Genomic DNA, 55906 nt, shown 5'->3' with positions numbered 1-55906 from the left:
CGTTTTTAAATGCAAACTGCCAAAATGTCATTCACCTAAACCTCCTAATAGGGTGAAGATGAAAAGAGTATGAGAGATATTCTTTTCATCAAGTTTGTTTTAAATATTTTGTCCACTCGTGTAATGTGATAATTTTTGCATATAAAGTGAACGAATGAATAAGAAAAATACGATTTCAACGAATCCAAAAATAATAAGAACGGCTGAAACTTCTTTGAACAGAGATAAACCAATTACATCTTGTAGCATTTTTGTTGCGAACATTGTATGAATGGATGCCATAATGTACGGAATGAAAAATAAAATACTAAGTTGAATGGTTGCAGATCGTTTCATCTCTGTATATGTTACACCGATTTTAGAAATCGTTATATATTTCTCTTGTTCGTTCGTCAAATCCGTATACATTCTAAAGTAAAGAACGCTACCAGCTCCAATGAAGAAAATAACTCCTAAAAATGTCCCAATTAGGAAAAATGCAGCACTGCCTGATGTTATTTTGTATAACGATCCTGCTGATTCAAAGGAACGAATAAGAGGTCCTTCATACTGGGATTTATTTCGATCTTTTTGCACTTTTTCTATAAAATTATCAGCAATTTCATATGTCTGTTCCCAGTTTTGAATTTTGTAATTGTATGCTGATATATGTTTTACGGTGTTAGGTAAGTTATTTACGATAATATCAGGCAACACTATCGTTTGATATGAAAAGTCAGATGGGATTGCGTTTACATGCTCATAACCTTTTACTCGTAATTTCGTATTTGTACTAGAGAGTGTAATGTAATCTCTTTTGTAGCTTTGCTCAAATTCGTTGAATATGGTGATATAAGATGTCCCTGTTAGCACATATGCTTCGTTATCATCCATAAATAGTTGTTTCATTCGTAAAGAATCTGCAAGTTTGTTATAGTCACTTTGCTTAATTGCGTATACGTCATTATAAATAGCTATATCTTTATCTTCTTTTAGTGGTGTTTCATATATATCAGCTTTTATTTTTTGATAAGGGAAATGCTCTTTTTGTAATTGTTGCTCAAGCCAATTTAAATGTTCTGTAACAAAAGGGTTCGCATCATAAGAAAAATAAGAAATTGGAAAAGGAGAAGTTCTATTCACCTCTAGCTTAATAAATTTCCCGAATCCATATAGAAACGTAATCATTGTGAAAGCAATTGTAGATAGCATCGCTACAATAAACAGCATATTAATATTCGTTCGAATACGGCTTGCTAAATCCGAAATCCAAAGCATATTAATCCGTTTCATATAAAACTTCCTTCTTTTCTTTAAAATATAAATAAGTAAGAAACTAATTTGTGAAAAGAAGAAATATGTTCCAATTGTAACAAGCGTTGGGATAATGAAAATACTTGAAACCATATATATAACACCGATTTGCGGGCTTACTGATACGAAATATTTAGGATTTCCAGCTAACGCATAACCACCAAATAAACAAATCGCACCAAATAATGAAACAAGTATGGATGGTTTTCTTTCTTTTTGTTTTCCACCATTTGTTTTTAAAAGGTGTACTGCTTTTTTTGTACGAATAAGCATTGGTGTGAATGCAGATACAATGATAAAAAGACTAAGGAAAACAATGGTTGTTAAAATAAACGCGTTAGTAGGCCCGTATAAATATATTCCTGGAACATGGGTAAGTTTGGCTGTTACTAATAAGAAAAATTGAGAAAAAACAACTCCAAACTGCATGCCGAAAAAGATAGATAAAATCCCGATTAACATATTCTCCATAAAAACAAGACGATGTAATTGTTTTCTCGATATTCCTAAAATGGTCAAAACACCAAATTGTTTTTTTCTAACTTTTAAAAAAGTACCAATGGAATATAGTAAAAAGAAGAAAGAGAAAAATACAATTACTACTTCTGAAAATATCATTAATCCTGAAATTTCAGAGGTCATGTCAAAGTTTTGTAATTTCGGATGGAATAAGTAAACAGCAAACGAAAAGAACACAGCAATGGAAAAGGAGCTACTTACAAAGTAAGCAAAATAAGCTCTTGAGTTGCGCGTGACGTTTTTAAATGCAAATTGCCAAAATGTCATAGATTATACCTCCGGCTAGAAGATATAGAAGTAGTTGTATTGCAAAAAATGTATGAGAGTGAGTTCTCATACATTTTGCTTGCATATGTTACGATCATACTTCGGTCACCTTCTCCGTATGTTCTGCTTGATTATTTGCAGCATTGTGGAAGATGATTTTAATGGTCGTTCCTTTACCAACTTCAGAATCTAGTTTGACAGAGTGACCTAAATAATCACAAATTTTACTTACAATATAAAGTCCCATACCAGTAGATTCTCCGAAGGCGCGACCGTTTTTCCCAGTGTAAAACGGTTCAAATACTCTTCGAATATCTTCTTGTGGAATACCAACACCTTCATCACGAACTTCTAAAATAATATCTTTTCCGTTTCGGTAAGCAGATAAGAAAACTTTCTTTCCGCGCTCACCGGAGTAACGAACAGCGTTTGTCATTAATTGATAGATGATAAATTTTAGCCATTTCGCATCAGAAGCAACTTTTAAATCAGAATGGACTTCTAAAACAGGGAAGACACCATTACGAATGAATAGTTCTTTTAATCCATTAATATTTTTTGTTACCGTATCTTTTAATGAAATCGTCTCGACATGGAAATCTTCATGGAAGTTATTTAACCTAGCCATGTATAAAGCCATATCAAGCCCTTGGTTTAGACGCTCTAATTCTTTTTTAAACTTTGGAATTAAATGCTCGTCTTCCATTTCTAGCACCATAAGCTGCATAACAGAAACAGGTGTCTTCATTTGATGTACCCAATGGTTAATGAATAGTTGATGTTCTTGTTGTTTTACTTCATACGATTGTAGTTCTTTTTGGAAGAGGCGGTACTGCGTACGCACGAGTTCATTGACACCGTGAGGCATCGGAGCAGTCGCTCTTTCAATAAACGCATCTTCCATTTTTTCTGGTTGCTCACTTAATCTATGGTACATTCTACGATTGCGAACGTAACGGTAAGCGAGGAAACAAATAAATAAATATAAACTTAAAACGACGAAGTAAAATTTATTGTTTTGAAATCCATCTACTGCATCATAAAGAACGAAAATGATACCGAAGTTTAAAACGTACAGTAGGAAAAATGCAAAATGATCACGTAAAAATAGCTTCATGCTTATTCACTCCAAGTTGCGTTAAAGCGATATCCAAGTCCACGTACTGTTTCAATAGAGTTCTCAATGCCAAGCTCATTAAACTTTTTACGAAGACGTGTAATGTTTACGTTTAATGTATTTTCCTCAACGAAGCTTTCGTCATCCCAAAGCGCAGCTAATAAATCTTCACGGCTCGCTGTACGAGGAAATTTAGATAATAACATTTCTGCTAAAATTGCCTCTTTCTTCGTTAAAAGAACTTGTTCAGATCCGAAGTGAATTTCTGGACGTTCAGGGAATAGTTTTAATCCTTCTACTTCAACGATACGTTCCGAAATATTTGGTGCATAATCACCGTAAATACGGCGTAATTGTCCTTTGATTTTCGCCATTACAACGTCGTAGTGGAATGGTTTTGTAATGTAATCATCCGCACCGCTTTCAATTGCCATAATTTGTTCCATCTCACCAGCACGCGCTGAAATGAAAATAATTGGACAAGTAGATTCATGACGAATTTGACGGCACCAGTAGAAACCATCGAATTTCGGTAAGTTTACATCAAGTAAAACAAGATGGGGTTTCACTGCGTTAAACGATTCCATAATATCATCGAAATTCTCCGCTACCACAGCCTCATAACCGTACTTCTGAATGTGAGATTGCAGTAATGATGAAATATTTGGATCGTCTTCAACGATTAAAATTTTATACATATGTATATTCCTCCTCAAAAAAAACAATTGTAGCTATAGTGTATCATGTGTTTCAAGTCTTTTCATTATGTTGAAAGATAAGCTAGTAAACAGTATAGGTTAAAAGTGAGAAAAGTAAAAAGGGCGCTGGATGAAATTGACAAATAACGGTAATCGGTTTAATATTTAGATAAATATCTAAATGTCTAATTATCGAAAGGAAGAAAGACATTGAATCAAGCATTCAAAGCATTAGCAGATCCAACAAGGCGAAAAATTTTAGACTTATTAAAAGAAGGCGATCTAACCGCTGGTGAGATTGCTGAACATTTCAATATGACAAAACCAAGTATTTCACACCACTTAAATGCACTTAAAAATGCTGAACTTATTCAAGATGAAAAGAAAGGGCAATTCGTTATGTACTCTTTAAACACAACGGTCTTTCAAGATTTATTGACTTGGGTGTTTACATTTACGAATAAGGGGGAAGAGGGGAAATGAAAAAGCATCTTTTTGCAATCTTATTAATTGTTATAACTTGTTTAGCTTGGGCGTTTGCTTGGCCACATTTACCGGATACAATTGCAACGCATTGGAGCGGCGGTAAAGTAGATGGATATTCTTCTAAATCGTATGGAATGCTTTCTATGGTTGGAATTATGATTGTTTTATATATTTTTCTAAACGTGTTACCAAAGATTGATCCAAAGAAAGCGAACTACGAGAAGTTTTCTAAAGCTTTTATGATGATGAATAACGGGATACTACTGCTACTATTTGTAGGGAATATAGATATTATTACAAGTGGATTAGGATACAATTTATTCATTAATCGCGTGCCGGAATTATTAGTTGGTGTTTTATTTTTAGTAATGGGTAATTATTTACCACAGTGTAAGCCAAACTTTTTTGTTGGGATGCGTAATCCATGGACGTTAAGTAATGAAGAAGTATGGCGGAAAACACATCGGTTTAGCGGAAAAGTATTTGTGGCGTTAGGAATTATTATGATTATAAGTGTTTTCGCTCCGGCTGATTGGAGAACTTATATGATGCTTGGGATTATAGTAGTTGCTGTCATTATAACGAATTTATATTCTTACGTTTTGTATAAAAAAGAAATACAAATGTGAGCTATATTAGTCAAATTTTATATTTATAGTTTCTATGTGTTAAGAGATTTTAATACTCAGTGGGAATAATGAAAAGCTCACTGAGTAAATTTTTCGTTTTAAGGTCTGAAAATTCAATCGAAAAGGTGATTTGGGGGGATTTACATGTTAGAAATTATAAATTTTAGCAAGACATATAAAGACGGTAAGAAAGCAGTTGATCATTTGAATATTACTGTTAAAGCAGGGGATATCTTTGGATTTATTGGACATAACGGTGCGGGGAAAAGTACAACAATTAAGTCGTTAGTAGGAGTTATAGATTTTGAAGAGGGTGAAATTTTTGTTGATGGACATTCAGTAAAAAAGGATCCGATTGCATGTAAGAGAGTAATGGCGTATATTCCTGATAATCCAGATTTATATGAGCAATTAACAGGAATTCAATATTTGAACTTTGTTGCGGATGTGTTTAAAGTGCCTGCGAGGGATCGGGAAGAACAGATACAGAAGTATGGGGATGCTTTTGAGATTACACCGTACTTAGGGGATTTAATATCTTCTTATTCACACGGTATGAAACAAAAAGTAGCGATTATATCGGCGGTTTTACATAAACCGAAATTATTAGTTTTAGATGAACCTTTCGTTGGTCTTGATCCAAAGGCAGCCGTAGTATTGAAAGGTATTATGAAAGAGCTTTGTGAAAAAGGAAGTGCGATTTTCTTTTCTACGCACGTTTTAGATGTAGCTGAGAAGTTATGTAATAAAGTAGCGATGATTAATAGAGGGAAATTAGCACTTTCAGGAGAAGTAAATTCTTTAATAAAGGAAGGCTCATTGGAAGAGCTCTTTATGAAGGAGCTTGCTAATGAATACTAATAGTTTAGGTCTTTTGAAAATTCGGTTGATAACGCAGCTCGGTTTAAACACCTTTAAATACGAAAAAGATAAGAGAAAGAAGCAGAATAAGATTTTGCTGACAGTATCTATTGCTCTAGTTGGTGTCATGTTAATGTTATATTGCGGAGCTTCAGCATATGGATTGATAAAAATAGGAATTAGTGAAATTATTCCCGTCTATGCACTAGTTATTAGCAGTATATTAACGTTGTTTTTCACTATATTTAAGGCAAATGGAGAAATTTTTGCTTTTAAGGATTACGACTTTTTAATGTCATTGCCGATTCGCGTAAGTACTGTTATTGCAAGTAGGTTTTTGTATTTATACTTGCTGAATACAATCTTTTCAATCATAATCATGCTACCAATGGGAGTTGTGTATTGCATACATGAAAATCCATCAGTTTCTTTTTACTTTATGTGGTTCATCAGTATGTTTATCGCATCTTTAATCCCAACAACAATCGCAGCAATCTTTGGAGCTTCGATTACGGCAATCGCTTCTAAATTTAAAAATACGAATAAAATAACTACGATTTTAAGTTTTATAGTAATTATTACATTCGGTTCCTTTATGCTAAAAAACGGAAATGCTCAATATAGCCTTAATGATATGAACGGAATTGGTGCAATTGTTTCCGAGCAATTAACTAAAGTGTATCCATTAGCTAACATGTTTCAAAAAGCAATTGTTAATGCTGATATGGTAGCTTTCATCTTATTCGTGGGGATATCAGTGATTTGGTATTATCTTTTTGTAAAAATACTTTCGTTAAAATATAAGCAAATAAACACAGGGATCACCACTTATCATATGCTTTCAAATTATGAGATTAATAGCATGAAAAAAGAGAGTGTATTGGTCGCATTGTATAAAAAAGAGCTGAAACGTTTCTTCTCTTCTACAGTGTATGTCATAAATAGTGGAATGGGAGTCGTGATGGCGCTAGCTTTCTCGCTAGCTATAGTTGTAGTAGGACCAAGCCAATTAATAGCGTATCCTGGAATTGAGCCCCTGTTGCAAAAGATTGCTCCATTTGCTATTGCAGCAGCGATTTCGATGACATGTACAACATGTGTTTCATTGTCTTTAGAAGGAAAAAATGTATGGATTATTAAATCATTGCCTATAGCGCCAAAGATGATTTATGATAGTAAAATTCTTATGAATCTTTCATTGAGTATACCTGCATCACTTATTAGTGCTGTATTACTGATAATCGGGTTAAAGCTAGATGTTTGGAGCTCTCTTTTCATCGTAATAACACCGATAACATATTCATTATTTTCAGCAGTATGGGGGATTTTCATTAATAATCGATTTGGTTATTATGATTGGGTATCAGAAACTCAAGTAGTAAAACAAAGTATAGGATCGTTTGTTGGTATGTTTGGTGGCTTAATTGTGGCGGTTATACCTGCCTTGTTAATTGGTACTGCTACTATCTCGAACTACAGAGTATTTACTTTTGCAGTTATTACAGTGCTTACGATTATTACTATTTTCTTGTATAAGAACGAGTCAAGAAGAAGTATAAAATAAAGAAGCTGCTCTTCCTTTAAAAAGGGAGAGCAGCTTCTTTATTTTGAAAAGGTTAGCCTCTTATATTACTTTTTTAAAACAGGTACCCATATTTCGCTTCTGAAATTCGGAGAGGATACGTCTTTACTTTCATTCCACAATATCTCCGGTCCTTCCGCTAGTTCATAGTTCGAAGAAGGGAACCATTCAGAATAAATACGTCCCCATACATTTTGTAATGCATCAGGAAATGGTCCGACAGCTTCGAATATAGCCCATGTTGAAGCAGCAACTTCAAGTTGCGCGAATTGCTCTGGGCAATCTTTCGTTGTGGCTACTCCAATGTAGTGATCGAGTTCCCCCTTTTCCTCCATTCTTCCTTCAGAAAAGTTAGTAGAAGCACTAATGATTCCAGTAGGTTCAATGTTTGAAAGGGACTTTAATGTTTGAATAGAATCTGGGTTTAAACTTTTCCACATAGAAGCAATTTCTTCATTTACACCGTTAAAAACGATTGGTACTCGTTTTGTAATACCTATAATTCGAAATGGCTCTTTTTCTTCAATTCGATAGTTCATTTCATTTCCTCCTTGAATGGATAATTGGAAGGTCATTGGTGAATAAGCCTTCAAAGAATGGCTACTATTTCGGGCCTCTGAAGGTGTTATACCGTGCAAGTTTTGAAATGCACGGGCGAATGAATCTGGTGAGTTGTAGCCATATTTTATAGCGACATCAATGACTTTTGCATCGCTATTTTTTAGTTCAAAGGCAGCGAGAGTAAGACGTCTACAACGAATATATTCTGATAGTGATATGCCAGCTAGGAAAGAGAACATTCTTTTGAAATGATATTCCGAGCAGTAAGCTAACTTCGCAACTTCTTTAAAATTAATTTCATTTGTTAGGTTGTTTTCAATATAGCGCATTGCAGTATTCATATTTTTAAGTGAATCCATATTATGACCTCCTCTGTACATAGAATAGCAGGAACGAAATAGCTCCATCCGACATTTCGTGCACAACTTTGTAGGGGACATTTTTAACCTTACAAAATTGTAATGTTCCTGTAAGGAGAATGAATGGATGGTATGATATCCCAATGTTATAGTAACAAAGTACTTTTGTTCAGTAGGTTAAATTTTTATATCTTTACTTATGCGTCTTACATAACTGTCATGTTTGTGTAAGAAACATCGATAGTGGCAAGAGTAGAGAGTGTATATAGTTGAAAATAGAGAATAGAAGAAATGAGGGATGTCGAGATGAAAACAGTGTTAGAAGCAAAAAATATTGAAAAAGTGTACGACACGGGTGGGAATAAATTTGCAGCGTTAAAAGGTATTAACTTACAAGTAAAAGAAGGTGAGTTCGTTGGAATTATGGGACCTTCTGGTTCTGGTAAGACGACTTTACTAAATGTTCTTTCTACAATTGATAATGCGACGAACGGTGAAATTTTAATTGATGGAAAAGATATTGTAAAGATGAATGATGATAAGTTAGCGTTATTCCGCCGCGATCATTTAGGTTTCATTTTCCAAGATTATAACTTATTAGATACGTTAACGGTGAAAGAGAATATCGCTTTACCACTTGCGTTATCAAAGGTGAAAGCGAGTGAGATTGATCGCCGCGTTCTTGAAATCTCAAAGAAATTCGGTATTGATCATATTTTAAGTCAGTTCCCATATCAAGTATCTGGTGGGCAGAAGCAGCGCTGTGCAGCATCGCGTGCAATTGTTACGAATCCAAGTATGATTTTCGGAGACGAGCCAACTGGAGCACTTGATTCTAAATCTGCAACAGATTTACTTGAAAGTATGAAGTCATTAAATGAATATGATAACTCAACAATTTTAATGGTAACGCATGATGCATTTGCAGCAAGTTATTGTAAACGAGTTATTTTCATTAAAGATGGTGAACTATATAAAGAATTGCACCGCGGTGAATCGACGCGTAAACAGTTCTTCCAAAAAATTGTTGATGTAATGTCTTCTATTTCTGGGGGTATGGCTGATGACCTTATCTAGCATTGCCCTCCGCAACATACAGCGGAACTTTAAAGACTACTTTGTATATTTTGCATCTATGATTTTTAGTATCGTTATTTATTTTACATTTAAAGCATTGCAATACAATTCACAAATGGAAAAAGCTGCAGAAGCTTCAAAAAAAATTAGCGGAGCGTTCCAAGTTTCAAGTGTCATGCTTATCATTTTCGTAGCAGTGTTTATTATATATTCGAACGGTTTCTTTACACGTAAACGTAAAAAAGAAGTTGGCTTATATTCGTTATTAGGTATCCGTAAAAGACAAATTGGTAAAATGCTCTTTTATGAAAATATGTTAATGGGATTAATGTCTTTAATTATCGGTATTGCGATTGGTAGTGTCCTTTCAAAATTATTCCTTGAACTGCTAGTAAGCATGATGGGATTAAACTTAAATGTTCATTTTGAAGTACCGATGGCTGCCATTATTGATACAGCACTTATTTTCTTTGTGATTATTTTATATACATCACTTCAAGGATATCGTTTAATTTATCGATTTAAGCTAATTGAACTTTTCCGCGCCGAACGTGAAGGAGAAGCAATGCCAAAAGGATCAGTTATTATGGCATTAATTTCAGTTATCTTAATCGGTTCAGGTTATTTTTTAGCATTAATGTTCATGAAAGCAGTTAAATATGCAGACTTTATGGCAGTTGCACTTTATATTTTATTGGCGACAGTATTAGGTACGTACTTACTATTTATGTTCTTTACAGTATTCGTATTGAAACGTGCAAGAAATAATAAATCATCGTTTTATAACGGTATGAATATGGTAACGACGTCGCAGCTACTATATCGTATTAAAGGAAATGCAAAATCACTTGCGACAATTTCTATTTTAAGTGCGGTAACATTAACAGCGGTTGGTACGTCTGTTACGATGTATTACAACACATTTACGCAATCAAAAGCAGTTGCACCATATAGCTATTCTTATGAGAAAAAAGATGCAGCGCTTGATAAGAAAGTAAATGCGATTTTTGCAGAAGAGAAGAAAGATCATCCGATTAAAGATCAATTTGAAATTGAGACAGTTCCTGTAAAAGGGAAGTTTGAAGGAGATAAAGTTGATTTCATCTTTAATATGAACTACAGTATCTCAGAGAAATATCAATTTATGTCTCAATCTGAATTTAATAAGCTTGCTAAGAAAATCGACGCAGAAACAGTGAATGTAGCTGCTGATGAAGCATTTATATATGATAGTTCGTATATTGAAGGACATGAGTTTAGTCCACAATATAAAGGAAACAAAGCAGTATTCCAAATTGGGAACGAAACGAAGCAATTAAAAATCCAAGGTGCAAATGACGTTGCGATTACAAATTTAGGTGAATTAGTTGTTGTCGTTTCAGATGAAATGTATGAACAAGCGAAACAAGCATTTGGAACACGTATTGTAAAAAATATTGATGTGAAAGATGAGAAAAACAGTAAAGTGTTAACGGAAAAATTAACAAAAGTGATGCCAGCTGGTGAATCAGAAATGGTGTTATCATTTAGAGATTTCTACACTGGTTTCCATATGGGGCTTGAAGGAACAGGATTAATGATGTTTATTGGAATGTTCTTAGGGCTTGTATTCTTACTAGCAACAGGTTCTATCATTTACTTTAAACAATTAACAGAAGCAAATGCTGATCGTGAGCGTTATGTTGTACTTCACAAAATAGGGGTCACAAAACAAGAAATGAAAAAAGCTATTGCAAAACAAGTAAGCTTTATCTTTGCAATCCCGTTAGTAATCGGAATCCTGCACAGCTTGTTTGCATTAAAAGGTTTAGGGAACATACTACCATTTGAAATTATGATTCCGCTTCTAATTAGTATCGGAGTATACGGCGCTATTTATATTGGATATTACTTCTTAACTGTTCGTTCTTATTATAAGATCGTGAGTGCGAAGTAATAAGGGGCAGCTATCGCTACAGGCGATAGCTGTTTTTTTATTCTTCATAAAATCTTAAGAAACTTCCTCAATTTTTATTAAGAAACGATAGTTATACTTAGACACAAGTTAAAAACTACCGAACGAATGAGGAGAGGTTTATATGCAACTCATAACATTCTTACATGAATTTATGAAACATCCGAAACATACTGGTGCAATTGCGCCAAGTTCAAAAATATTAGCAAAGAAAATGGTCGATGTAATTGATTTTAATAAAGCGAAATGTATTGTAGAGTTAGGGCCTGGTACAGGGGTCTTTACGAAAGAGATTATGAAGAGAAAAAAGAAGGAAACAATATTTCTTCTTATTGAAATTAATGAAGTGTTTTGCAAAGAGCTAAAGAGAAAATTTAAAGATGAGCAGAACGTCATTGTTGTGCACGGTTCAGCTGAAAATATAAAGAAGTATATGGAAGAGTTCCATATAGAATGCGTGGATTACGTTTTATCGGGATTACCTTTTACTTCTTTACCAGAAGAAGTTTCAAAACGTATTTTAAACAATGTAATGGAAGCGATACATGAGAATGGTGAATTTATTACATTTCAATATTCACTTGTGAAAAAAGGATTTATACAGCACTTCTTTCCTGAAATTACGCTAGAGAAAGTGTGGCTCAATTTCCCACCAGCGTACGTCTTTAGCTGTAAAAAAGAGCTAAGGAGAGCGTATGCATAATGGAATTACATGAATTATTATCCTATATTGAGCAGTACGGTTATTGGGCATTATTTTTCTGTTTATGGTTAGGTATTATCGGTATGCCAATTCCAGATGAAATGATTGTTATGAGCGGAGGCTTTGTATCTTCATTAGGTATATTAAATGTTATTCCTGCGTTTTTATTAACGTATTTAGGCGTTGTGTCCGGACTTTCTTTAGGCTATATATTAGGGAAAATATTTGGTACAAAAGTACTTGATAAGCTAATGAAAAAGAAAAAAGCAAAGTATGTTGTGAAATCGCAAGAGATGGTAGAGAAGTATGGTCATTATGCATTAGTTACAAGTTACTTCATACCAGTTGTAAGACATGTTGTACCGTATGTAGTTGGAATGAATAACATGTCATTTAAGACGTATGCTTTGTATTCTTATACGACAGGATTTCTTTGGACACTCGTTTACTTTGTGCTAGGTTCTTTATTTGGACAACATATTGAAAGTATTGTAGCAGTTGCGATAGAGTATGGCTTGTATTTTGGCGTGATTGTTTTTATTGTTACAGGTATTCTTTATTTATATAGACAAAAAAAGAATCACACTGATGAGTAAATAGAAGTAAAAAAAGTTTCTTCCAGTATGAAGGACAAGATAGGATTATAAGTATAAAATTATCTTTATTTAATGGTAAAATATAGGTAAGTAGTTAAGGGAGGAAGAGCGTTGTGCTACTCATTTTTAGCCTTATCTTAATTGGAATTATGTGCAGTATGAAAATAGTATCTTTACACATGATAGAACGACAAAAGGTAGAGGAACGATATGTATATTGTCCAAAATGTGATACAAAAATTAGAAGAGGAAATTCAGCTCCTTTTTGTTCGAAATGTAATTTAATATTTTAAAAATAAAAAGTCCGAAATCACTTTATATAGTTTCGGACTTTTTATTTTTAAGTAAACATTAATCCACCTAGTTCTCTTTCGTTTGTTTATTAGCTAAAATGGATTATGAATAACAATAGTATGTAAACGAAAATAAATATAAATGTACACATGGAGTGTTATATTTGGAGATTTTAATCATAGTAGGATGCCTATTAATAGGAATTATTTTGATTAGTATAAGTATCTATCGATTTGTTAAAGAAATAAAAGAAAAAAATTCAAAGAAAGAGAAATGGAAAGTAGTAGCTGGAAATTTGATAGAGTTATTTAGTGATCCATTGCACGGAGCACCGTTCTATTTTTTAACTGGGGGTCTCTTTTTTGTAATCGGGCTGTTATTTCTTTCTATGGGAATGGGATGGCTTGAAATTGATTAAGGCGTATTAACAAAGATGTTTCATAGTTGTATTGCGAAGAGGAGAGAGCAAATGCCAGTTATAAGAGATATACAATTGAGTTTTCTAAAAGTAAAAGAGCATACTAGAAGCACTGAGACATTACAGTTAGCATCTACAAGCAACTACGATGAAGATATCTCTTTTGGTAAAGAGACGAGCTGTATTACTTCTTTATATTGTCGACATATGCCAAAGTTAAGAATGGAGTATGAGAAAGGTATTTTGATTCATTGTGTGGATGATATTTCATTACTCGATGAGTGGGAGAAGAAATATCGAATTTTCCCTGAATATATGAATGCTTTTGTGGAATATGGGAGTGTGAGGGATTTTCCATATTTATCAGATAGAGAGAAAAAAGAATTAGCCCTTCAAATCGTTCATGCGGAAATGAAGCGTTTAGCTGTGAAATATGATTGGGATATAGAAGAGTTAGAAAAAGTGAAGAATAAGATACTAGAATTGAATTATAGAAACGAGTTCGTATATATAAAAAAGAGTAGTCCGAATAAAAAATACGTATGTAATATAACATGTCAGCATGAAGTGGCTTATGCTGACGTGTACTTAGAAATAAGAGAGTATAGAACGAGGCGGTTAATCAAAAAGGAAAAGCTTATTAGAGAAGAAGATATGTATAAGATGTTTCATCATGTTAGTGAAGTGGCTTGGAAGTTAAATCATAAAGTGCTACTGATGAACGATAAAGGAAAAACTGTATGGATGTTAACCTTTTTAGAGAAAGATATCCCAGCTAATTTAGTTTGGAAGATTGAAAGAATAGATTGAAAATAGATGAGAAGTGGAGTGCATATGATGGAGACACAAATCGTTATTGGAGTACCTGGTTTATGGAAAGATAGAACAGAATTAATACAAGAAGTTGTGAGTAAAAGTAACTATATATTAGCGGGAAATGTGATGCACCATAAGGAGAAAGAGATTGGCTTTGAAATTGATATATATGAACAAGACCCTTCTTTGAGAGAGGCTTTCTTCTATGCAGGTGGTGAGCGTTTTAATGAAGAATTGCTTCAGGAGTTGGAGAAGCATACTTATACAGTGTATGTTATTGCAAAAGTTGACGATACAGAGAGATTACAAGAAGTAATTGATGTAGGAATGGAACTTTTAAATGCAGGTGGACTTGCTTTAAAAGTTGAAACAGCAGGTGTGGCTTATTCGAAAGAAGAATGGCAAGAGCTTGCAGAGGATAAGGAAATCTTCCCGATGTATTCGCACCTTGTAACTTTAGTTGGAGATGAAGAGGACGGTTATTATTCATGTGGAATGCAAGCATTTAATCTACCAGACGTTGTTTTAGACGGAGGGATAGATCCGGAAGTAGCTGTAGATTTATTGAATGATTTTAACCTACATAATATATTGGAAAAACCTAATTTGAAAGATGGAGATACAATTAGTTTCACAGAAGATGCTCCAGTGTATCTCTTATCTCATTATATAGATAATCGTTATGAACAAGAGGATCCATTTTATAATCCGTGTGGGGTATGGAAGTTAGAGAGTGCTTCGGCAAAGAAATCTATCTTTCAAAAATTGGGGAGTGTGCTAAAAGGATGGAAAAATACATAAAAGAACAGAGGAGTATATGTGATAAATATAAAGCGGAGTATGTAGAATCTCCGAATGACTTGAAATTAGGAATAGCGCAAAATGTGAAAGATGGTATTGTTCCGATTAATGGGTTACGAATGCCTATAGAAAACGGAACGACAGGTTGGTACATTTGGGCTGGTGAAGAAATGGGGACAGAAGAAGATTTCTTTCTTCCTTTACATGTTCAACATATTGATGAATGGGCACCTGAAATAAAGAAGTATTTAGGGTTACCACCTGGTTGGAGATTTTTAATTGCTGGAGATTACGAGGACGTGTGGTATGATCCGAATTTGTTTGATGAAGATTTAGAAGAGGATACAGATGAATGGGAAGAAAATATGCTACAAGAGTATGGATGGTACATGCATAGCATATTAGCAGAAGATATTGATGGCATCCATGCTAATTATCATACGCATGGTCTAAGAGATAACTTTAATCATCAAGATTTACAAATAGCATTAAATATGGATCCTGAAGTCGCGCATAGTGTTTTTTGTACCATAATAGAAGAGATAAAGAGCGGAAAAAAGTTTGAACAAGGGATTGAGTATACGGATATTATTGAAGGATATCCCATTATTATGAAGTCTTTCGTAGAGATGGATCGAGAAGTTTTGAGGGTTTTATTACCTGATGAAAGAGGGATTCTTCCTACTAGGTCAGAGTGTGATGAGTGTTATAAGACTCAATTGGATAGTATTGAGGAAATTTGATAAAAAAAGAGCTTGAAACTATTCAAGCTCTTTTTTTATCACTATTTATGTCCTAAAATATGCTCAATCTCATGCAAACTTAATTTACTTGCCTTAGCAATCGTTTCAAGTGGTATACCAAGATCATACATATTTTTAATCATTTGAATTTTCCCCTGTTGAATGCCTTTTTCAAGCCCTTTTTCAATGCCTTTTTCAAGCCCTTTTTCAATGCCTTTTTCAAGCCCTTTTTTAATTCCTTGTTCCATTCCTCTTTTTATTCCTTCTGTCTCTGCATGGGCGAATTTTGCTGCTTCATCCATTAAAACTTTCTCCCTTGCGTCATAGGCTTGTCGGAAAGAAGAATCCTGACTCATACGTTCCCATTTATTTATTGCTTTTTGTAAAATAGGGTCTTGGTTCATAGCAATATCCTCCAATAGTTTAGTTAAGTGCTCATCCTCATTTGCTGAAAGCAATAAAAGCCAACGAACAAATGGATCTTTCCACGGATTTACTTTTTCTTCATGCCATTGTTCAGTTAACTTTGGAATTTCTATAATGTGGATTTCAATGTCGTCACTCAGGAGTTTTTGTTGTTGTGTATTCCATAATATGCTCGTTGTATGGAAGGCTGGGTGTTCCGAAAACATTACGAAGTTTAGTAAGTTTATGGTGATGGTTTTGTGAAGTGCACTGTAGGGCATCCCTTTTTGTAGTTGAGATGTGTATAGTCTTCCCCAATAATATAAACTGCGTTTAACCATATCGTGATTATTATTGAGTTGTATTTCTACATTAACTTTTGTTCCTGTGTCTAATGTCGCTGAAATGTCTAAAATAGATAACTTATCCTCTTCATATTCCCTGTGTAAATGTGGATCTTCTAGTTGTAGAGAAGCAATGGGCGACTCTAAAGACTCTTGTAACATAGCATTTAAAAATGCAATTAGAATATCTTCGCTACCATTCGTACCAAACAATTGTTTAAATGCAAAATCAATGCGTAAATTAACTAACTGTTGGTTGAACAAAGTTTGTCCTCTCCCTTATATGAAGGTGCTTCTTTCCTTCATTGTACATAAAAAGAACTAGAGTATGCAAACAAGCCATTCTTCTATTTTTTAGTAGTGTTATTAGAATGTCACAGGTAAGTATGGTTATGTTATACTCTAGTGAAATTAAAAAAATATTTTTGTTTATATCGGGGTGAAGATGCTACATATGCAAAAAGATATTTTAAAACTATTAGATAAAAAGCAAAGTAAGTATGAATTTCCTGCCTTTGATAATGAATATATTGATATTTCACAAGTGAAATTCTCTCTTTTCTTTAAAGATACTAAGGATTGGCTAATGGTGTTTCAAATTGTTGGTGTAGGTTCATTAGGTGTATGTAATGATATTCAAGTATATGGCGATAGAATTACTCATTCAATGGGTGATGATTGCATTTTACAATTAAATAATGGCGATTATGAGTTGTTTGATGATGAAGGTGAATTTATACCGAATATTTATAACGGCAGTTTAAAAATTCGCGAGCATCATTTTGAATATGAATTTACAGAAGAAGATTATATAAATAATGGAATAGAAGTACAAACGACAGAGCATTATCCAACATACTTCATGCGTATGCTTGCTACTAATGAGGAAGCTCAAAAATTATTGTGGTGGGATAAAGGAGAAATTTTAGAAGAGTTCGGTTTAGAAGGCGACTGGAAAGTAGCGTATGAAACGGAAGAATGGAAACATGTTGAAGACGAAAAAGTAAGTGAAAATGAATTCTTCCAATCAGTAGCCTCTGCAATAGAGAAGAAAGATCCAAGTGTTATTGTGAATGAAAATGCTAATACGCATTGGAGAAATTGGGTAGAGTTTGATTGTGACTGAAAAGGATAGGAGAAAGAATAACAAATGAAAAGAAGAAGAAAATCCGGAGAAAAAGTACAAATGCATCGTTTTGCACTACCTCTATGCTACGGAAGTGAAGCGCCATATTATTATTACGAGGTAGCGCCCCATGAAAGAGAGGGACGCATCCATTTAACATCGGATCTTTGTGTAATGGATGATGAACATTATTTTATTAGAGGATGTTTAGAGATTCCTATCATTGACTACCACGAAAATTTCATATGGACTGTTTGGGTATCACTTAGTAAAGAAAGTTATGATGAAGTATTAGAAAAGTGGGATGAGAGAGGCCGAGAAAATAGTGATCCTTATTTTGGTTGGTTATCTGTAGAAATACCATTTTATCCAGAAACATTAAATTTAAAAACAAATGTACATATAAGAGAAGTTGGAACGGCACCGTATGTTGAATTAGAGCCAACCGAGCATCCTTTAGCAATCGAACAAAGAAATGGAATTACTTTAGAGAGAGTTAAAGAAATACAAGAAATGATTCAACGACATAGCTAGATTAGAAGAGAAAAAAACGAGTGCTAGCACTCGTTTTTTTCTTTACACAACCGCAGGATTATAAATCATCGTAAAGTGTCCTGGTAATAATTCAATGTGACAAGGTGTATGAAGCGAGCTTTCTCCATCTGTATCTACTTCTTTTTCTTCTTTCGTTTCAATATGAATGGATTTCGCTTTTACGTGGAAGATGTCATTTTCATTTGAGTCTTCAAATAGTTTCTTTCCGATGTAATCTTTAAATGCTTGAATACCTGTTGATTTGACTACGAAAATATCAAGTGTTCCATCATCACATTTTACGTTCGGAATAAAGGATGGAATACCACCAAGATATTCACCATTTCCAACCATGACAAGGACAGCTTCGTCTTCATATACTTGTCCGTCATAAGTAATTTTTACCGGGAATGTTTCAGCATTTTTTACAGTTCGAATTGTGCTTAAATAGTAACCGATTTTACCAAGCTTTGCTTTTTCTTCTGCATCGATATTGTTTGATACTTCAGATACGAGTCCAATGCCCCAGAAGTTTAAGAAATGTTGTTCATTTGCTTTTGCAACGTCAACTGGTTTTACGTGTTCCTTTGTGATAAGTTTTGCTGCTTCTGCAATGTTTTGCGGAACACCAAGTGTGCGAGAGAAGTCATTGCAAGTTCCACCTGGAATGATTGCAAGTGTAGGTCTAGTTTCGAGAGGTGCTAAGCCATTTGTGCATTCAAATACTGTTCCATCACCACCAAAGACGATAATTAAATCTACTTTACTAGCAAACTCTTGGCAATATTTTGTTGCATCACCTTGTTTTTTCGTATGAAGGATATGTAGATCAGGAAAAGCTGCGGCAAGAGGTGGTACGATTTTTGTTAAATTTGTATGTAAGTCACCTTGACCAGCTTTCGGATTTACGATGAGGAGTACTTTTTCAAATTTTGTCTTTGTCATATTTCATCTCTCCCTGTAGTTTGTAATGGAAAGAAAGGAGCTGTTCCCATGTATTTTAGAACAGCTTCTCCCTATTAATTGGATGCTAACATTGTCAGTTATTGTCGGTAAGTCGATATATTAAAAAAATCGCCGATATACATTTTATGTACTATCAATTTTTTAAGTTATACGATTACTCCGTTACAACTGAAGCGATAAATGGTAAGTTACGATATTTCTCAGCACAGTCGATACCGTAGCCAACGATAAATTCGTCTGGAATTTGGAAGCCAACATATTCAGCTTTTAAGTCCACTTTACGGCGTTCTGGCTTATCAAGTAATGTACAGAACTTGAGTGCTTTTGGTTTATGCATAAAGAAGTGGTCTTTTAGGAAATGAAGTGTTAAACCAGAATCGATAATATCTTCTACAACAATTACGTTTTTTCCAGTAATGTTTACGTCGATATCTTTTAGTAGTTTCACTTTTCCTGTTGTTTCTGTTTGATTTCCGTAGCTAGATGCAGAAATAAAGTCAATTGTTACATCATTTTTGATGTGACGAATTAAATCAGCAGCAAATACGAATGAACCTTTTAATACTGCGATAACTACGATTTCTTCTCCTTCAAAGTCACGTTCGATTTGAAGTGCTAATTCTTTCACTTTTGCTTGTAATTGTTCTTCAGAAATTAAAGTGTCTTTTATTTCAATATTCATTGTAATCCTCCTACAGTGTAAAACTTGCGAACATTTCGACTGTAAAGGATAGAATAGAAAAAGTCAAAGGAGATAGTAATTTTTTACAAAGATAACGCCAAAATCATCTGATGATATGATATACTAAGTGCATTAAGAAAACGCTTCCATAAAGGGTGAATATGATGAAGAAGAAACAGTACACAAGTGTAACATTTATAAAAGCATTACTTTTAACAATTGTTCTTGGCCTGTTGGCTTACGTAATTGATGTACCTGCGATTCGTATTTCATTAATTGGAATGACTTTAGTGTTAGGAGCAATTTCGCACGGTATGATGTCGCAGCTAAAAGAAGCTGGACTTGATGATATGAGAGATCATATAGATAAAAAGTAAGAAACCTTCATTATATCGAGTGAAGGTTTTTTTGTTTCTTACAAAAATGTAAGGTAGTTGTAAGGCAAATCGATAGTTGCATAAGAGCATTTTGGATAAACTATGGGTGTAAGGTAAAAGGCAAGCATATTTTAGGTAAATTAAGTTTTAGGCACTCTATATGTGAAAAAGGAGTAGGAGGGCATGGAGAAACGTTGGACGACCTTTTCTTTTTTAGCGACTAGTAACACCGTAATGCTAGATGGAAAAATGGATTTTTTGCACTTGTTTGATCGTGAAGATGATCATTCTTCTTCTAAATTTACAATGAAATGGAATAAATGGAGCGAGAGTTGTAGGTTTGAAGAAGAGGCCCCTAACGAAGAGCAAAAGATTATTTTAACAAACCCTATTAAAGCGTGGGTTGTTCAACGTCGTAAGTGTAACGTCAAAAATCACTTCAAGAAAACTGAGCCGAGACAATTAGTTATCGCTCCGGCCCGTTCTACTTCCAAATCACGCGAAAGTAACATGTAAATAATTGAGACACACACCCGAAAAAACATCGTACATATTGCGATGTTTTTTTCTTTTTCTACAATGAAATCTTTAAATGAAATATATTTCATCTGCATCTTATATTTATATCTCTTGCTTATTCTAGTAATACATCCGGTGCGAGTTGATGTGAATAAAATATAAGGAGAGAATTAAGATGAAAAAGAGACTATTACCAATTTGTGCAATGGCACTTTTAACAGTAGGATATTCTTCAGTAGCGAGTGCAGATACTGGAACAGTAACAAAGGAAGAAGCGCAAGTGCAACAAGATAAAGCTAAAAAAGAAGAAGCAATTAAGGAACAGCAAAAAAGTGAAGTAGAGAAAAAGCAAGCGGCACAAGTACAAGAAAAAAATGATATGGCTAAAAAAGAAGAAGCAATAAAAGCTGAGAAAAAAAGTGAAGAAGAGAAAAAGAGAATAGCGCAAGAACAGTTAAAAAACGATATGGCCAAAAAAGAAGCAGCGATAAAAGCCGAGCAAAAGAATGAAGTAGCTAAAAAAGAAGTAGCAAAGCCAGTTGTACAAGGTGAAAAATTACCAAATACAGCATCGAATAATGTAGTAATGATGGGATTAAGTGCATGTCTTGTAGCGGTAGGTACATTATTTGGTTTGAATCGTCGCAATAAGATTAAAGCGTAAATAAAATATTTTCCTATAAAGAATGGGATAATTTCATATATTAAAAATGGTAGGTTACTCCTACCATTTTTGGCATGGAGGAATGAAGAATGAAGTTACTCAATTATATCGGTATCATATTGATGGCTATAGGGCTATTCATGGGATCCTATTATGCTGTGGAATGGTATAAAGGAAGAAGCTCTGCTGGGCAATTAACGGCAGAAGAAATAAAGAGCCTTAAAAATATACAAGATACTCAACTTTTTCATGAAACACCTGTAACTTCTCAAGTGCCTTCTTCTCAAACAGAACATAAAGAAGGAGAAAAGGTAGCGATGTTAAACATACCGAAAATAAAGAAGAAGTTTTCTATATATTGGGGAGCAGATGATACGACTTTGAAAAAAGGAGTGGGTATGTTCGTTAGTGATTTAACGACAACTCCATCTGGAGGGGGACATACTGTACTGAGTGGACATCGAGATACTGTATTTACAGATTTAGAAGAGTTGAAAGAAAAGGATACCCTTGTTTTAGAGTATGATAATAAAACGTACACATATGAAATTCAAAAGACGTGGATTACCCATGCGGATGATCGTACTGTTATTATAAAAAAAGAAGAACCGATATTAACACTGACAACTTGTTACCCATTTAATTATATAGGGAATGCACCAGATAGATATATTATCGAGGCGAAGTTAATTGGCAGTTATTCAAAGTGAAATTATAGTTTCTGAAAGCGGGAGGGGGATATATAAATTATGTCAAAAAATATTTTAATTGTTGAAGATGAAGACATATTACGTGAAATATTAAAAGATTATTTTTTAAGTGAGCAATATGTAGTGTTTGAAGCGAGGGACGGGAAAGAGGCTTTAGTTGTATTTGAAGAAGAAGAGGTTGATTTAGTTATTTTAGATATTATGTTGCCAGAACTCGATGGATGGTCTGTTTGCCGAAGGATTCGAAAGACGTCCGAGGTGCCTATTATTATGCTGACGGCGCGCGTAGATGAAGACGATACGTTACTTGGTTTTGAACTTGGGGCAGATGATTATGTGACGAAGCCGTATAGTCCGCCAATTTTATTAGCAAGAGCGAAAAGGTTGTTAGAAAGCAGAAAAGTGACAAAGCAACTTTTAGAGAATGAAGATGATACATTATCAATCCACGGCATTCACGTTCATTTTCCGTCTCGCACTGTTACGGTAGATAGAACCGATATTAATTTAACGCATACAGAATTTGAAATATTAGCGTATTTCATGAAAAATCAAGGAATCGTTTTAACGCGAGAGCAACTCATTTCAAGAATTTGGGGATATGAATTTGCTGGTGATGATCGAACGGTGAATAGTCATATTCGTAATTTAAGAAATAAATTAGGAGAGAAAGCAAAGTATATTACAACTGTAGTACGAACAGGTTATAAATTTGAGGGCAATGTATGAGGAAAGGAATTGTACTAAAATTATTTACTCTTACAACGGCATTATGCATGTTGATTTTAGCGACGATATTTATTGGACAAACGATATTTTTTAAACAATATTATGCGAATCGAAAAGTGGAAGATATTAAAGTAAATTTAAATTCCTTTGAGAAGAATTATTTAAATTATGCAGGAAATGCAGAAGAAATTCAAAAACTAGAGCAAGACTTTTTAAGAGAAAATAATACGTGGATTACGACATTAGATAAGAACGGGAATTTAAAACATGCAGATGATTTTTATTTTGAAGTAACGATAGATCGTAGGCAACAAAAGAGCTTTGGACAACAAATATTCAAAATTCCTTTAGGCAATCTCGTCAATATAGAAGAGATTGAGAATAAATCATCAGATCAGTTTCTAGGCCAAGGAATTTATTTTTCTGGAGTGAAAAAAGGAGATAGTTTTATTCCATTCTCTTTCTCGTTATCTAAGCAGAATTTAAGTGGATCTAATAAACCGTTAGAAAAAGCATTTAAGGAGAAAATGAGTAAATTAGATGAGGAGAAAAAGAAAGCAGCTGAGGAACAAGTAAGTAAGGAAAAGAAGCCGGCTGTTCAGGAGCAAGCTGCCCAAGAACCAGATGCTTATATAGGTGGGTTTGTTACAAAAGTACAGTTTCCAGATGTAAAAGGCCTCGTAAATCCAATTTATAAAAATACTTTGTTTTTGGATAGTATAAAAGAATTTCAAACGGATGTATTACTAAAAGAGAGTAATCAAATAGAGTATTCAACAAAGACAATGGACTATGAAAAGAATGATATAAAATATAAATTATTAATGAAACCAATAAAAGAAAAAGATGGATCAGTAACATATATTTATGCGATGGCTTCTTTACAGCCTGTAGATGAAGCTGTACAAATGGTGCAAGATTATTACATCTATATCATTGCATTTGTAGTCGTTCTTATTTTTTTAGCTTCGTTTTATTATTCAAAACAAATTGCAAAACCATTATTAAAAATAAATGATACGACGAAGAAAATAGCACAATTAGATTTTACAGAAAAAATACCGATTACTTCAAAAGATGAAATTGGAGATTTATCGAAAAATATTAATGTTCTATCAAATAAACTCCATTCGCATATTGGGCAGTTAGAAGAAGATATTGAAAAGGAAAGAAAGTTAGAAAAAACGCGAAAAGAATTCATTTCTGGTGTTTCACATGAATTAAAAACACCGCTAAGTATTATGAAAAGCTGTATTTCTATTTTAAAAGACGGGGTAGCTGAACATAAAAAAGAGTATTATTTTCAGGCGATGGAGAGAGAAGTAGACAAAATGGATACGTTAATTTTGGATATGCTTGAGTTAGCTAAATTTGAATCTGGTACATATAAAATGAAAAAGGATTCGTTTTATATTGATACAGTAATTGAAGACATATGTGAACATCTATCTGTGGAAATAGAGAAAAAAGAGCTTCGTGTTCATAAAAATATATGTTCATTTGAAGTAATTGCAAATCAAGGCCGGATTGAACAAGTCATCGTGAATTTCATTACGAATGCCATACGTTATACACCAAATAAAGAAGATATTATTATTTCTACAATAGATGAGAAGGATCGTATAAAAGTGTGCATTGAAAATAAAGGTACTCACATTGAAGAAGAACAATTAGATAAAATTTGGGATCGTTTTTATCGAGTGGATACAGCTCGTCAGCGTTCACAAGGTGGGACGGGGCTTGGGCTTGCCATTTCAAAGAATATTTTAGAACTACATGATACTGAATATGGGGCAGGAAATACAGAAGATGGTGTGTTATTTTACTTCTATTTACCGAAAAAAGCGTAAATAATATGATTTACGCTTTTTTAATTTATTTTCATATTATCTTTACCTAATCTTTATTTTTAATCAGTATAATTTGTTTAGAATATGAGGTTATGTAAGGAGTCGATGAACCGTGCATAGCAATTGGCTAAGTATAATGGTATTTATTTTCTTTTGCGCATTTATTGTATTTTTAATTGATATTACGATATGAAAAAAGAGCGCTCATTAAGCGCCCTTTTTTTGTGTATTCATTTGATAAGCACTGATGCTTTTGAATAATCGTGGTGAAGTGATAAATAAAAATATAAGTAAAACGGTACATAAAATAAAAGAACCAAGCATTGTACTTCCATTTATGATTAATGAATATAACACAGCTGATTGACCTTTCGGCGCATATTGTCCCCAGAAAATAATGCCGGCAATAAAGTGGCAGAAATAGCGAGCAAAGCTACCGATAAATGTAGCAAGGATAATATAAGCAAGGACTTTCTTACCCTGATTTTGTTTTGATGAAGGTTTGTCTTTACGGTTACCTAAATTTGATTGTTCTAAGCTATTTTCATTGGATGTTAAAAGTGCTTTTTGAATTGGACGATAGAATAAGCCAGCAAATCCGATAAAAGCAAAGGCAATGAAGTACTCAATGAATGCTTGAACAGGTGTTAAAATATAAGCATCTCCCACGACAATTTGTAATAGTCCCCAAACTAAACCGCCTAAGAAAGCTGATTTAAAGCCCCAGCGGTAAGCAATAATAAAAATAGGAATCATAGCGAATGAGATAGAACCGCCTGTTGGAAGTTTAAGTGATAATGGTAAAATATCGATAATCATGGCGAAGGCTGCAAGAATAGCAGATTCGATCATCGCTTGTAAATTGGTGTTACGCATGTTGTCTCCCCCTAAATCCAAGTTATACAAAAAAGAATAGATATCATAGGAGGATACGAAATACGTAAATAAAAATGAGGTATGTATTTCGGACGTTTGCACAATCCCTGCGTTAGCATTAACTAACAGGTTCGAAGGGTCGGAACGAAGTGTTCCCTCTCAGCGGCATGGCTCCCCCAGTGATAACGAGATTCTTTATTTGCTATTGTTTATTGTAAGCGAAATGGATGAGAATGGCAAACGAATACAGTATGACAATAATTGAAATAGAATTGTAGCGAAATGTTAATAAATATGAAGCAAAAGGGTATAGTACAAGAGAAATTGGGTGTGGTATAATTTTTTTGAAAATAATTATCATTCTCTTCTGAGGGGGAAGGTTATGAGCTTAGTAGATATTAAAATTGGAGAGAAAGTGTTAGTAAAAAGTATTCAGTCTTTAGATCAGCTATTAAAGCGTAGACTAGCTGCTTTCGGTCTTGCTGAAGGAAGCGAACTTCGCCTGAAACAGAAAGCGATGTTCAAAGGTCCTTGTACATTGGAGTGTCGTGGACAGTTAATTAGTATTCGTCATTGTGACGCGAAAATGATAAAGGTGGAATTAGCGTGAATAAGGTAGCTTTGCTAGGGAATCCGAATACAGGGAAGACATCATTATTTAATGCACTTACTGGTTCTTATGAGTATGTAGGAAACTGGAGCGGTGTAACAGTAGAAAAGAAGGTTGGTAAATTAAAAGATAGACAAGGAACATTAATTGATTTACCAGGTGTTTATGATTTAAATCCAGTTTCACGTGATGAAGGTGTTGTAACAAACTTTCTATTAACAGAAGAATTTAATCATATGTTAAATATCGTAGATTCCTCGCAGTTTGAAAGAAATATGCATTTAACGTTGCAGTTACTTGAATTTGGTAAGCCAGTCTCAATTGGTTTAAACATGGTTGATGTGGCGAAGCAAAGAGGAATTGTCATTGATGTAAAACGATTATCAGAGCTATTAGGTGTAACAGTCGTTCCTGTTGTTGCAAGAAGTGGAAAAGGCTGTGAAGAACTGCTTACGACTCTTAAAGAAAATAACAAACAAGAGAAAAAAGAGAAAAAGCCATTCCTTATTTCATATGGTGTACAAATGGATGAAGGAATTGGAGAAGTAATTGCTCTTTTAGAGACAGCGAATTACGAGCATCCGAGATGGTTAGCACTTCAATTTTTAAGCAATAACGAAGTAGTAGAAAAAGAAATGAAAGCATTACCAATTTATAAGGAACTCATAGCCATTCGATCTCGCTTAGAAGGAAAACTTGATTGTACGTTAGAAGAGCACATTTACAAAACTCGTGAAGCGTATATTGAAAAGTTAAAAACAAATGTTATGAAGCATGAGAAAGAAGGAAAAATTCCTTTTTCAGAAAAAATTGATAGATTAATTACACATAAAATTTTAGGACTTCCAATCTTTTTAGCAGTTATGTTTTTTATTTTTCAGGTTACGTTTACGTGGATTGGTACACCTTTATCGGATATGTTAGATGAGTTTTTTGGTGGCCAGCTTACGGATTGGGTGACGGCTGGACTTACAAGTATTGGAGCTTCTGATTTTATTCAAGCGCTCGTTACAGAAGGTATTATTGCCGGTGTTGGTGCTGTATTAGTATTCGTACCACAAATCTTTGCACTATTCTTTTTTATTTCATTATTAGAAGACTCAGGGTATATGGCGCGAATTGCAGTTGTTATGGATAGAATTATGGAGTTTTTCGGCTTAAACGGAAAAGCTTTTATTCCGATGATTATCGGTTTTGGATGTAACGTTCCAGGTATCATGGCTGCGAGAACGATTGAACAGGAAAAAGAACGTTTACTTACCATTTTAGTAACACCATTTATGTCTTGTTCAGCACGATTACCTGTATATGCATTATTTGCGGGCGTATTTTTCCCGCATAGTCAGGCGGCTGTTGTATTTTCTTTATATGTTGCAGGGATTGTTCTTGCGTTATTAGTTACAAAAATTATGTCTCTTACGATTTTGAAAGCGGAAAAGTCTATTTTCGTAATTGAATTACCGCCTTACCGTGTGCCACAAGCAAAAACATTATGGCTAAGCACATGGGAGAAAGGGAAAGGATTTGTTCGTAAAGCTGGTACATTCATCTTTGGTGGTTCGGTTGTCATTTGGTTATTAAACTATGCAGGTCCATCAGGATTTGGTGTTGATATGGGAGACAGTTACTTAGCGATGATTGGTGGATTTATCGCACCACTATTCGCACCGCTCGGCTTCGGAACATGGCAAGCTGCAGCATCCCTTTTAACAGGATTTTTAGCGAAGGAAGTTGTCGTTTCTACAATGGCAATTATTTATGCAGTTAAAGAAGATGTGCTTGGAAATGTAATGGGAGCACATTATACAGCATTATCAGCTTATGCATTTATGTTCTTTATTTTATTATATGTTCCGTGTTTAGCGACGGTAGCTGTTATTAAACGTGAAACAGGATCAGCGAAGTGGACGATTTTCTCAGTCGTTTATCCACTCGTAGTTGCTTATGTATTAACGCTCATTATATACCAAGTTGGATCCTTACTCGGATTCTAGAAGGAGATGTATTGTGATGATGGTCAATATTATAATTGGAGCTATCATTTTTGGTTATGCAGCATATACGTTAGTTAATTTTGTAAAGAGAAGTAAAAAAGGAAAATGCGCAGCATGTTCTTTAAATAAGTCATGTCAGTCGCAAACTTGTAGCCCGGATATGGAGCAAATTGCTCATAATAAATAGAAAAAGCTTTGCGAATTTCGCAAAGCTTTTTTGTTTTACTTTTTAATTTTTACAAGTTGAGAAGCTTCTACGCCGTTGTAACCAGGGAATTCTTTACTTGGGTCTTTATCAAATTTTAATACACCTACAGATTTTTCATCACCTTTTACATTGCTGTAAGTTGCGTCATCAACAATCGCATACATATCTGTATATGCACGGCCACTTCCGATAATTGTGTTGCCTTCATATTTTAATTTCGCTCCATCAAGTGTAGCATTTTCTACTTTCTCTTTTGCAAATAATACACCTTGTTCTGTTGTTACAGCTGGTAATTTATCAAGTGGTTTCGTGTTGTCTTTCTCATCAACTTTGCTAAGTAACTCTTTTTTCACTAGTTCTTCACCAGTTTTCTTATCCATTACAAGAACTTTTTTACCATCTAATGTTGTCATTTTCATTTTATAGAAGTCTTTTTCTTTCACTTCTTTTTTGTTTTTATCTGTAATTTGTTGAACTTGTTCTTCTGAGCCGTACAGTACAAAGCCGTTCGCTTTTTCTCCTAATAAAGAACAACCTGATAATGCTCCAAATGAAATTGCTGCTGCTAATCCGATTCCTACTAATTTTTTCATGATGATTTCTCCTTTTATATGTTTTATAGTAAATACATTTTTGTATTAGTTCCGAAATGATGAGAAGCTTGTTTGCTGCTTCTGGTATTAGTGTATAAGAAATATGGAAACGTAACTATCGAGTTAGCTTACAGTAACATTACACTTATGTAATTTAGTGAAAGTGCGCAAAAGTAAGTTAATTTCAAAGAGGGATAATGAGAATATATTAGAAATACAATATTGTATATAGAATGTCATATTATAATGGATGTATTTTGGAAATAACATGTAAGGACATATTAGTTTTGTTATAATAAACACATAGGCTGTAAAATGAATATTCTTTACTGTAAAGGGAGATTTTTCAGTTTTCCAAGTAGTGAATTTGAAATATGAGGTATATCATAGGAGGAATTTAGATGTCTGTATTTAAACGATTAAGAGATTTAACAATGTCAAATGTGTATTCGTTAATTGAAAAAGCGGAAGATCCAGTTAAGATGACTGATCAATATTTACGCGATATGCAAGCCGATGTACAAGAGGCTGAGAAAAGTGTAGCAGCTCAAATCGCACTTGAGAAGAAATTCAAAATATTATTTGAAGAGCAAGAAGCACTTGTGAAAAAACGTGAAGAGCAGGCTCATATGGCTGTTCAAGCTAATAACTTAGATCTTGCGCGTCGTGCATTAGAAGAAAAACAAAATGCAGAGCAAAAAATGAATGAGTATAAAGCAAGCTACGAGCAAAATAAAGCTGCTGCTGATAACCTGCGCCTAAAGCTAGAAGAAATGCGTAAGCAATTAAATGAGCTGAAAAATAAACGTGAAACACTTGTAGCGCGTGTAAATGCGGCGAAAGCACAAAAGAATATTAATCAGGCGATGTCTGGATTTGATTCAAACTCAGCAAAAGCTGGTTTAAGCCGTATGGAAGAGAAAGCTCTTCAATTAGAGGCTGAAGCGGAAGCAAGCGGTGAAGTTTATAAGAAAGAAAAATCATTAGATGATGAATTCGCAAGCTTAAACAAAAATTCTGCTGTTGACGATGAATTAGCTCGTATTATGAAGCAGTATGAGAAATAATATAGAATAAAGACAAATGAACCGACATGTCTAAATATATTCATGTCGGTTTTCTATTATATTTTAGAGGAGGTTTTGCAATGACATGGATGAATGTAGTTGCCATGCTTGTATGGACTGGAGCGAGTGCAGTACTTTTATTTGCAATTATGTGGGTTGATTCAATTTTTACAAAATACAATGATTTAAAAGAAATCAAAAATGGAAATACAGCTGTAACAACTCGTTTTATTATGAAATTATTTGCACAAGGGTACATTTTATCTCAATCGATAACGAAAGCAAATGATTTATGGCAAGCACTTCTTGCATCAGCAGTTTCTTTCGTTATTTTATTAGTGGTAGAAATGTTTATCGAATTCGTATTAAAGAAAATGTCTGGTCTTGATTTAGAAGAAGGTACGAAAGAAGGTAGCGTTGCACATGCGATGTTAGCTGGATCATTACATATTGTTGGTGCACTAATTTTAGGTGCGTGTTTATAAAGAGAAAAGGAGGGGTAGATTATGAGTTTATTTAAACGGATAAAAAATATAATGAAAAGCCCAGAGCCACTGAAGCCGGAAAAGAGTCTTTTAACGTTAGCTCCTGGCGATATGATTGAAGTTTCATTAGTTATGTATGAATTAATTGGGAAAACGAGTATGCATTCGCGCAAGGAAATTGTTTTGACATTGCAAGATGGAAAAGATATTCGTTATTTAAAAATTGAAGATCGAGAAAATACGTATTACAAATTATATACTCCAATTGATGGTCGCTTAGATTCAATTGATGAAATTCCGACGACAATTGAAATGGATGATACCGAGTATCATATGGAAGAACAATATAACGGACGTGTTGTTGTGATGGGAAAAACTCCATTCTCAGCTTCAGAAGAACAGTATATATGGGAATTCCAATCAGATAATCGAAAATTATTGCGTATTGAATGGCAAAATGGTCGCACAATGATGTATGAGGGAGAAGCAATCATTCCTGCTGATGTACAAATTATAAGAGCAACGTAAGGGGGCGTAATCATGTCAAACCGATTGTTTACCATGATTAAATCGTTTGTGATCCCTATACTTGCTATCGTTATATTACTTGTTGTTGCTGGTTATGCCTTATCAGGTTGTCAAGGCGGGCAGACAAAGTCGATTCAAGACCGTTATCCACTTGAATCTGTTGCCAAGGAAGGTAAACAAGAATCTTACGTGTATAGGGCCGCCAATCGGTCAGTTCCTGAAGTAGCGAAGGAACTTATTAACGAAAGAGAACCGAAGCAAGCATCTAAAGAAGACGAAAATCAAATGTTCCTCGTTTATTCTGATAAGATTTATAACCTGCAAAAGGATAAAGAGAAACCATCTGATACGTTAATTGAAATAAGTAATAAAGAATTTGTCCGTCAAAATTACCAACCGTCCTTCTTGCAAGGATATATTATGGGTAGCATATTAAACGATATATTCGGTTCACGAAAATCATCGTACGGTGATTATCGAGGATATAATGACAGACAAAATCATAAACCAGTTATTCCAGAGAGACCACCTACGAAAGAAGAAAAGAAAACCCCACCTCCAATTACGAAGGAAGGGAAAGGGTCTATCATTAAGCGAGGCGATAATGTAGATTCGAAACCATCAGTAGGTGATAAGGGAAGTATTACTGAAAAAGGAAGTAATACGACGCCCCCACCTTCTACTGGAAGCAAGGGTAAAATTACAAAAACACCAGGCGGTTCAAGCGGATCAGATGTGAAGCCAAAATCATCTATTAAAACGCCGCCAAGGAATACATCTCCTCCGAAAACGAGGGTCGGTGGTTCAGGAAAAATTACGAAGAGAAGATAGTGTAGAGACCGAAAAGTGGAATTTGCTTTTTGGTCTTTTTGTGGGAATTAATTCCTTATAACTGGTACAATTGAAGTATAAGGAGGGGATAGTATGACTACGTATAAAAGATTTAGTGTAATTATGTTCCTTGTATTATTCCTCAGCTTGTTTATTAGCACGACAATGAAATTTCATTTTGTAGTAGGTATTCTATGGATATTGTGTACATGCACTTTATTGTTGTATATCCCGCTGCGTTTTCAACATGAAGTGACGGCTTTTCAAAAGTATGTAGCGTGGATTAAACGTGGGAGTCGGTGGGGCGAGTGAAAATATATCGACTTACCGACAAAAACTGACAACGATAACAACTTAATAATAAAAAGAGGGTGTGCCAAAATTTTGGCACACCCTCTTTTTCATAACGATTAATGAATATCACGTTTCTTGAAATTACCGCCTTTTACTTCTGCTACGTCATAAACTGTAATAAAGGCGTGTGGATCGATTTCATTAATAAGTTCTTTCATTTTACTTTCTTCTAAACGGTTAATTACACAGGAAATTTCTTTAAACTTCTCTCTTGAATAACCACCGTATACTTCGTTATATGTTGCACTTCGGCCTAAACGATCGCGAATTGTTTCTACCATTAATTCAGGCTCTTTTGTAATAATTTTAAATGCTTTTGAACCACTTAAACCAACTTCAACGATATGAATCACTTTCGAAGCGATAAAATAAGCAATTGCCGAAAGGATAGCTCCTTGCAGGCCGAATACTGTTGATACGAAAATAAATACGAACATGTTTAAGAATAAAATAAGGTCACTCGTTCCAAATGGTAACTTACGAGAAAGCAATACAGCTAGCATATCGATTCCATCTAATGCCCCGCCGTTACGTAATGCTAGTCCCATACCAAAACCGATGATAATACCACCAACAACTGTAACTAATAATGTATCGCCTTCAATAATAGCTGGTATTCCGTGCATGACAACGGTACCTATTGCTAATGAAGCAATCCCGATAATGGAATAAATCGCAAAGCTTTTACCGATTTGCTTATATCCTAACCAAACGAAAGGAATGTTAATAACTGCGATTAGAGCTCCTAATGGTAATCCAAATAATCTTGAACTAACGATACTTAAACCAGTCACACCACCGTCTGATACGTTATTTGGAATTAATACCGCTTCTAATCCGTACGCTGTGATAAATGCCCCAATAATAATCATCAAAGCTTTTGAAGCAATTCTTAGCTTATTGGGCTTGTTTTTGATAATTTTCTCCATGTAATTTCCTCGTTTCAAACTAGTTTCTTATTTGTTACGTCATTCACACCTAAATTTTATTTTAACATTTAATTTGAAAAAATTCTCCTTTAATGGATGTATGCAGGGAATATTATCACCATATTATCTTTAAAATATTTTTGAAATCAGTATAAGAAATCCCATCCTTTCAAAGGATGGGATGCTATTAAGAAAATATAAAACTAAGTACTGATATGAATAAAGCGAAACCTAAAATAGTTCCACATATTTTCATATGACGCTTACGTCCCATTACGACAATCGCAACATATTCACGAATCATTGCGTTAGGCCAGTAATAAAATGCAGTTTTTGACCCGATTCCTTGGCTATTAAGACCAGCTTGTCTAGCGTATATACCAGCGCGGAAAAGGTGGAAATTATTTGTTGTAAAAATACTTTTATATTTACCTTCAGGTTTTAAAGAATCCATAATTTCTTTAGAGAACAACATATTTTGATATGTGTTTACAGAGCGATTTTCCTGGACTGTATGTTCAAGAGGAATTCCTTTTTCAACAGCATAATTTTGCATTGCCTCTGCTTCTGGAAGACCTTCATCTGGACCTTGACCACCAGAGAAAATAATTGTCGGTGGTGTATTTACAGCTGCTTGTTTCCAATAGAAGTCGATAGCTTTATTAATGCGGCTTGCAAGTAAGGGTGGTACTTTATCATTAATTAAGCCACTACCAAGAACGATAATGAAATCTTGATTACGTCTTGGTCTGTTAAATTGGTATAAAAAATAAGCGCTTAAGAAGTTAGATAAGTGTATAAAGAAATAGAAGCTTATAAGAGAAATAGCTGCGAAAATAGGCTCTAAATGCGATGAGACCAAACTTGCTGGATTTATGATAGGGAGTAACATAAAGAATAACATCCCTAAAGCAGCAAGGAGTGTTAAACAGTTAGTGAACCGTCTTCCTTCTCGCTTCATTAAAATTCTAGCATTAAGAAATAGCCCAAACATTAAAGCAACAATACCGAAAGGAAGCATAATAAGAAGTGCTAAAATAGGTAAAATTATAATATAGCGTAGGACATCACTACTTGAATTCACAGATATAATCACACAAAAAAGAAGGAAAAAACAGACAAAGGAATTAAATAAAAAGCCGTTTATTATTTTCCGCGGATCTTTTAAATATGAGATAAGAAAAATAATAAACAATATAAGAGGAATAATTCCAAAATACAGCATAAATATAGTACACCTCAACTTGTATAAGAATTTGACATACCTTTTATATTACATGATTTTATAAGTGAAAATGAAAGAAAAAGGATTTTGAATTTTCTCAATAAAATATATGGATACATATGTTACAATATATTCAAAGCGATATATTAAAAGTAAAATGGTTGAAAAGGCACTCAGTAGAGTGCTTTTTCTTTTTGTATGCAATTGTGCATATTATATTTTTTTTCAAATGAAGAGGATTACAATATAAGTTGTAGACAGACTTTATAAAGCAGAATTTAATACAAACATTTCCCTCTACTTTTTGTATCTAACAATCGTATAACAATAAATAATTCTGTTTTATAGTGTCTGTTTTTGAAAGGTGTCTTTTTTGAAGGCATCTTTTTTTGTTAGTATAGATAGTTTTCACTGTTAGCATAGTGTAAACTATCTATACTAAACATTAGCAATCTTCCGTATAAATATTATCAATTTACTATATATTCCAGTGGTGTTAACCTACATATGAAAGGCTTTCTTTTTCAAAATATTACCCCTAATAAAATTTTGAAGAAGTCAACTGTCTCCAAACTTGTCTTTATGCTTAAAGAAAAAGCACTCAAATTGAGTGCTTTTTCTTATTGAAACATGCTATTTTTCTAGGCGATTTTCATAAAATAAAAGTAAAGAAATGAAAGTGGGTGACAAAATGCCGGCAGTTGTGGAAGGTGTTATTATTGAAAACTGCAATGGAACAATTAATGTAGGTGACAAATATAACGTACAGCCGATTGAAAAGACGAAGGCTTATAATGGATCGGGATCATCAAATACAGGAATGAAAGTACAAACGTTTAGCGGGATTAGTACAGCTGATGTATGGGATAATGATGCGAATGATCAGGGGATACAGTTTACTTTATAGTACAGTATGTAAAATTGCATAAAATGATGAACTTGTCCTGTGCTACAATCTAGCTGTGAGCTGTTAATGATTTTTCTGTAGTATAGTTGTTAGATTAGAAATATAACATCTTATCGAAAATCATACGTAAAAAAAAGACACTTCAAACGAAGTGTCTTTTTTTTAACTTAGTGATACCCTTTAGCAGAGTCTTTATGAATTTTATTTTTAAAAAGACTGTAGCTCCAAAGCTGATATCCAATAACGATTGGTACCATGACCATTGCAACGAAGAACATAATTTTTAAGTTTAATTGACTACCAGCTGCGTTGTATAACGTTGTACTGTATGCATCGTTAATACGAGATGGTAACATTCTTGGGAACATACCTGCAAAGCCAGTTGTCATAAACATTGCGATTGTTAGGCAAACGAATGTGAATGCAAGGCCAATTTTATGTTTGTACACCATAATTAGTGCGAGTACACTCATTAGCATTGCAAGTACTGGAAGAATGAATAGTACCGGATATTCTGTAAAGTTTTGGAATAAGTTTGTTCTATTAGCAGTTGCTACATAGAAAATAGCTAAAATGATAGCAGCTGCCATTGAAAATGGTCTTGCGATTTTATAAGCACGATCAGATACTTCACCAGTCGTTTTAATCATGACCCAAAGGGCACCGGATACGACAAATATAGCAGTGAAGAAAAGACCACCTAATATACCGTAATGGTTTAGTAAGCTAAGTAAATTTCCTTCATAGCCATTTTTTCCGATTTGTAGTCCGTAATACAAGTTAGCGAATGTAACACCGAATAAGAAGGCGATTAGGAAACTGCCAATTGCAAATGCCCATTTACAAGTTTTTTGCCAAATTGGTGAATCATCTTTATGCATGAATTCCAGTCCAGCGGCACGAGCAAATAGTGCAAGTAATACTAAGAATAACGGTGTATATAAATAACTAAACATATTAGCATACGTGACTGGGAAGGCAGCAAATGTTGCGCCACCAGCTGTAATTAACCATACTTCATTACCGCCCCAGAACGGGCCAATTGCTTCTTGTAATTGATTTCGTTCTTGTCGATCTTTCGTAACGAAGGGAAAAATCATTCCGTTACCAAGTGCATACCCGTCAAGAATGAAGTAAACTGTCCAAATCACGCCCCATAAACCGAACCAGATGATTGCAAGCATATCATGAGACATGAGCCACACCTCCCTCAGTAGCAAGTTCTTCTAATGCGGCAGGTCCTTTTTTAGCGAACTTCAGCATTAAGTATACGTCTGCGATTAAAAGTAAAGTGTAGAATAAAATTAAACTAATTAATGAGAACCAAATTTGTGGAACAGATATAGGCGATACAGATTCTGCTGTACGCATTAGTTTATATACTGTCCATGGTTGGCGACCTACTTCAGCGACGATCCATCCTGCGTTAATCGCGATATAAGGAAGTAAGACAGACCATATTGTAATTTTTAAATAACGTTTTGAGTTTTCTAGTTTTCCTTTTCGGTTTAAATAGAAGCCATACCAAGTTAATGCCATAAAGAACATACCGAGTGCAACCATTAATCGGAAGCTATAATACACGAGGTTAACATTTGGACGTTCATCTTTCGGAATATCTTTTAAACCAACAATTTCGCCATCAAATGAGTTTGTATAGAAGAAGCTTCCGAGTTTTGGAATCGTAAGGAATTCAAAATTCTTCTCGTTTTTCACATCAGGAATTTGAACAATTGAGAAGCCTTGTCCTTTTCCGGTTTCCCAAACTGCTTCCATCGCAGCTCCTTTTGCGGGTTGATATTTAGCCGCTGATACACCAGATTGATGTCCCATAAACGGTGTAATTGTTGCGGCGAATAAGCCTAACATTAAGCCGAACTTAAATGATTTTTTGAAGAATTCAACTTCATTTTTACGTAATAAGTGATAGGCACTAATTGCCATAACGAAGAAAGCACCAACAATATAACAACCAACTACAGTATGGAAGAACATATTCCAAGCGTATGGATTCGTAACGAGTGCCCAGAAATCATTTAATTCAGCGCGGCCGTTACGTACTACGTAGCCAACAGGGTTTTGCATAAAGCCGTTTGCTGTAATAATCCAAAGGGCAGAAATGTTTGTTCCAAGTGCAACCATCCACATGCAGAAGGCACGGAACTTTGGTGAAATTTTGTCTTTACCGAATAACCATATTCCCATGAAAGTAGATTCTAAGAAGAAGGCAACAAGTGCTTCGATTGCGAGAGGTGATCCGAAAATGTCTCCCATATATTTGGAGTACTCAGACCAGTTTGTTCCAAATTGGAATTCCATCGTAATCCCGGTTATAATCCCCATTACGAAGTTAATTGTAAATAATTTACCCCAGAAATTTGCCATTTTGCGGTATGTTGGATTCAATGTGCGGGCGTATTGAGTTTCCATACATGCTACTAAAATGACAAGTCCGATTGTCAAAGGTACAAATAAAAAGTGATAAAAAATAGTAATTGCAAATTGAAAACGACTCAGTAACAGAACGTCGGACATAATGAATATTCACTCCTTTTTTACATTATCTACAATCAGTTTATAGTGAAAATACGTTTAAAGTATGTGAAACTTGTTACAAAGCTGTGTGTATATTTTGAAAGAATTATGTCGATTATCTGAAAATATCTTATTTTTACTATAAAGCGATATCCTTTTTGAGTTTTTCATATTTTGGTACACTATTTATGTAGTGTAAATGAGAGAAAAGAGGGTTCCTTACTATGAAGTCATTAGAAGAGATTTTGCAGTACAATGAGAAATTTGTTGAAGAGAAAAAATATGAAGAGTTTGTAGCGGGGAAATTTCCAAACAAAAAGATGGTAATTATTTCTTGTATGGATACAAGACTTGTTGAACTATTACCGAAAGCGATGAATATGCGTAACGGTGATGTGAAAATTATTAAAGTAGCAGGCGCTGTTATTTCACATCCATTTGGAAGTATTATGCGTAGTATTTTAGTCGCTGTATACGAACTTGGCGCTGATGAAGTTTGTGTAGTTGGTCACCATGATTGTGGTATGGCAAAAATTCAAGCAAGCAGTACGATTGAGAAAATGAAAGAACGCGGTATAACAGAAGAGAAATTAGATATGCTTCGTTATTCTGGAATCGATTTAGAACAATTCTTGCGCGGTTTCTCTAGTGTGGAAGAAAGTGTAGAACATAGCGTATCAGTACTTCGCAACCACCCATTACTTCCGGAAGAAGTACCTGTTCACGGTCTTGTTATAGATCCTGATACAGGAAAATTAGATTTAGTTGTAAATGGTTACGACAATTAAGAATTTACTTTGTCATCCTTTTTATCTGGGACAGGATCAAATCCTCCCGGGTGGAAAGGGTGACATTTTAATATACGCTTACAAGTAAGCCAAAAGCCTTTGAATGCACCATGTTTTTGAAACGCCTCTAATCCGTAATGAGAACAAGTCGGATAAAAACGGCATGTTGGTGGTGTCATCGGAGAAATGAATTTTTGATAAAAGCGTATAATCCCAATAAAAATCTGTTTCATAACGGTCTCCTTTTCAGCATATTCTTAAAGTATTATAGCACGACTGTACATAATACTTTACTAATGTGCATTTCCGTTATATCATATTGGATATAACGGAATTAAATTAAAAGCGGGAGAGATGTTGTATGCCATCAGTAGAAAGCTTTGAATTAGATCATACGATTGTAAAGGCACCTTATGTAAGACATTGCGGAGTTCACAATGTAGGTAGTGACGGTATTGTAAATAAATTTGATATTCGTTTCTGCCAACCGAATAAACAAGCAATGAAACCAGATGTTATTCATACGTTAGAACATTTATTAGCATTTAATTTACGTAAATATATTGATCGTTATCCGCACTTTGATATTATCGATATTTCACCGATGGGCTGCCAAACAGGATATTATCTTGTAGTAAGCGGAACACCGACAGTACGAGAAATTATTGATTTATTAGAACTAACATTAAAAGATGCGGTTCAAATTACAGAAATTCCAGCTGCAAATGAAACACAATGTGGTCAAGCGAAGCTTCACGATTTAGAAGGAGCACAACGCTTAATGAACTTCTGGTTAAGCCAAGATAAAGATGAACTTGAGAAAGTGTTTGGATAAAAAGGAAAACTGCCTGTGAAAGGGCAGTTTTTTTATTGTGCTAAGAGCGACCATACTCTTCTTTTTTATGAAAATATATTAGATACTCCAACATATAAAACAAAGGCAGAACCGAGAAAATAAACAAATGCTTTTGCTTTTTCCTGTTTCTTCATTTCATCAATTCCAAAAAGGATAAACATAATACTTAAAAGGATAAACACGTAAGGTAAAAGAATAGTGAAGTTTGCAAAGAAGCTAAATAGGGCGAGAGAAAGAGCGATAGTGGCGATTATAATTCGAATGTTTTTTAACATGGAATCCCCCTTAGTAGAAAGACATAGTTACTGAGAGAAAATAATTATAAATGCTAAATTGGTCAAAATTTCATTCTACATGTAGTGAAAGTAGTTCGATATTAAGAAGAAGAATATAAGACCAGAAACGAAAAAATACGGGATACTCATTGATTTTCGTCCGGATTTTAATTCATTAATTCCTAGAAGAATAAAGGAACAACTGAGAATAAATTGTAAGTATGGAAGAAGTGAAAAATTATCGGTAACATCGATATAAGTGCTTAGAATGAGTAAGAGAAGCATGAGAAATGCTAAAAAACTCCGTAATATAGTTAGAGTTAGCATTGTATAGCCTCCTTTAGACCATTTATCGGAATATTTCTGTGAAACCAATAAATAAAGCAGCGGCTCCTGCTAGTAGAGCGAGCACACTACCTCCTGTTTGCCTCTTTAATATTTCCTCTAAACTTATGGTGAGGGCCATAACTCCTAAAGAGATAAACATATACGGCATTATTTCTCTATTACTAGTAAAAAATCCATAGATTGCTATAGATAAAGCAATAAGTGATAAAGTAATCCGTACTCCTTTTAGCATGCATGTACCTCCTTTTATTTGATATAGCTAATGATGAGAACAATCCAAATGAAAGCACCGGCAATAATACAAATAAGTCCAGTTGCTGATTCCTTTTTCTTTATTTGTTCAAATGCGATGAGAAACATTAAAGCCCCTAATAGAAATTGTGAAAGAGGTAAAAAATTATTTTGACCTGTATATAATCCAATTGCCGACATAACGATCACAGTGAGTGCTACTATGATGCGAAGTATATTAGGAATTCTCCTTATTCTTTTTTGTATAAGGATTGTCTTCTAGTTTATCGACGGAATGTTTATAAGCATAGCCTTTATTAATTGTCATGATGGAGAGTACGAGGATGATTAGGACGATGATAATACCGATAATTAATATTTTGAACATAAAATCCCTCCTTTTCTTTATTTTACATAATTTTGTAATTGATGAAAACAATAGAAATTAAAAGGATGAAAGAAGGGTGTTACATGGAGACGAAAAAAACATATTATATATCAATAGGAAACGGTCAAATTTCACAAGTGAAGACGGCGGATACGTATAATTTTGAGATTTCCGCAAATGATGAGGAAATTACGGAATTAAGAGAGCACTTCGATCAAGCATATGTAGAAGATTTAGGTTCATTTGTACGCTCCCACGTTCCATTTGTTGAGTATCATCACGATTCAAATAATGACCGATATGATGAACAACTACAAAAAGCATATAAAATGATTTACGATTTAGGAAATCATGAGACGAAAGAATTAGTCGCGCAAATGGGAATAATCAATGGATTGTAATTGGATAATATTATGCAGAAAAGCGAGAATATGCTACAATTTGTGGTAGGAAAAACTTGTAACCATCAATAGGGGAGTAATGGCATGTACAAATTTAAAGATTATTACCACAACACTGTACAATTATCGTTTGAACGTTATCCATTTTCTCCTGAGCCAAAGCATGTTTGGGTTGTATGCCGGTACGGGGATCAATGGTTATTAACGCATCATTTACGTCGCGGTCTTGAATTTCCGGGTGGTAAAGTAGAACTAGGGGAAACACCGGAAGAAGCGGCAGTTCGAGAGGTTCATGAAGAAACCGGCGGCATAGTTTCTGATTTAACTTACTTAGGACAATACAAAGTATCTGGAAAAGACAAAATAATCATTAAAAACATTTATTTTGCAACAATTAGTGCGGTAGAAGAACATACGCATTACGAAGAAACGAAAGGGTCTGTTTTATTAAAAGACATTCCTGACAACATTAAAACGAATAGAAAATTTAGCTTTATAATGCGCGATGACGTATTAGCGCGTACGATGAAACATATAGAAGAAATCGGCTGTTTTACGAAGTAAAGTAGCCGGTTTCTTTTTTTGTATGTAAGAATAAATGTAAATATATCTTTACATTATTTTGGGTATATTATACAATTTTGTAAAGATATATTTACATTTTAGGAGGGGGAAGATGGATAAAAGAAAAGAAACGACTGTTACTGTTTCGATGGTTAAATTAAACTTTTCTTTATTTTTTATAATAATTGCTTTGTCGTTTGGAATTGGTTATTTGCATATATTTCTTTCAGGTGGGGTTCAAGTCGAAGTTACATTATTAACGATGTTTCTTTTTATTATCGCAATGATTGTTCTCGTTTGTATTCATGAAGCGATACATTTAATTGGCTTTCGCTATATCGGAGGTGTTCCGTGGAGTGAACTAAAATGGGGCGTTAATTGGAAATTAGGTGTTGCATATGCTCATTCTAAACAGGCGGTTACAGTAAAGCAAATGAAGAAAGTGTTAATGCTTCCGTTTTTACCAACTGGAATTTTGCCAATTGTATTGGGATTAGCTATGAATCTGGAGCCACTCTCATTTTTAGGAATTCTACTAACAGCAGGGTGTATCGGCGACATTGCCGTATATCAAAAAGTTTCAAAGTTTCCAGATGATGCGCTAGTAAAAGATCATCCGAGTAAACCACAGTTTACAGTGTATGAATAATAAGAGGAGGCGTTTTTGAAAAACGCCTCCTCTTATTATTGTTACTTTTGGTTGGTGAATTGATATATTGTGAAAATCGCTGATATAATTTATTTGTTATTATTGTGTTGATACCTCCACCTCTAAAAACGAAAGCACCTCCAACAAATCATCTACGATACGTGAATGCTTAAAATCACCCCAAAACGAATCTTTTTTCCAAACACCAAGAATCCCTACTTGTTCAGAACCAAGCACATCGTTTTCTGGATGATCTCCAACATAAAGACATTCTTCTGCCTTAACATCTAGTCTTTGCAAAGCACGTTCGAAAATTTCAGGGTGAGGTTTTTTTATTCCTTCAGCTTCTGAAACGAGAATGGTGTTTGTATACGTATGTATATGTAGTGCTCGAAGGTTGCTCATCTGAAATTCAGTAAAACCATTTGTGATAATACCAATTTTAATGTTTCGCTGTTTTAACTGTTGAAGTAGTTCATGCGTGTTTTTGAAAGGAATACAATGATGTTGGAAGTTTGTAATATAGTCGTGTAGTAGTTGCTCTTGCGTTAAAGTAGTAATGTTGTATTCGGAAAGGAGAGTAGCATATACTTTATCCTTCCACGTATAGCCATTATTATCGAGTTCAAGAAATCGAGAACAATACTCTGATTTCTCTATGCTCTTCAAATGTGAGGCGAAGCGATTATATTGCTCACAAATAAATTGTTCTAAAGATTGGCGCCGATCTAATAGTGTTCCATCTAAGTCGAATAGGATTGCACGAATCATGGGAAGCCTCCTTGCAGTTTTTATAATTAATTATCGCATATTCGCAAAAAAATGATTATGATATTTTGTAGAATGGAATAATGGGGGATTGTATGAAGAAACTGTATGGCAAGTTAGTGTGTTGTATTATAGCAAGCGGTTTAGTTGCAGGATGCGATAGTGCTATCGAGGTTACAAAAGAAAAAGAAATTTGTAAAACAGAAGAAGAGTGCACGCAAATAGGAGATAAAACATTACAAAAAGTATATAAAAAGATAGAGGGACTTTCAGAACTTGAAAAAGTAGAGGATTATGACATAGAAGAGTATGAAAGTATGAATATGAAAGAGGCGGAACAGAAAAAAGAAGAGGATGACAATTACTTCTTTTTAGCTTCTTATTATATCGATGATGATGAAATTGTAGATCCTTATTTTGAGAAATTGGATCGTAAGAGATTGAATAAAGTTTTTGCAGATGACGAAGTAGCAAAAGATGATTTGTTAAGTCAGCGACAAGATAGAGAGTATCATGAAACCTTATGGGACATGTATCGCACTCTCGTCCCAGTGAAATATCGTGAGAATATAACAGGATTTGGTCTAATAACGGATGGTTATGATGGCGTTGTTGCCCATGTCATGCCAAGTATAGATGACCCGAGAGATTGGGTGCTTAGTTTAGACGTGCTGGATTCTGGGGTGAATATAGATGAAGTGATGAAAACATTAATTCATGAAACGGCTCACGTATTAACGATTGGACATAAACAAGTACCAGTGGATAGAAAGTATTTAGAGGCGTTTGATGAAGAGAAAGACATTTCATCATATCGAAATAAATGTAAAACGGTGTTCTTGAAAAATGGATGTGCGAGAAAAACTTCGTATATTAACCAATTTTATAATGAATTTTGGAAACCAATTGAGCAAGAGTGGACAGAAAAGAAAGTAGAAGAAAGTGAAGAGGCACAAATTGAATTTTATAAAGAAAAGCATGATGATTTTGTATCGCTATATGGAACAACAAATGTAACGGAAGATATCGCAGATACATTTACAGCGTTCATTTTACAAGATTCAAAAAAGGTGAAAGAAGGAACAGAGTTAAAATATAAGAAAATTGCTTTCTTCTATCAGTTCCCTGAGCTTGTAAAAATGAGAGCGGAAGTGCTGTCGGGATTATATGATGTTTCAAAAACGATAGAACAACAAAGTGGAGACTAATGTGAGTTATGCTTTCGATATAGTTTCGTTAAAGAAAAGCGTGAAGAATTTTTAATTCTTTGCGTTTTTTTATGTTGATAAAATTGAAAATTCTGTATTTTTATCAAAAAGAAGAAGGAACTGGAGGCACAAAAGAGAATTAGTATAAAAATGTCACAATTTAGACACAATTATAATGCGCGTGTTGTAGGGACTATAAGTTTACTCTCGAGGAGGTAATGAAACGTATGAAAACGATTCTTGCTGTTGCTGGTCTCATTTGGGTAATGTCTCACGGTTTTCCGATTTTTGAAGGGGAGCAAATTCGTAGTGCTTTGAATGAAAAGTTTAATGATTATCATGTGATAGATCGAAAAGATAATGTCGTTACAGTACGTGTGAAAGACTGTTTCCATACAGTTACGGTTGCGGATGGAAACATTACAAATGAAACGAAAATGTGTGATAAAAGGTAAAAGAAAGAAGCTGACTATAGCGCACTGTTTTGAGTCAGCTTCTTTTTCTTTTTCCAATTAGAATTTTTTCAAATGCCTCAACAAATACATACATAAGAGTTGCAAGAACACATGTGAGTAGTACGCTAAGTAAGACGAGTGTGAAGTTAAAGACTTGGAATCCGTAGCTAATTAAGTAGCCAAGTCCTTGTTTGGAAACGAGAAGTTCTCCGAAAATAACACCGACCCAGGATAAACCAACATTTACTTTTAACGTTGAGATAATTGCTGGAAAGGATGCAGGGAGAACGACTTGCTTATAACATTGCCATTTATTTGCGCCAAATGTATCCATCACTTTTATATAGTTAGAATCGACTTCTTGAAATGCACTGTAAATAACGAGAATGGTAATGATGATGGAAATGATTACTCCCATTGCGATAGAAGATGAAATGTTTGGACCGAAAATAACGATGATGATTGGACCGAGTGCAACTTTTGGCATTGCATTTAGGACGACGAGGTAAGGATCAAGTACGCGGGCTAGAAGTGGCATCCACCAAAGAAACGTGGCAATAATAGCACCGAGTACCGTTCCGAGAATGAAACCTACTCCTGTTTCCAGCAATGTCGTCCATATGTGGACCCAAAGTGAACCGTCGATCCATTTCGTTAAGAAGAGATCCCAAATACTCGAAGGAGAACTAAAGAGTAAAGGATCGATCCATTCTTTTTTGCTAGCTATTTCCCATAGTGCAAAGAAAAGAATAAGTAGTAAAAGCTGTAGTGAGCGAGCAATCCAAGCACGCCTGCGTTCTTTCTTTCGAAATTGTTCATGTAGTTGTTTTATATTATCCAAGTCGTTCCAGCTCCTTCCATATATCTTGAAAGAGGGCTGGGAAATCGTAGTGATGGCGTGCTTCTAACGGTGATAAAGAACGGATACTTTCCGGGACGATAAAGGTTTTCGCGATTTTTCCAGGATTCGCTTGAAGTAAATAAATACGATCACTCATCGCAATCGCCTCTTCAATATCGTGAGTAACAAGTAGTGATGTTTTCTTATATTTATTTAGTAAGTTGAAAACGAGTTCTTCTAGTTTTAATTTCGTTTGATAATCGAGTGCGGAGAATGGTTCATCTAGTAATAAAATTTTCGGATCAGTTGCTAACGTTCGAACGAGAGCAGCACGTTGACGCATACCGCCGGATAGTTCACGAGGATATTGTCCTTCTACCCCATGTAGACCGACTTGCTTTAAAAGGTTTAAAGTATGTTCTTTCATTTGTTCATCATAAATTCTTCGAATATGAAGTCCAAGCATAATATTTTCTTCAATCGTTTTCCACGGGAATAAGTAATCTTGCTGCAACATATATCCCATAGATGATGTTTTCGTTGTAATTGGTTCACCATCTAAAAAGACAATACCATCAATTGGATCAAGTAACCCAGCAATGATTGAGAGGAGCGTTGTTTTACCGCAACCACTTGGGCCGAGTATAGAAATAAATTCGCCTTCTTCCACTTGTAAGCTCATATCTTCAAGAATAAGTTTGGCATTCTCTTTTGCAAAAAAGCAGTGAGAAACGTTACGTATTTGTAAAAAACTCATACACTTCGCCTCTATTTCTTAATAACGCTTTCGGCAATTTTTGTATTGACGAGCGCTTCATGTGGGACTTCTTTTTGTAATTCACCAGCGTCTTTCATAATCGTTTGGAGCTGTTTCCATTCTTCCGCATCTAGTAGTGGATTTGTCGCATAAGAATGTTGCTTTTTATACCGTTCAATTACTTTTACTGTAATGTCTTTTGAAGTGTCTTTAAATAGCGGGGAAACAGCATCAGCAATCTCTTCTGGACTATGTGTATCAACCCATTGCTGTGCTTTATAGAGCGCACGTGTGAACTTTTCAGCAGCAGCTTTATCTTTCTTTAAGAAACTTTCTTTTGCCATGAATGTTGTATAAGGAACAGTACCAGATTCATTTCCGAATGAAGCGACGATATAACCTTTACCTTCTTTTTCGAATATGCTTGCAGTCGGTTCAAAGAGCTGGACAAACTCTCCTGTACCAGATGCAAAGGCATTTGCAATATTAGCAAATTCGATATTTTGAATTAAGTTCGTATCTTTGCGAGGATCAATGCCATTTTTCTTTAAAACGTATTCCCCAACCATTTGCGGCATGCCGCCTTTACGCTGTCCTAAAAATGTAACACCTTTTACGTCATTCCAATTAAAAGAGTCTAGTTTTTTACGTGAAACTAAAAATGTCCCATCTGTTTGTGTAAGTTGTGCAAAGTTAATGACAGGGTCTTTCGCTCCTTGTTGATGAACGTAAATAGATGTTTCAGAACCGACGAGAGCAATATCAATTCCGCCAGATAATAGGGTGGTCATCGTTTTATCGCCACCAGCTGTTGTTTGTAGGTCAATATTTAGTCCTTCATCTTTAAAAAATCCTTTTTCAATCCCGACATATAATGGGGCATAGAAGAGAGAATGGGTAACTTCGCCGACGCGAATGTTTTGGGTTTGTTCTTTCGTACTTTCTTTTTTACTACTACAAGCAGCAAAAGTAAAAACAGCTAGTAACATGATGCAAAAAATCGCGATTAATTTTTTCACTATATAACACCTCCCAGAAGTCACTCTACAAGCATGATATGTAGGTAAGTGCCCATATGTGAGTGTAGATAGCAGGAATTTTTTTGGAGGTAAAGAAGTACAAATATAAGGGGTGATAAAATGGAGTACGAATACGATGATAGCGTACATTTACATCTTGATTATTTCGGGACAGAATGTGATATGGAATCGATTGCTTATAAGAGGAAGAATGAAGACGTATGGGATGTGTATTTTAATTTTGGAGTATACGGTATTCAGAAAGACGATGTAGAGTTAGGTAGGTTTATGGATGAATATGCCGGTTATTACGTTTTTTCTGTACATGCTCGCGACCTTAGTTGGGAATTTGGAAGTGCCCAGTTTGAAGAGTGGGTTTTGAAAAATCGGATAGTAGAAAAAACGCTACAAAAATAGGAGGAATTTTGTGATTGGATTTCTCATCTTATTATTTATTTTTGTGGCCGGATTTTTTATTATGCAAATGCTTATTTACCGATTTGTAAAGAAAAACATCCATAAATATACAAAAATAAAATGGTTTCATATGTGGCTACATATGAATATGAAAAAAAAAGGCCCGAGATTAGATTTTTTTGATTTTGTAGTTACAGTACTCGTATGTATCGTATGGAAAATATGGCTGCTTCCTTTTATATAATACACATGCTAATCATCTTCTCTTTTATCATAAAATAACGAAAAGAACCTGTCTTGTGGCGGGTTCTTTTCGTTATAGTAATAGTTGTAAAAAACTTGCATTTATACATAAAACAGTGAGTGGTGTTGTGAAAGATATTTTGACAAATACAGAAACACATACATACGGAATTAAAGTGTAATTACAGAATGGACAAATTGGCCGTGTGTAAAGTGTGGGGAATAAGAAAGAGGTCGTCCAACGGTGGACGACCTCTTTCTTATTATGCTTGGTTAGTGCGGAAGAATGGAAGTTTCTGCACAATGTGAATTAATCCGTATGCAAGAATTAAGCACATAAGAGGATTAATGAAAAATCCATAGCGATTAATTGCTAAGAATAAGTTTGAGAAGATAATGTAAATAATAGAACTTGCTACTAGCATCATAACGCGTTTATGTTTAAATGAATTTAGCATGAAGCAGAAGCTGCTCAAGAATGTACCGATGATAAACACTCTATGACATAGTTGCATAAAGTTGTGAATACGGTATTGGTCTACAGCAGGAGCTGTTTTGAATAATTCAATTGTTTTACCGACAGTGAACCAAGAGAACCAATAAGTGAAGTCCGTCTTAAATCCGTTCTTGATTAATTCTTTTGCGTATGCACCTTTGTCATCTAAGCCTTTAGCTCTCATTTCATTTACTATATTTTCATATCCAATTTTATTAAATGGATCTGCACCGGCAATTAGTGGATCTGCACCTTGGGTTGAGAATAAAATAAATTGGTTGAGTGCTAAGTAGTTACGAACAACCCATGCGCCAATAATAAAGAAAGGTCCGATAAACCATAACAATCCGATTCGAATGGAGTCTTTAAATCCATATGTAAATAACACAACAAGAACAGGAATGAGCATCATTGGAGCTGGATTTGGACGGAACATAAGTAAAATTGAAACGACAATTCCAAACCATATATGGAATTTCACTTTATTGTATTTCCATGCGAGAACAAATACATATACACATAACGCCAATAAGAATATGGATGGAACTTCTGTTAGCAATGTACGGAAGTATGTATAGTTACTTGGATAAATAGCATATAAAATACTTGCAACAATTCCATAAATGTTTTTTTCGAACAATTCTTTTCCTATTAAGAATACTAATAGCACTGTGCAAAGGTTCATGATCATGTTAATAACAGTTGCTACGTAATAGTAAGGAATTGATGTAATATCAGAAATAATCATAGCGCCAGCTAATAGTAATGGCTGACCTGGTGTAATATATGCATTTTTTCCTGGAACTTCACTAGGTTCTAAATACACATAACCAAATACACCATGTTTTAATAGTTGTTCAGCTGTTAACGAATAGTTAAAGGCATCATTTGCACCATATGTTACTTTGACTAACTCTCCATCTAATCCTGGCTGTTTTACTAAACAAAAAACGTGCAACAGGAAAGAAAGCGCCAAAATTACATATACCGCTTTAGGCAAACTCTTAAACTTAGTAAGCAAAAATGAGCAACTCCTTTTTTATTAATTCTTTCGTATTTTTATGTGAAATCTTTAATAGTATTAAGGATTTCCAAAACATAGTTATTATATCATAAAGTGGAATGCTGAAATTAAGTTTTTCAAGAATGAGTAATTTGTATGCCACAATTTAACTGTTGATTAAGGGAATATTAAGACAATACATTTATGATAGAAACAAGTATGCAGACGAAATATGTAATATATGTTATTTTAATAGAAATAGTTCTTTCGATGCGGGGGAAATTAAGACATAGAAACGAGGGAATGAATTGAAGTATGGTTCTACACTTTTTCATCTTCCAAAAAGAAATATATTAATTTCTAGCATTATAAGTAGTATGGTGACTTTATTAGTAATAACTATGCTGTTTATGATTTTAAAGGTTTTCAATTTAGACATGATGAAAGATCATTTAAATCAAAAGCTTGTTTTAAGTGTTATGATGATTTTCGTATGGGGCATAACGTTTTATATTACGCATTTCAATAAAAAAGAGATGTCTATACTTAGAGCATCCCTACGAGTGCATTTTATATTATTTTTGCTAGCTCATACAGTAGCGTTATTTTATATTGTCATGCAAGTTAATATGAGTTTCATAGAGGCAATGAATTGGATTTACTTTTATAATATGCAGTTTATATTAAGTTTTGTAGTAATTTATGCAATATATATTCTTGTATATAATTTAATAGGTAAGGTTTTTCTAAGTATGGTTTTAACGAGCTGTACGTTAGTCATTTTATGTATTGTGAATTATTTGAAGCTTATTTTCAGAGGTGATCCGTTATATCCTTCTGATTTCACACAAATTACGCATATGCAATCTGTTATACCGATGGTGATGGACTATTTTAGTTGGAGTTATATTTTTGTCATTATCGTAAGTATCGTAGCTTGTATTGTAGCAGGGATATATATGAGAAGGTATATTCAAAATGTAAAGATTCATCTAGGAATAAGAGCCTTATTAGTAGTAGGATCTATTTTTGTTCTATATGCGTATGGTAATTTTGCGAATACATTTATGAATAAAGTATTTCAAAAATCAGGTGTAGATTTTGTTTTGTGGAATCAAAATGAGAACTATGCTTCAAATGGTTTTGTACTTGGGTTTATTAGCAATTTAGATACAACAGTTATGGAAAAACCAAAAAATTATTCTAAAGAAAATATGCTTCAAATAGCAAACGATATAAAAAAACAATATAGTGGAAATATAGGGAGCCAAAATAAAAAAGAGAAACCGAATATTATTTTTGTAATGAGTGAATCGTTTTGGGATCCGACGAAAGTAACTAACCTTTCTTTTAGTGAAGATCCTGTACCAAATTTACATCATTATATAGAAAACTTTCCTGGTGGACAAACTATTTCTCCTACATTTGGGGGGAATACGGCGAACGTTGAATTTGAGGCATTAACAAGTTATTCAATGAGTTTGTTAAAGCCAGGTTCTATACCATATCAGCAGGTTATTACAAATAAGAAAGAAATTCCATCAATTCCTACAGCGTTGAAAAAAGAAGGTTATTATACAAGTGCAATTCATTCATTTGGTCGCACATTCTTTAAACGTGATGATGTATATAAGGTGTTAGGGTTTGATAAGTTTAATGCAGAGGACACGATGGAAAATGTGGATATTGATGGAGATTATATTAGTGATTTAGCGATGAGTAAAGAGATAATTGCTGAGTTAGAGAAACAAAAACAACCTACATTTATTCATGCAGTTACGATGCAAAATCATTTTCCATTTACAGAGGGCCGATTTGGTGAAAACCTAATCGAAATTAGTGGTCTAGAAAATGAAGAATCAAAGGGAGAATTAGAGACGTATACAGAAGGATTAAGACGTTCAGATGAGGCTCTTCAATATTTAATAGAGCAACTAGATAATTTTGATAGACCTACATTATTAGTATTCTTTGGAGATCATCTTCCATCATTAGGAACAAATAAATCTTTTTATAAAGAAAATGGGTATATAACGAATGAAAAAACACCGAATGAACGTTTAGCGATGGCGCAAACACCGCTATTAATGTATGCAAACTTTGATATGCCAAATGATAATTTAGGTTTAGTAAGCCCAATTCATTTTTCTAATCTTATTTTTGATTATGCAGGATTAAATAAATCCTTATTTTATCAATTTTTATCGGAACTTTACAAGGAAATACCAGTGCTTAGAGATGAATTAAAAGTTGATAAAAATGGAGAAGTAATCAATGATTTAACAAAGAAACAAAAAGAAATGTTAGAGCAATATAAAATGCTTCAATATGATTTACTCGTTGGAAATCAATATAGTAAAGATATCCTCTTTAAATAAAAGAAACAAAAAGAACTTGTATAACGATACAAGTTCTTTTTTCATAGTATTTAACGGGGTAACCAGACAAGCTGGGTTTAGGGAGTATTACTTGTACATTTAGTATATATGAAAATGTAATCGTTTTATTTGTGTATTTGTGAGAAATATGTGAATTTTATGTTTTGTGAAAAATCGATTGTGTTAACTTTCGTTCTTGTATTGCAGTTGTTATGCATGTAAAAATTTTATCAGTTCTTTATTTAATTCATCCGCTTGATCGATTGGTGAACCATGACCACTATTTGTAAGAGCATGTAACTGAGAATTTTTAATTCGTTGCTGCGTAAGCTCAGCACTTTTGTAAGGAATTAGTTGGTCGTGAACGCCGTGGAAGATTTTTGTTGGGACGTTAATTTTATTTAAATCTTTCGTTACATCTTCATTTGCAGCTGCTTGTAAAATTTTTATAAGGGCATAAGAAGCGGACTGCATACCGAGATAAGAAAACCATTCAAGGGTTGCAGCCCCTAAGTTTCTATTAAAAAAGGATAAAGATACATCATTTAAAAATTTTGGTAAATTAGCATACATTTGATTAATGAGAGCATCTGCTTGTTCTTTCGGTACACCGTAAGGGGACTCTTGATTTTTAACGAAAGAGGGGGAGACAGCGTCAATTAATGCGAGCTTAGAAATGCGGCGCCCATTATAGCGAGACATATAGCGAATAGAAAGAGCACCACCAACTGAGAAACCGACTAATGTAGCGTTCTCTACTTGAAGTGCTTCCAGAACAATTGCGATATCATCCGCTAATCGATCATACGTGTAACCAGTCCATGGCTTATCAGATTGTCCATTCCCTCGTATATCCATGGCGATACAGCGAAAGCCATGCTCTGGTAAAACATTGAGTTGATATTGGTACATTTGATGATTTAAAGGCCATCCGTGAACGAAGAAAACAGTCTTACTACCTGGCCCAGGATTAATGTCTTGCACAAAAATATGCACATCTTTCTCGACAGTAACAAACATAAATTTCCCCCTATTTTATGAATATGCTCTATCCCAAAAGCGTTGTTTTGTCATAGCTTTAATAAATTCATTTGCTAGCCTTGTAGGGTCTTGTTCTATTAAAATACCAGGCTTTCCTTCGATATTTAAAGATTGAATAATAGAAGAGCCGTTTTGGAAGGAGCCAATCGGCTTAAAGTGATTATATGATTCTACGACAAATGAACTTACTTTGTTAAGAAAATGATCATCCATCATAAAGGAGTGGTGAGCTTGTTAAGAAAATATCATTTACTTCCCACTGTCCATTTGGCGTTCCCTGCACTATGCCTAAGCGTTCGGAAACGATCACTGGCAGTTAAAGAGTTTTCATTGTTTGAAATTTTAACACCTGTATTTGTTGTCATTTCCTTTCCTTCGTTTTCACGCGTAAAAGATTGGAGTTGTTCGGTCTTTTTATTTTTTTTGCCATCCATAAAAAACACCTCCCATAATATACGTATTAATGATCATAGATTTTATGCTCTGTATATAGTCTAAATATATTGCGTTTTTGGTACGATTTTCCTCAAATGTTCGATTTATCTTTGTTTGTCTATGAAAATCATTTATTATAATAAATGGTATTCTTCGAGATATTATTTTGAAGGGGTGTTGAAGTGAAAGAAAGTTTTCTATCATATAAAGAAGAAGAAAGAAATGCAAAAATCCTTTTATGGGTGTTATATGTCATTGTTATTGTATATCAAATTTTCTATGCAATCGTATTAGAAGATAAATCAATAATGGATAAGGGATATAATATAATATGGCAAGTTATTTGCGGAGTAGCAATACTGTGCGTGAATATATATTTAATGAAAAAAGAGAAGGCAAACCTTGTTAAATATGCATGGATATTTGCATACATAGGGATAGAACTCGCTAATATATTTTCGTATGTTTTTTATAATAAGGCGGCGTTTGATGCGACAAATATAATAGAAATTATTCTCATTTTCTTTGTACCTATATTTTTAAATAAAAAATTCTATGTGTTTTTACTTTCCTCTATTGTAGGAAAATATTTAATTTATTTATTTGTATTAGAGGAAGTAAAAGCATTTATGTTCCTTATTATGTATACACTTATGTTAATAGCTGCATATATCATTTTAAACCGATTTTTACAATATCTTTCAGCTGTAAAGGAAAGTATTGCGATTGCTAGTGAATCACAGAAATTAGCAGTAATCGGAAAAATGGCAGCGACGGTTGGACATGAAATTAAAAATCCACTTGCTTCATTAAAAGGATTTACGCAATTACAACGAGAGAAGCATGAAGAGGATCCTATTTATAAACGTATGATTTTTGAAATAGAAAATATGAATAATATGATAAGTGAGTTAATGGAAGTTGCTACATGCAAACCTTCTATTTATAAGAAACATGATGTAGGAAAAATTGTATTACAAGTAATAACAAGTCTTCGTGAAAAAATAGATGAATTAAACATTCAGTTTATTTCTAATGTGGAAGAAAAAACAATAGAAGTTGAATGTGATGAACGAAAAATAAGAGGAGTCTTTTTATATACGATAAAAAATGCTTTAGAGGCAATGGGACAAGGTGGCATATTACATTTACAATTAGAAAATAAAGGGAAAGAATATGTAATGATCAGTGTGATCGATAATGGTCATGGTATTAAGCAAGAAAACTTACCCCGTGTTACAGAGGCCTTTTATACAACGAAACAAGATAAAATTGGTCTGGGACTGACGGTAGCGAATCGAATTGTCGCCGAGCACCTTGGTGAGTTGCATATTTCAAGTGAAAAAGATACTGGAACGAGAATAGACATCATTCTCCCAAGGAAGTGTGGAAATACTGAAATCCAAGTGGAAGAAAAGCTAGGAGTTACCATATGAATAAAGGCTATATATTTAAAAATGAAGAAATAAAGGCGCTGAAAGCATTTTTAAGTTTATTTTTTATTATATTTTTCGTATATGATCTTGCCTATGAATTTATCGTACCGTTAATCGGTGGAGAGCAAGAAGGTGTAGGAGAGTTTGAAGATGGTTTAGGTTTATGGCTTTACTTTTTGATGGTGGTATTGTTTTGCATTGGAATATACTTTATGAAATGGAAGAATGCTTTTGCGGTAAAGTATATTATTCTAATTGGCTATAATGTATTAGATTGTATCCATAACATTATGATTTATTATGGTAGCGATGCAGAATTTGACGGTGGAAATATAGTAGAAGGATTTTTTATTTTGTTTGCACCAATCTTTGTGAATAAAAGATATTTCTGGTTAGTTCCAGCGATACTTATCGGAAAGTATGCTCTTACAGGAATCATTATTCAATCTTCTCTCGTTTTAATCCCAATGGCATTATATAGCGTATTTACTATCATATGTTGGATTATATTTTTAAGGGTTCAGTCTTATGTTCGTACGCTTGAGATGATGGACAAAGAAATAAAACAGACAGAAAAACTAGCAGCTGTTGGAAAGATGGCAACGGTTATTGGTTATAAGATTAGAAGACCTTTAGCAAACTTAAAAAAACTTGTGAATAAACAAGCAGACAAGCATCCAGAGGATAAAATTTATAGTGATATTATGAAACAAGAAGTAGATCGGATTCATATAATTGCTACAGAACTTAGTGGATTTGAGAAATCTAAATCACTAGAATCAGAAACTCATAACATACAAGAAATTATTTCTTATGTTATTCGAGTTATGGAAAAGCCAGCTTTAAAACAAGGAGTCTACATACAAGGTATTTACAGTAAAGACTTACCATCAATTATATGTGATGAAAAACGATTAAAACAGGTCTTTTTTAATTTAATCAAAAATGCAATTGAAGCAATGTCAGTTGGCGGAACAATTACGATTAAAGTTACTGTAAAAGATGGAATCATCGTTCAAGTGAAAGATGAGGGATGCGGCATTCCGAAAGATAAAATTCCAAAGTTAAATGAAGCCTTTTATACAAC

At 34.1% G+C, this 55906-nt stretch carries 68 protein-coding genes, 2 pseudogenes and 1 riboswitch (2 of these 71 running past the window's edge); of the genes and pseudogenes, 43 read left to right on the top strand and 27 right to left on the bottom strand.

All coding sequences use genetic code 11. The annotated features are described in order from the left end of the window. The 4 genes from NST90_RS22945 to NST90_RS22930 form a co-directional block, all read right to left on the bottom strand. Positions 1 to 31, bottom strand: partial view of an ABC transporter permease gene (locus NST90_RS22945; RefSeq protein WP_044307054.1) — the beginning only. The gene continues 1925 nt to the left of window position 1, outside the view; 31 of the gene's 1956 nt are visible here — the first part of the coding sequence; it begins with the start codon at positions 29 to 31; the stop codon falls past the left edge of the window. Between the two features lie 68 nt (positions 32 to 99). After that, positions 100 to 2079: an ABC transporter permease gene (locus tag NST90_RS22940; RefSeq protein ID WP_046393050.1), complete on the bottom strand. Its 1980-nt coding sequence runs from the start codon at positions 2077 to 2079 to the stop codon at positions 100 to 102. A 94-nt stretch (positions 2080 to 2173) separates the two neighbouring features. Continuing rightward, positions 2174 to 3196 carry a sensor histidine kinase gene (locus NST90_RS22935; protein ID WP_000765342.1) on the bottom strand — a complete coding sequence of 341 codons (1023 nt, stop codon included), beginning with the start codon at positions 3194 to 3196 and terminating at the stop codon, positions 2174 to 2176. A gap of 2 nt (positions 3197 to 3198) precedes the next feature. Beyond that, entirely contained in the window at positions 3199 to 3894 is a 696-nt protein-coding gene (locus NST90_RS22930; protein WP_000276738.1) for a response regulator transcription factor, read from the bottom strand. A 210-nt stretch (positions 3895 to 4104) separates the two neighbouring features. Between NST90_RS22930 and NST90_RS22925 the strand changes: the two genes are divergently transcribed. The 4 genes from NST90_RS22925 to NST90_RS22910 all read left to right on the top strand — a co-directional run bounded on the left by NST90_RS22925 (position 4105) and on the right by NST90_RS22910 (position 7434). Next, a complete protein-coding gene (locus tag NST90_RS22925; RefSeq protein WP_001070523.1) occupies positions 4105 to 4377 on the top strand; it encodes an autorepressor SdpR family transcription factor in 273 nt (90 codons plus the stop codon). Further along, positions 4374 to 5009 carry an SdpI family protein gene (locus NST90_RS22920; protein WP_046393049.1) on the top strand — a complete coding sequence of 212 codons (636 nt, stop codon included), beginning with the start codon at positions 4374 to 4376 and terminating at the stop codon, positions 5007 to 5009. Before NST90_RS22925 ends, NST90_RS22920 begins: the two co-directional genes overlap by 4 nt. Before the next feature lie 144 nt (positions 5010 to 5153). Further along, positions 5154 to 5870 (top strand): ABC transporter ATP-binding protein, encoded by a 717-nt coding sequence (locus tag NST90_RS22915; protein WP_000889756.1) that lies wholly within the window; start codon positions 5154 to 5156, stop codon positions 5868 to 5870. Then, positions 5860 to 7434 (top strand): hypothetical protein, encoded by a 1575-nt coding sequence (locus NST90_RS22910; protein ID WP_044584939.1) that lies wholly within the window; start codon positions 5860 to 5862, stop codon positions 7432 to 7434. Before NST90_RS22915 ends, NST90_RS22910 begins: the two co-directional genes overlap by 11 nt. Before the next feature lie 65 nt (positions 7435 to 7499). Here the strand turns inward: NST90_RS22910 and NST90_RS22905 are convergent, their stop codons facing one another. Next, positions 7500 to 8372, bottom strand: a complete 873-nt coding sequence (locus tag NST90_RS22905; RefSeq protein WP_046393048.1) for an AraC family transcriptional regulator — start codon at positions 8370 to 8372, stop codon at positions 7500 to 7502. Between the two features lie 306 nt (positions 8373 to 8678). Between NST90_RS22905 and NST90_RS22900 the strand changes: the two genes are divergently transcribed. The 9 genes from NST90_RS22900 (at position 8679) to NST90_RS22860 (ending at position 15774) form a co-directional block, all read left to right on the top strand. Beyond that, positions 8679 to 9449: an ABC transporter ATP-binding protein gene (locus NST90_RS22900; protein ID WP_000859655.1), complete on the top strand. Its 771-nt coding sequence runs from the start codon at positions 8679 to 8681 to the stop codon at positions 9447 to 9449. Continuing rightward, on the top strand, positions 9436 to 11385 hold the full coding sequence (locus NST90_RS22895) for an ABC transporter permease (RefSeq protein WP_000176132.1): 1950 nt from the start codon (positions 9436 to 9438) through the stop codon (positions 11383 to 11385). The genes NST90_RS22900 and NST90_RS22895 overlap by 14 nt, the downstream gene beginning before the upstream one ends. 142 nt (positions 11386 to 11527) lie before the next feature. Beyond that, the gene (locus NST90_RS22890) at positions 11528 to 12106 is read left to right on the top strand and encodes an rRNA adenine N-6-methyltransferase family protein (protein WP_001176087.1); all 579 of its coding nucleotides are present in this window, start codon (positions 11528 to 11530) and stop codon (positions 12104 to 12106) included. After that, the gene (locus tag NST90_RS22885; RefSeq protein WP_283748105.1) at positions 12106 to 12702 is read left to right on the top strand and encodes a DedA family protein; all 597 of its coding nucleotides are present in this window, start codon (positions 12106 to 12108) and stop codon (positions 12700 to 12702) included. Before NST90_RS22890 ends, NST90_RS22885 begins: the two co-directional genes overlap by 1 nt. Before the next feature lie 113 nt (positions 12703 to 12815). Next, on the top strand, positions 12816 to 12995 hold the full coding sequence (locus NST90_RS22880; RefSeq protein WP_001986677.1) for a hypothetical protein: 180 nt from the start codon (positions 12816 to 12818) through the stop codon (positions 12993 to 12995). Between the two features lie 164 nt (positions 12996 to 13159). Then, positions 13160 to 13414: a hypothetical protein gene (locus NST90_RS22875; protein WP_000404319.1), complete on the top strand. Its 255-nt coding sequence runs from the start codon at positions 13160 to 13162 to the stop codon at positions 13412 to 13414. 51 nt (positions 13415 to 13465) lie between these two features. After that, positions 13466 to 14224 carry a hypothetical protein gene (locus tag NST90_RS22870; protein WP_001144129.1) on the top strand — a complete coding sequence of 253 codons (759 nt, stop codon included), beginning with the start codon at positions 13466 to 13468 and terminating at the stop codon, positions 14222 to 14224. Between the two features lie 27 nt (positions 14225 to 14251). Continuing rightward, a complete protein-coding gene (locus NST90_RS22865; protein WP_033695229.1) occupies positions 14252 to 15031 on the top strand; it encodes a DUF4261 domain-containing protein in 780 nt (259 codons plus the stop codon). Next, on the top strand, positions 15016 to 15774 hold the full coding sequence (locus tag NST90_RS22860; RefSeq protein ID WP_000417366.1) for a DUF4262 domain-containing protein: 759 nt from the start codon (positions 15016 to 15018) through the stop codon (positions 15772 to 15774). Before NST90_RS22865 ends, NST90_RS22860 begins: the two co-directional genes overlap by 16 nt. Positions 15775 to 15815: 41 nt before the next feature. On the opposite strand, the gene NST90_RS22855 is transcribed toward NST90_RS22860, so the two are convergent. Next, positions 15816 to 16787: an Rpn family recombination-promoting nuclease/putative transposase gene (locus tag NST90_RS22855; protein ID WP_046393046.1), complete on the bottom strand. Its 972-nt coding sequence runs from the start codon at positions 16785 to 16787 to the stop codon at positions 15816 to 15818. 190 nt (positions 16788 to 16977) lie between these two features. Here NST90_RS22855 and NST90_RS22850 point away from each other — a divergent pair, with 190 nt between their 5' ends. Further along, positions 16978 to 17649: a hypothetical protein gene (locus NST90_RS22850; protein WP_025709996.1), complete on the top strand. Its 672-nt coding sequence runs from the start codon at positions 16978 to 16980 to the stop codon at positions 17647 to 17649. A 24-nt stretch (positions 17650 to 17673) separates the two neighbouring features. Further along, the gene (locus NST90_RS22845; protein WP_025709997.1) at positions 17674 to 18183 is read left to right on the top strand and encodes a DUF2199 domain-containing protein; all 510 of its coding nucleotides are present in this window, start codon (positions 17674 to 17676) and stop codon (positions 18181 to 18183) included. A 42-nt stretch (positions 18184 to 18225) separates the two neighbouring features. On the opposite strand, the gene NST90_RS22840 is transcribed toward NST90_RS22845, so the two are convergent. Together NST90_RS22840 and hpt are read right to left on the bottom strand one after the other, a co-directional pair. Then, positions 18226 to 19128 (bottom strand): YegS/Rv2252/BmrU family lipid kinase, encoded by a 903-nt coding sequence (locus NST90_RS22840; protein ID WP_000167902.1) that lies wholly within the window; start codon positions 19126 to 19128, stop codon positions 18226 to 18228. Positions 19129 to 19303: 175 nt separating this feature from the next. Then, positions 19304 to 19831: a hypoxanthine phosphoribosyltransferase gene (hpt, locus tag NST90_RS22835; protein ID WP_001019294.1), complete on the bottom strand. Its 528-nt coding sequence runs from the start codon at positions 19829 to 19831 to the stop codon at positions 19304 to 19306. 161 nt (positions 19832 to 19992) lie between these two features. Between hpt and NST90_RS22830 the strand changes: the two genes are divergently transcribed. The 6 genes from NST90_RS22830 (at position 19993) to NST90_RS22805 (ending at position 24680) form a co-directional block, all read left to right on the top strand. After that, positions 19993 to 20208 (top strand): hypothetical protein, encoded by a 216-nt coding sequence (locus NST90_RS22830; protein ID WP_002001286.1) that lies wholly within the window; start codon positions 19993 to 19995, stop codon positions 20206 to 20208. A 183-nt stretch (positions 20209 to 20391) separates the two neighbouring features. Beyond that, entirely contained in the window at positions 20392 to 20724 is a 333-nt protein-coding gene (locus NST90_RS22825; protein WP_000415613.1) for a hypothetical protein, read from the top strand. 178 nt (positions 20725 to 20902) lie between these two features. Beyond that, positions 20903 to 21391 (top strand): LPXTG cell wall anchor domain-containing protein, encoded by a 489-nt coding sequence (locus NST90_RS22820; protein ID WP_000746709.1) that lies wholly within the window; start codon positions 20903 to 20905, stop codon positions 21389 to 21391. An 89-nt stretch (positions 21392 to 21480) separates the two neighbouring features. Further along, positions 21481 to 22101 (top strand): class D sortase, encoded by a 621-nt coding sequence (locus tag NST90_RS22815; protein ID WP_243511251.1) that lies wholly within the window; start codon positions 21481 to 21483, stop codon positions 22099 to 22101. Between the two features lie 39 nt (positions 22102 to 22140). After that, positions 22141 to 22830, top strand: coding sequence for a response regulator transcription factor (locus NST90_RS22810; protein WP_000041857.1), 690 nt, complete (start codon positions 22141 to 22143; stop codon positions 22828 to 22830). Next, complete coding sequence (locus NST90_RS22805) at positions 22827 to 24680, top strand: HAMP domain-containing sensor histidine kinase (protein WP_001225341.1); 1854 nt, start codon at positions 22827 to 22829, stop codon at positions 24678 to 24680. The genes NST90_RS22810 and NST90_RS22805 overlap by 4 nt, the downstream gene beginning before the upstream one ends. 207 nt (positions 24681 to 24887) lie before the next feature. Here the strand turns inward: NST90_RS22805 and thiT are convergent, their stop codons facing one another. Further along, a complete protein-coding gene (gene thiT, locus NST90_RS22800) occupies positions 24888 to 25556 on the bottom strand; it encodes an energy-coupled thiamine transporter ThiT (RefSeq protein ID WP_046393043.1) in 669 nt (222 codons plus the stop codon). An 86-nt stretch (positions 25557 to 25642) separates the two neighbouring features. Beyond that, positions 25643 to 25744: riboswitch (TPP riboswitch) on the bottom strand. 194 nt (positions 25745 to 25938) lie between these two features. Between thiT and NST90_RS22795 the strand changes: the two genes are divergently transcribed. The 3 genes from NST90_RS22795 to NST90_RS22785 are packed head-to-tail and all read left to right on the top strand — an operon-like array spanning position 25939 to position 28347. Then, positions 25939 to 26166 (top strand): FeoA family protein, encoded by a 228-nt coding sequence (locus NST90_RS22795; RefSeq protein ID WP_000060512.1) that lies wholly within the window; start codon positions 25939 to 25941, stop codon positions 26164 to 26166. Next, positions 26163 to 28160: a ferrous iron transport protein B gene (feoB, locus tag NST90_RS22790; protein ID WP_044307035.1), complete on the top strand. Its 1998-nt coding sequence runs from the start codon at positions 26163 to 26165 to the stop codon at positions 28158 to 28160. The genes NST90_RS22795 and feoB overlap by 4 nt, the downstream gene beginning before the upstream one ends. Before the next feature lie 16 nt (positions 28161 to 28176). After that, positions 28177 to 28347, top strand: a complete 171-nt coding sequence (locus tag NST90_RS22785) for a FeoB-associated Cys-rich membrane protein (protein ID WP_000989598.1) — start codon at positions 28177 to 28179, stop codon at positions 28345 to 28347. Positions 28348 to 28382: 35 nt separating this feature from the next. Here NST90_RS22785 and NST90_RS22780 read toward each other — a convergent pair whose 3' ends face one another. Continuing rightward, positions 28383 to 28961 carry a lipoprotein BA_5634 family protein gene (locus tag NST90_RS22780; RefSeq protein ID WP_000737469.1) on the bottom strand — a complete coding sequence of 193 codons (579 nt, stop codon included), beginning with the start codon at positions 28959 to 28961 and terminating at the stop codon, positions 28383 to 28385. 401 nt (positions 28962 to 29362) lie between these two features. Between NST90_RS22780 and NST90_RS22775 the strand changes: the two genes are divergently transcribed. From NST90_RS22775 to NST90_RS22755, 5 genes are all read left to right on the top strand, one after another. Then, a complete protein-coding gene (locus NST90_RS22775) occupies positions 29363 to 30028 on the top strand; it encodes a PspA/IM30 family protein (protein ID WP_000110280.1) in 666 nt (221 codons plus the stop codon). Between the two features lie 80 nt (positions 30029 to 30108). Further along, positions 30109 to 30513: a DUF350 domain-containing protein gene (locus tag NST90_RS22770; protein WP_000220087.1), complete on the top strand. Its 405-nt coding sequence runs from the start codon at positions 30109 to 30111 to the stop codon at positions 30511 to 30513. Positions 30514 to 30534: 21 nt separating this feature from the next. Then, positions 30535 to 31041 (top strand): DUF4178 domain-containing protein, encoded by a 507-nt coding sequence (locus NST90_RS22765; protein WP_000051739.1) that lies wholly within the window; start codon positions 30535 to 30537, stop codon positions 31039 to 31041. A gap of 12 nt (positions 31042 to 31053) precedes the next feature. Next, positions 31054 to 31872, top strand: coding sequence for a DUF4247 domain-containing protein (locus tag NST90_RS22760; RefSeq protein ID WP_000071190.1), 819 nt, complete (start codon positions 31054 to 31056; stop codon positions 31870 to 31872). Between the two features lie 93 nt (positions 31873 to 31965). Then, positions 31966 to 32184: a hypothetical protein gene (locus NST90_RS22755; protein ID WP_016123492.1), complete on the top strand. Its 219-nt coding sequence runs from the start codon at positions 31966 to 31968 to the stop codon at positions 32182 to 32184. Positions 32185 to 32282: 98 nt separating this feature from the next. On the opposite strand, the gene NST90_RS22750 is transcribed toward NST90_RS22755, so the two are convergent. Both NST90_RS22750 and NST90_RS22745 read right to left on the bottom strand, forming a co-directional pair. Then, entirely contained in the window at positions 32283 to 33155 is an 873-nt protein-coding gene (locus NST90_RS22750) for a YitT family protein (RefSeq protein WP_000411245.1), read from the bottom strand. A 187-nt stretch (positions 33156 to 33342) separates the two neighbouring features. Continuing rightward, a complete protein-coding gene (locus NST90_RS22745) occupies positions 33343 to 34380 on the bottom strand; it encodes a YdcF family protein (protein WP_000965218.1) in 1038 nt (345 codons plus the stop codon). A 673-nt stretch (positions 34381 to 35053) separates the two neighbouring features. Here NST90_RS22745 and NST90_RS22740 point away from each other — a divergent pair. Continuing rightward, positions 35054 to 35287, top strand: a complete 234-nt coding sequence (locus tag NST90_RS22740) for a spore germination protein (protein ID WP_002001299.1) — start codon at positions 35054 to 35056, stop codon at positions 35285 to 35287. A gap of 167 nt (positions 35288 to 35454) precedes the next feature. On the opposite strand, the gene cydB is transcribed toward NST90_RS22740, so the two are convergent. Continuing rightward, positions 35455 to 36483, bottom strand: coding sequence for a cytochrome d ubiquinol oxidase subunit II (gene cydB, locus NST90_RS22735; RefSeq protein WP_006925605.1), 1029 nt, complete (start codon positions 36481 to 36483; stop codon positions 35455 to 35457). After that, positions 36473 to 37822, bottom strand: a complete 1350-nt coding sequence (cydA, locus tag NST90_RS22730) for a cytochrome ubiquinol oxidase subunit I (protein WP_046393042.1) — start codon at positions 37820 to 37822, stop codon at positions 36473 to 36475. Before cydA ends, cydB begins: the two co-directional genes overlap by 11 nt. A gap of 224 nt (positions 37823 to 38046) precedes the next feature. Between cydA and NST90_RS22725 the strand changes: the two genes are divergently transcribed. Beyond that, positions 38047 to 38610, top strand: coding sequence for a carbonic anhydrase (locus tag NST90_RS22725; protein WP_000838159.1), 564 nt, complete (start codon positions 38047 to 38049; stop codon positions 38608 to 38610). On the opposite strand, the gene yidD is transcribed toward NST90_RS22725, so the two are convergent. Then, a complete protein-coding gene (gene yidD, locus NST90_RS22720) occupies positions 38607 to 38843 on the bottom strand; it encodes a membrane protein insertion efficiency factor YidD (protein WP_000809330.1) in 237 nt (78 codons plus the stop codon). The two genes, NST90_RS22725 and yidD, sit on opposite strands and share 4 nt — an antisense overlap. Positions 38844 to 38971: 128 nt before the next feature. Between yidD and luxS the strand changes: the two genes are divergently transcribed. Then, positions 38972 to 39445, top strand: coding sequence for an S-ribosylhomocysteine lyase LuxS (gene luxS, locus NST90_RS22715; RefSeq protein ID WP_001141371.1), 474 nt, complete (start codon positions 38972 to 38974; stop codon positions 39443 to 39445). Positions 39446 to 39510: 65 nt separating this feature from the next. Here luxS and NST90_RS22710 read toward each other — a convergent pair whose 3' ends face one another. The 4 genes from NST90_RS22710 to ytzI form a co-directional block, all read right to left on the bottom strand. Beyond that, positions 39511 to 39741, bottom strand: coding sequence for a YczI family protein (locus NST90_RS22710; RefSeq protein ID WP_000916678.1), 231 nt, complete (start codon positions 39739 to 39741; stop codon positions 39511 to 39513). A gap of 349 nt (positions 39742 to 40090) precedes the next feature. After that, positions 40091 to 40321 carry a DUF3953 domain-containing protein gene (locus NST90_RS22705; protein ID WP_000912059.1) on the bottom strand — a complete coding sequence of 77 codons (231 nt, stop codon included), beginning with the start codon at positions 40319 to 40321 and terminating at the stop codon, positions 40091 to 40093. Positions 40322 to 40335: 14 nt separating this feature from the next. Then, on the bottom strand, positions 40336 to 40566 hold the full coding sequence (locus NST90_RS22700; protein WP_033687460.1) for a DUF3953 domain-containing protein: 231 nt from the start codon (positions 40564 to 40566) through the stop codon (positions 40336 to 40338). Further along, entirely contained in the window at positions 40559 to 40708 is a 150-nt protein-coding gene (gene ytzI / locus NST90_RS22695) for a YtzI protein (RefSeq protein ID WP_000472791.1), read from the bottom strand. Before ytzI ends, NST90_RS22700 begins: the two co-directional genes overlap by 8 nt. Before the next feature lie 83 nt (positions 40709 to 40791). Between ytzI and NST90_RS22690 the strand changes: the two genes are divergently transcribed. The 3 genes from NST90_RS22690 (at position 40792) to NST90_RS22680 (ending at position 42322) form a co-directional block, all read left to right on the top strand. Continuing rightward, the gene (locus NST90_RS22690; protein ID WP_000448409.1) at positions 40792 to 41109 is read left to right on the top strand and encodes a hypothetical protein; all 318 of its coding nucleotides are present in this window, start codon (positions 40792 to 40794) and stop codon (positions 41107 to 41109) included. An 84-nt stretch (positions 41110 to 41193) separates the two neighbouring features. Next, positions 41194 to 41673 carry an antimutator 8-oxo-(dGTP/GTP)ase gene (gene mutTA, locus NST90_RS22685; protein ID WP_000276385.1) on the top strand — a complete coding sequence of 160 codons (480 nt, stop codon included), beginning with the start codon at positions 41194 to 41196 and terminating at the stop codon, positions 41671 to 41673. Positions 41674 to 41785: 112 nt separating this feature from the next. Next, on the top strand, positions 41786 to 42322 hold the full coding sequence (locus NST90_RS22680; RefSeq protein ID WP_000361288.1) for a DUF3267 domain-containing protein: 537 nt from the start codon (positions 41786 to 41788) through the stop codon (positions 42320 to 42322). A gap of 99 nt (positions 42323 to 42421) precedes the next feature. Here NST90_RS22680 and NST90_RS22675 read toward each other — a convergent pair whose 3' ends face one another. After that, positions 42422 to 43093 (bottom strand): HAD family hydrolase, encoded by a 672-nt coding sequence (locus NST90_RS22675; protein ID WP_000617250.1) that lies wholly within the window; start codon positions 43091 to 43093, stop codon positions 42422 to 42424. A gap of 92 nt (positions 43094 to 43185) precedes the next feature. On the opposite strand from NST90_RS22675, the gene NST90_RS22670 reads away from it, so the two are divergent. Further along, positions 43186 to 44298 (top strand): hypothetical protein, encoded by a 1113-nt coding sequence (locus tag NST90_RS22670; protein ID WP_000737819.1) that lies wholly within the window; start codon positions 43186 to 43188, stop codon positions 44296 to 44298. Positions 44299 to 44525: 227 nt separating this feature from the next. After that, the gene (locus tag NST90_RS22665; RefSeq protein ID WP_000849112.1) at positions 44526 to 44753 is read left to right on the top strand and encodes a hypothetical protein; all 228 of its coding nucleotides are present in this window, start codon (positions 44526 to 44528) and stop codon (positions 44751 to 44753) included. A gap of 34 nt (positions 44754 to 44787) precedes the next feature. Here NST90_RS22665 and NST90_RS22660 read toward each other — a convergent pair whose 3' ends face one another. Genes NST90_RS22660 through NST90_RS22650 form a run of 3 tightly spaced genes read right to left on the bottom strand, consistent with a single transcriptional unit; the run spans position 44788 to position 47370 of the window. After that, complete coding sequence (locus tag NST90_RS22660; protein WP_000368771.1) at positions 44788 to 45594, bottom strand: ABC transporter permease; 807 nt, start codon at positions 45592 to 45594, stop codon at positions 44788 to 44790. Then, a complete protein-coding gene (locus NST90_RS22655; RefSeq protein WP_000009035.1) occupies positions 45587 to 46351 on the bottom strand; it encodes an ABC transporter ATP-binding protein in 765 nt (254 codons plus the stop codon). The genes NST90_RS22660 and NST90_RS22655 overlap by 8 nt, the downstream gene beginning before the upstream one ends. An 11-nt stretch (positions 46352 to 46362) precedes the next feature. Then, positions 46363 to 47370, bottom strand: a complete 1008-nt coding sequence (locus NST90_RS22650) for an ABC transporter substrate-binding protein (RefSeq protein WP_000733152.1) — start codon at positions 47368 to 47370, stop codon at positions 46363 to 46365. Positions 47371 to 47490: 120 nt separating this feature from the next. Here NST90_RS22650 and NST90_RS22645 point away from each other — a divergent pair, with 120 nt between their 5' ends. From NST90_RS22645 to NST90_RS22635, 3 genes and pseudogenes are all read left to right on the top strand, one after another. Further along, complete coding sequence (locus NST90_RS22645) at positions 47491 to 47787, top strand: DUF3986 family protein (protein WP_000455580.1); 297 nt, start codon at positions 47491 to 47493, stop codon at positions 47785 to 47787. A gap of 10 nt (positions 47788 to 47797) precedes the next feature. Beyond that, positions 47798 to 48031, top strand: coding sequence for a hypothetical protein (locus NST90_RS22640; RefSeq protein ID WP_044307036.1), 234 nt, complete (start codon positions 47798 to 47800; stop codon positions 48029 to 48031). A gap of 109 nt (positions 48032 to 48140) precedes the next feature. Then, a pseudogene (locus tag NST90_RS22635) lies at positions 48141 to 48212 on the top strand (DUF2196 domain-containing protein); the annotation flags it as partial. Positions 48213 to 48293: 81 nt separating this feature from the next. Here the strand turns inward: NST90_RS22635 and NST90_RS22630 are convergent. Next, entirely contained in the window at positions 48294 to 49547 is a 1254-nt protein-coding gene (locus tag NST90_RS22630; RefSeq protein ID WP_000956221.1) for a glycosyltransferase family 39 protein, read from the bottom strand. A gap of 290 nt (positions 49548 to 49837) precedes the next feature. Here NST90_RS22630 and NST90_RS22625 point away from each other — a divergent pair, with 290 nt between their 5' ends. Beyond that, positions 49838 to 51907, top strand: coding sequence for an LTA synthase family protein (locus tag NST90_RS22625; RefSeq protein WP_000873636.1), 2070 nt, complete (start codon positions 49838 to 49840; stop codon positions 51905 to 51907). A gap of 210 nt (positions 51908 to 52117) precedes the next feature. On the opposite strand, the gene NST90_RS22620 is transcribed toward NST90_RS22625, so the two are convergent. From NST90_RS22620 to NST90_RS22610, 3 genes and pseudogenes are all read right to left on the bottom strand, one after another. Then, positions 52118 to 52927, bottom strand: coding sequence for an alpha/beta hydrolase (locus NST90_RS22620; RefSeq protein WP_000498260.1), 810 nt, complete (start codon positions 52925 to 52927; stop codon positions 52118 to 52120). A gap of 15 nt (positions 52928 to 52942) precedes the next feature. Further along, a pseudogene (locus NST90_RS22615) lies at positions 52943 to 53261 on the bottom strand (catalase); the annotation flags it as partial. Beyond that, the gene (locus NST90_RS22610) at positions 53194 to 53382 is read right to left on the bottom strand and encodes a hypothetical protein (protein WP_025710005.1); all 189 of its coding nucleotides are present in this window, start codon (positions 53380 to 53382) and stop codon (positions 53194 to 53196) included. The gene NST90_RS22610 and the pseudogene NST90_RS22615, both read right to left, overlap by 68 nt. Before the next feature lie 183 nt (positions 53383 to 53565). On the opposite strand from NST90_RS22610, the gene NST90_RS22605 reads away from it, so the two are divergent. Next, a complete protein-coding gene (locus NST90_RS22605; RefSeq protein ID WP_000664890.1) occupies positions 53566 to 54819 on the top strand; it encodes an ATP-binding protein in 1254 nt (417 codons plus the stop codon). Further along, positions 54816 to 55906 carry the 5' portion of an ATP-binding protein gene (locus NST90_RS22600; protein ID WP_001032627.1) on the top strand. The gene runs 130 nt beyond the window's last position, so only the first 1091 of its 1221 coding nucleotides appear in the window; the start codon lies at positions 54816 to 54818; the stop codon falls past the right edge of the window. The genes NST90_RS22605 and NST90_RS22600 overlap by 4 nt, the downstream gene beginning before the upstream one ends.

The sequence above is a fragment of the Bacillus sp. FSL E2-8900 genome, assembly GCF_037966225.1.
GTDB classification, from domain to species: domain Bacteria; phylum Bacillota; class Bacilli; order Bacillales; family Bacillaceae_G; genus Bacillus_A; species Bacillus_A cereus.
Note: the sequence above shows the minus strand (reverse complement) of the source record. Positions and strands in the feature narration are given on the sequence as shown.

What these genes read in the sequence shown, in the direction of transcription:
- NST90_RS22940 (WP_046393050.1), bottom strand. Translation starts at nt 2,079, where the DNA reads ATGACATTTTGGCAATTTGCATTTAAAAACGTCACGCGCAACTCAAGA.
- NST90_RS22935 (WP_000765342.1), bottom strand. Translation starts at nt 3,196, where the DNA reads ATGAAGCTATTTTTACGTGATCATTTTGCATTTTTCCTACTGTACGTT.
- NST90_RS22930 (WP_000276738.1), bottom strand. Translation starts at nt 3,894, where the DNA reads ATGTATAAAATTTTAATCGTTGAAGACGATCCAAATATTTCATCATTA.
- NST90_RS22920 (WP_046393049.1), top strand. Translation starts at nt 4,374, where the DNA reads ATGAAAAAGCATCTTTTTGCAATCTTATTAATTGTTATAACTTGTTTA.
- NST90_RS22915 (WP_000889756.1), top strand. Translation starts at nt 5,154, where the DNA reads ATGTTAGAAATTATAAATTTTAGCAAGACATATAAAGACGGTAAGAAA.
- NST90_RS22910 (WP_044584939.1), top strand. Translation starts at nt 5,860, where the DNA reads ATGAATACTAATAGTTTAGGTCTTTTGAAAATTCGGTTGATAACGCAG.
- NST90_RS22905 (WP_046393048.1), bottom strand. Translation starts at nt 8,372, where the DNA reads ATGGATTCACTTAAAAATATGAATACTGCAATGCGCTATATTGAAAAC.
- NST90_RS22900 (WP_000859655.1), top strand. Translation starts at nt 8,679, where the DNA reads ATGAAAACAGTGTTAGAAGCAAAAAATATTGAAAAAGTGTACGACACG.
- NST90_RS22895 (WP_000176132.1), top strand. Translation starts at nt 9,436, where the DNA reads ATGACCTTATCTAGCATTGCCCTCCGCAACATACAGCGGAACTTTAAA.
- NST90_RS22890 (WP_001176087.1), top strand. Translation starts at nt 11,528, where the DNA reads ATGCAACTCATAACATTCTTACATGAATTTATGAAACATCCGAAACAT.
- NST90_RS22885 (WP_283748105.1), top strand. Translation starts at nt 12,106, where the DNA reads ATGGAATTACATGAATTATTATCCTATATTGAGCAGTACGGTTATTGG.
- NST90_RS22870 (WP_001144129.1), top strand. Translation starts at nt 13,466, where the DNA reads ATGCCAGTTATAAGAGATATACAATTGAGTTTTCTAAAAGTAAAAGAG.
- NST90_RS22865 (WP_033695229.1), top strand. Translation starts at nt 14,252, where the DNA reads ATGGAGACACAAATCGTTATTGGAGTACCTGGTTTATGGAAAGATAGA.
- NST90_RS22860 (WP_000417366.1), top strand. Translation starts at nt 15,016, where the DNA reads ATGGAAAAATACATAAAAGAACAGAGGAGTATATGTGATAAATATAAA.
- NST90_RS22850 (WP_025709996.1), top strand. Translation starts at nt 16,978, where the DNA reads ATGCAAAAAGATATTTTAAAACTATTAGATAAAAAGCAAAGTAAGTAT.
- NST90_RS22845 (WP_025709997.1), top strand. Translation starts at nt 17,674, where the DNA reads ATGAAAAGAAGAAGAAAATCCGGAGAAAAAGTACAAATGCATCGTTTT.
- NST90_RS22840 (WP_000167902.1), bottom strand. Translation starts at nt 19,128, where the DNA reads ATGACAAAGACAAAATTTGAAAAAGTACTCCTCATCGTAAATCCGAAA.
- hpt (WP_001019294.1), bottom strand. Translation starts at nt 19,831, where the DNA reads ATGAATATTGAAATAAAAGACACTTTAATTTCTGAAGAACAATTACAA.
- NST90_RS22830 (WP_002001286.1), top strand. Translation starts at nt 19,993, where the DNA reads ATGATGAAGAAGAAACAGTACACAAGTGTAACATTTATAAAAGCATTA.
- NST90_RS22825 (WP_000415613.1), top strand. Translation starts at nt 20,392, where the DNA reads ATGGAGAAACGTTGGACGACCTTTTCTTTTTTAGCGACTAGTAACACC.
- NST90_RS22820 (WP_000746709.1), top strand. Translation starts at nt 20,903, where the DNA reads ATGAAAAAGAGACTATTACCAATTTGTGCAATGGCACTTTTAACAGTA.
- NST90_RS22815 (WP_243511251.1), top strand. Translation starts at nt 21,481, where the DNA reads ATGAAGTTACTCAATTATATCGGTATCATATTGATGGCTATAGGGCTA.
- NST90_RS22810 (WP_000041857.1), top strand. Translation starts at nt 22,141, where the DNA reads ATGTCAAAAAATATTTTAATTGTTGAAGATGAAGACATATTACGTGAA.
- NST90_RS22805 (WP_001225341.1), top strand. Translation starts at nt 22,827, where the DNA reads ATGAGGAAAGGAATTGTACTAAAATTATTTACTCTTACAACGGCATTA.
- thiT (WP_046393043.1), bottom strand. Translation starts at nt 25,556, where the DNA reads ATGCGTAACACCAATTTACAAGCGATGATCGAATCTGCTATTCTTGCA.
- NST90_RS22795 (WP_000060512.1), top strand. Translation starts at nt 25,939, where the DNA reads ATGAGCTTAGTAGATATTAAAATTGGAGAGAAAGTGTTAGTAAAAAGT.
- NST90_RS22785 (WP_000989598.1), top strand. Translation starts at nt 28,177, where the DNA reads ATGATGGTCAATATTATAATTGGAGCTATCATTTTTGGTTATGCAGCA.
- NST90_RS22780 (WP_000737469.1), bottom strand. Translation starts at nt 28,961, where the DNA reads ATGAAAAAATTAGTAGGAATCGGATTAGCAGCAGCAATTTCATTTGGA.
- NST90_RS22775 (WP_000110280.1), top strand. Translation starts at nt 29,363, where the DNA reads ATGTCTGTATTTAAACGATTAAGAGATTTAACAATGTCAAATGTGTAT.
- NST90_RS22770 (WP_000220087.1), top strand. Translation starts at nt 30,109, where the DNA reads ATGACATGGATGAATGTAGTTGCCATGCTTGTATGGACTGGAGCGAGT.
- NST90_RS22765 (WP_000051739.1), top strand. Translation starts at nt 30,535, where the DNA reads ATGAGTTTATTTAAACGGATAAAAAATATAATGAAAAGCCCAGAGCCA.
- NST90_RS22760 (WP_000071190.1), top strand. Translation starts at nt 31,054, where the DNA reads ATGTCAAACCGATTGTTTACCATGATTAAATCGTTTGTGATCCCTATA.
- NST90_RS22755 (WP_016123492.1), top strand. Translation starts at nt 31,966, where the DNA reads ATGACTACGTATAAAAGATTTAGTGTAATTATGTTCCTTGTATTATTC.
- NST90_RS22750 (WP_000411245.1), bottom strand. Translation starts at nt 33,155, where the DNA reads ATGGAGAAAATTATCAAAAACAAGCCCAATAAGCTAAGAATTGCTTCA.
- NST90_RS22745 (WP_000965218.1), bottom strand. Translation starts at nt 34,380, where the DNA reads ATGCTGTATTTTGGAATTATTCCTCTTATATTGTTTATTATTTTTCTT.
- NST90_RS22740 (WP_002001299.1), top strand. Translation starts at nt 35,054, where the DNA reads ATGAAAGTGGGTGACAAAATGCCGGCAGTTGTGGAAGGTGTTATTATT.
- cydB (WP_006925605.1), bottom strand. Translation starts at nt 36,483, where the DNA reads ATGTCTCATGATATGCTTGCAATCATCTGGTTCGGTTTATGGGGCGTG.
- cydA (WP_046393042.1), bottom strand. Translation starts at nt 37,822, where the DNA reads ATGTCCGACGTTCTGTTACTGAGTCGTTTTCAATTTGCAATTACTATT.
- NST90_RS22725 (WP_000838159.1), top strand. Translation starts at nt 38,047, where the DNA reads ATGAAGTCATTAGAAGAGATTTTGCAGTACAATGAGAAATTTGTTGAA.
- yidD (WP_000809330.1), bottom strand. Translation starts at nt 38,843, where the DNA reads ATGAAACAGATTTTTATTGGGATTATACGCTTTTATCAAAAATTCATT.
- luxS (WP_001141371.1), top strand. Translation starts at nt 38,972, where the DNA reads ATGCCATCAGTAGAAAGCTTTGAATTAGATCATACGATTGTAAAGGCA.
- NST90_RS22710 (WP_000916678.1), bottom strand. Translation starts at nt 39,741, where the DNA reads ATGTTAAAAAACATTCGAATTATAATCGCCACTATCGCTCTTTCTCTC.
- NST90_RS22705 (WP_000912059.1), bottom strand. Translation starts at nt 40,321, where the DNA reads ATGCTAAAAGGAGTACGGATTACTTTATCACTTATTGCTTTATCTATA.
- ytzI (WP_000472791.1), bottom strand. Translation starts at nt 40,708, where the DNA reads ATGTTCAAAATATTAATTATCGGTATTATCATCGTCCTAATCATCCTC.
- NST90_RS22690 (WP_000448409.1), top strand. Translation starts at nt 40,792, where the DNA reads ATGGAGACGAAAAAAACATATTATATATCAATAGGAAACGGTCAAATT.
- mutTA (WP_000276385.1), top strand. Translation starts at nt 41,194, where the DNA reads ATGTACAAATTTAAAGATTATTACCACAACACTGTACAATTATCGTTT.
- NST90_RS22680 (WP_000361288.1), top strand. Translation starts at nt 41,786, where the DNA reads ATGGATAAAAGAAAAGAAACGACTGTTACTGTTTCGATGGTTAAATTA.
- NST90_RS22675 (WP_000617250.1), bottom strand. Translation starts at nt 43,093, where the DNA reads ATGATTCGTGCAATCCTATTCGACTTAGATGGAACACTATTAGATCGG.
- NST90_RS22670 (WP_000737819.1), top strand. Translation starts at nt 43,186, where the DNA reads ATGAAGAAACTGTATGGCAAGTTAGTGTGTTGTATTATAGCAAGCGGT.
- NST90_RS22665 (WP_000849112.1), top strand. Translation starts at nt 44,526, where the DNA reads ATGAAAACGATTCTTGCTGTTGCTGGTCTCATTTGGGTAATGTCTCAC.
- NST90_RS22655 (WP_000009035.1), bottom strand. Translation starts at nt 46,351, where the DNA reads ATGAGTTTTTTACAAATACGTAACGTTTCTCACTGCTTTTTTGCAAAA.
- NST90_RS22645 (WP_000455580.1), top strand. Translation starts at nt 47,491, where the DNA reads ATGGAGTACGAATACGATGATAGCGTACATTTACATCTTGATTATTTC.
- NST90_RS22620 (WP_000498260.1), bottom strand. Translation starts at nt 52,927, where the DNA reads ATGTTTGTTACTGTCGAGAAAGATGTGCATATTTTTGTGCAAGACATT.
- NST90_RS22610 (WP_025710005.1), bottom strand. Translation starts at nt 53,382, where the DNA reads ATGGATGGCAAAAAAAATAAAAAGACCGAACAACTCCAATCTTTTACG.